Annotated in this window: 52 protein-coding genes and 1 pseudogene (1 of these 53 running past the window's edge); 12 read left to right on the forward strand and 41 right to left on the reverse strand. The window is 37.6% G+C overall.

Features of this window, described 5'->3' with window-relative positions:
- Positions 1-90 precede the first annotated feature (90 nt).
- The 15 genes from BBBE_RS07445 to fliF all read right to left on the reverse strand — a co-directional run bounded on the left by BBBE_RS07445 (position 91) and on the right by fliF (position 15990).
- Positions 91-1593 (reverse strand): hypothetical protein, encoded by a 1503-nt coding sequence (locus BBBE_RS07445; protein ID WP_192812772.1) that lies wholly within the window; start codon positions 1591-1593, stop codon positions 91-93.
- A gap of 1376 nt (positions 1594-2969) precedes the next feature.
- Positions 2970-3236 carry a flagellar biosynthesis protein FliQ gene (gene fliQ, locus BBBE_RS05615; protein WP_010701569.1) on the reverse strand — a complete coding sequence of 89 codons (267 nt, stop codon included), beginning with the start codon at positions 3234-3236 and terminating at the stop codon, positions 2970-2972.
- The gene (flgD, locus tag BBBE_RS05620; protein ID WP_010701570.1) at positions 3233-3712 is read right to left on the reverse strand and encodes a flagellar hook assembly protein FlgD; all 480 of its coding nucleotides are present in this window, start codon (positions 3710-3712) and stop codon (positions 3233-3235) included. Before flgD ends, fliQ begins: the two co-directional genes overlap by 4 nt.
- Position 3713: 1 nt before the next feature.
- Positions 3714-4145 (reverse strand): flagellar biosynthesis repressor FlbT, encoded by a 432-nt coding sequence (flbT, locus tag BBBE_RS05625; RefSeq protein ID WP_010701571.1) that lies wholly within the window; start codon positions 4143-4145, stop codon positions 3714-3716.
- An 11-nt stretch (positions 4146-4156) separates the two neighbouring features.
- Entirely contained in the window at positions 4157-4525 is a 369-nt protein-coding gene (gene flaF, locus BBBE_RS05630; RefSeq protein ID WP_010701572.1) for a flagellar biosynthesis regulator FlaF, read from the reverse strand.
- Positions 4526-4544: 19 nt separating this feature from the next.
- Positions 4545-5627 carry a flagellar hook-associated family protein gene (locus BBBE_RS05635; RefSeq protein ID WP_010701573.1) on the reverse strand — a complete coding sequence of 361 codons (1083 nt, stop codon included), beginning with the start codon at positions 5625-5627 and terminating at the stop codon, positions 4545-4547.
- A 7-nt stretch (positions 5628-5634) separates the two neighbouring features.
- Positions 5635-7005: a flagellar hook-associated protein FlgK gene (gene flgK / locus BBBE_RS05640; RefSeq protein ID WP_010701574.1), complete on the reverse strand. Its 1371-nt coding sequence runs from the start codon at positions 7003-7005 to the stop codon at positions 5635-5637.
- A 30-nt stretch (positions 7006-7035) separates the two neighbouring features.
- A complete protein-coding gene (locus BBBE_RS05645) occupies positions 7036-8250 on the reverse strand; it encodes a flagellar hook protein FlgE (RefSeq protein ID WP_010701575.1) in 1215 nt (404 codons plus the stop codon).
- 221 nt (positions 8251-8471) lie between these two features.
- Positions 8472-9158, reverse strand: a complete 687-nt coding sequence (locus BBBE_RS05650) for a response regulator transcription factor (protein ID WP_010701576.1) — start codon at positions 9156-9158, stop codon at positions 8472-8474.
- A 243-nt stretch (positions 9159-9401) separates the two neighbouring features.
- Complete coding sequence (locus tag BBBE_RS05655) at positions 9402-9968, reverse strand: lytic transglycosylase domain-containing protein (protein WP_010701577.1); 567 nt, start codon at positions 9966-9968, stop codon at positions 9402-9404.
- Positions 9931-11076, reverse strand: a complete 1146-nt coding sequence (locus BBBE_RS05660; RefSeq protein ID WP_010701578.1) for a flagellar hook-length control protein FliK — start codon at positions 11074-11076, stop codon at positions 9931-9933. Before BBBE_RS05660 ends, BBBE_RS05655 begins: the two co-directional genes overlap by 38 nt.
- Before the next feature lie 2 nt (positions 11077-11078).
- The gene (locus tag BBBE_RS05665; protein WP_010701579.1) at positions 11079-12371 is read right to left on the reverse strand and encodes a chemotaxis protein; all 1293 of its coding nucleotides are present in this window, start codon (positions 12369-12371) and stop codon (positions 11079-11081) included.
- Positions 12368-13546: a flagellar motor protein MotB gene (locus BBBE_RS05670; protein ID WP_010701580.1), complete on the reverse strand. Its 1179-nt coding sequence runs from the start codon at positions 13544-13546 to the stop codon at positions 12368-12370. The genes BBBE_RS05665 and BBBE_RS05670 overlap by 4 nt, the downstream gene beginning before the upstream one ends.
- Positions 13543-14283 carry a hypothetical protein gene (locus tag BBBE_RS05675; RefSeq protein ID WP_244428347.1) on the reverse strand — a complete coding sequence of 247 codons (741 nt, stop codon included), beginning with the start codon at positions 14281-14283 and terminating at the stop codon, positions 13543-13545. Before BBBE_RS05675 ends, BBBE_RS05670 begins: the two co-directional genes overlap by 4 nt.
- A gap of 39 nt (positions 14284-14322) precedes the next feature.
- Positions 14323-15990 (reverse strand): flagellar basal-body MS-ring/collar protein FliF, encoded by a 1668-nt coding sequence (gene fliF / locus BBBE_RS05680; RefSeq protein ID WP_010701582.1) that lies wholly within the window; start codon positions 15988-15990, stop codon positions 14323-14325.
- 471 nt (positions 15991-16461) lie between these two features.
- Between fliF and BBBE_RS05685 the strand changes: the two genes are divergently transcribed.
- From BBBE_RS05685 to BBBE_RS05695, 3 genes are all read left to right on the forward strand, one after another.
- Positions 16462-20106 carry an autotransporter outer membrane beta-barrel domain-containing protein gene (locus BBBE_RS05685; RefSeq protein ID WP_010701583.1) on the forward strand — a complete coding sequence of 1215 codons (3645 nt, stop codon included), beginning with the start codon at positions 16462-16464 and terminating at the stop codon, positions 20104-20106.
- A gap of 552 nt (positions 20107-20658) precedes the next feature.
- Positions 20659-22998: an autotransporter outer membrane beta-barrel domain-containing protein gene (locus tag BBBE_RS05690; protein ID WP_010701584.1), complete on the forward strand. Its 2340-nt coding sequence runs from the start codon at positions 20659-20661 to the stop codon at positions 22996-22998.
- Positions 22999-23117: 119 nt separating this feature from the next.
- Positions 23118-25463, forward strand: a complete 2346-nt coding sequence (locus tag BBBE_RS05695) for an autotransporter outer membrane beta-barrel domain-containing protein (RefSeq protein WP_010701585.1) — start codon at positions 23118-23120, stop codon at positions 25461-25463.
- A gap of 109 nt (positions 25464-25572) precedes the next feature.
- Here BBBE_RS05695 and BBBE_RS05700 read toward each other — a convergent pair whose 3' ends face one another.
- The 14 genes from BBBE_RS05700 to BBBE_RS05765 all read right to left on the reverse strand — a co-directional run bounded on the left by BBBE_RS05700 (position 25573) and on the right by BBBE_RS05765 (position 36961).
- The gene (locus BBBE_RS05700; protein WP_010701586.1) at positions 25573-26736 is read right to left on the reverse strand and encodes a flagellin A; all 1164 of its coding nucleotides are present in this window, start codon (positions 26734-26736) and stop codon (positions 25573-25575) included.
- A 203-nt stretch (positions 26737-26939) separates the two neighbouring features.
- A complete protein-coding gene (gene fliP / locus BBBE_RS05705; protein WP_010701587.1) occupies positions 26940-27701 on the reverse strand; it encodes a flagellar type III secretion system pore protein FliP in 762 nt (253 codons plus the stop codon).
- A complete protein-coding gene (locus tag BBBE_RS05710; RefSeq protein WP_010701588.1) occupies positions 27698-28195 on the reverse strand; it encodes a flagellar basal body-associated FliL family protein in 498 nt (165 codons plus the stop codon). Before BBBE_RS05710 ends, fliP begins: the two co-directional genes overlap by 4 nt.
- A 109-nt stretch (positions 28196-28304) precedes the next feature.
- Positions 28305-29030, reverse strand: a complete 726-nt coding sequence (gene flgH, locus BBBE_RS05715; protein WP_010701589.1) for a flagellar basal body L-ring protein FlgH — start codon at positions 29028-29030, stop codon at positions 28305-28307.
- An 18-nt stretch (positions 29031-29048) separates the two neighbouring features.
- On the reverse strand, positions 29049-29807 hold the full coding sequence (locus tag BBBE_RS05720; RefSeq protein WP_022708724.1) for a MotE family protein: 759 nt from the start codon (positions 29805-29807) through the stop codon (positions 29049-29051).
- Positions 29804-31042, reverse strand: coding sequence for a flagellar basal body P-ring protein FlgI (locus BBBE_RS05725; RefSeq protein ID WP_010701591.1), 1239 nt, complete (start codon positions 31040-31042; stop codon positions 29804-29806). Before BBBE_RS05725 ends, BBBE_RS05720 begins: the two co-directional genes overlap by 4 nt.
- Entirely contained in the window at positions 31042-31500 is a 459-nt protein-coding gene (gene flgA, locus BBBE_RS05730) for a flagellar basal body P-ring formation chaperone FlgA (RefSeq protein ID WP_010701592.1), read from the reverse strand. Before flgA ends, BBBE_RS05725 begins: the two co-directional genes overlap by 1 nt.
- A 5-nt stretch (positions 31501-31505) precedes the next feature.
- Entirely contained in the window at positions 31506-32294 is a 789-nt protein-coding gene (flgG, locus tag BBBE_RS05735; RefSeq protein ID WP_035464694.1) for a flagellar basal-body rod protein FlgG, read from the reverse strand.
- A gap of 45 nt (positions 32295-32339) precedes the next feature.
- Entirely contained in the window at positions 32340-32684 is a 345-nt protein-coding gene (gene fliE / locus BBBE_RS05740; RefSeq protein ID WP_010701594.1) for a flagellar hook-basal body complex protein FliE, read from the reverse strand.
- Positions 32685-32746: 62 nt separating this feature from the next.
- On the reverse strand, positions 32747-33160 hold the full coding sequence (gene flgC / locus BBBE_RS05745) for a flagellar basal body rod protein FlgC (protein ID WP_010701595.1): 414 nt from the start codon (positions 33158-33160) through the stop codon (positions 32747-32749).
- Positions 33161-33162: 2 nt separating this feature from the next.
- On the reverse strand, positions 33163-33549 hold the full coding sequence (gene flgB, locus BBBE_RS05750) for a flagellar basal body rod protein FlgB (RefSeq protein ID WP_010701596.1): 387 nt from the start codon (positions 33547-33549) through the stop codon (positions 33163-33165).
- A 333-nt stretch (positions 33550-33882) separates the two neighbouring features.
- Entirely contained in the window at positions 33883-35385 is a 1503-nt protein-coding gene (locus tag BBBE_RS05755) for a FliI/YscN family ATPase (RefSeq protein ID WP_022708725.1), read from the reverse strand.
- A 43-nt stretch (positions 35386-35428) separates the two neighbouring features.
- Positions 35429-36163 carry a flagellar basal-body rod protein FlgF gene (gene flgF, locus BBBE_RS05760; protein ID WP_010701598.1) on the reverse strand — a complete coding sequence of 245 codons (735 nt, stop codon included), beginning with the start codon at positions 36161-36163 and terminating at the stop codon, positions 35429-35431.
- Positions 36164-36202: 39 nt separating this feature from the next.
- Positions 36203-36961, reverse strand: coding sequence for a DUF1217 domain-containing protein (locus BBBE_RS05765; RefSeq protein WP_244428348.1), 759 nt, complete (start codon positions 36959-36961; stop codon positions 36203-36205).
- A gap of 318 nt (positions 36962-37279) precedes the next feature.
- Here BBBE_RS05765 and motA point away from each other — a divergent pair, with 318 nt between their 5' ends.
- The 7 genes and pseudogenes from motA (at position 37280) to BBBE_RS05800 (ending at position 42853) form a co-directional block, all read left to right on the forward strand.
- Positions 37280-38155: a flagellar motor stator protein MotA gene (motA, locus tag BBBE_RS05770; RefSeq protein WP_010701600.1), complete on the forward strand. Its 876-nt coding sequence runs from the start codon at positions 37280-37282 to the stop codon at positions 38153-38155.
- Positions 38156-38157: 2 nt separating this feature from the next.
- The gene (locus BBBE_RS05775; RefSeq protein ID WP_010701601.1) at positions 38158-39111 is read left to right on the forward strand and encodes a FliM/FliN family flagellar motor switch protein; all 954 of its coding nucleotides are present in this window, start codon (positions 38158-38160) and stop codon (positions 39109-39111) included.
- Positions 39092-39529 carry a BAB2_0123 family type IV secretion system effector gene (locus BBBE_RS05780; RefSeq protein WP_010701602.1) on the forward strand — a complete coding sequence of 146 codons (438 nt, stop codon included), beginning with the start codon at positions 39092-39094 and terminating at the stop codon, positions 39527-39529. The genes BBBE_RS05775 and BBBE_RS05780 overlap by 20 nt, the downstream gene beginning before the upstream one ends.
- A gap of 356 nt (positions 39530-39885) precedes the next feature.
- Positions 39886-40125, forward strand: a pseudogene (gene fliN, locus BBBE_RS05785) (flagellar motor switch protein FliN); the annotation flags it as partial.
- Between the two features lie 28 nt (positions 40126-40153).
- On the forward strand, positions 40154-41248 hold the full coding sequence (locus tag BBBE_RS05790) for a flagellar motor switch protein FliG (RefSeq protein WP_010701604.1): 1095 nt from the start codon (positions 40154-40156) through the stop codon (positions 41246-41248).
- Between the two features lie 19 nt (positions 41249-41267).
- On the forward strand, positions 41268-42338 hold the full coding sequence (gene flhB, locus BBBE_RS05795) for a flagellar type III secretion system protein FlhB (RefSeq protein ID WP_010701605.1): 1071 nt from the start codon (positions 41268-41270) through the stop codon (positions 42336-42338).
- An 89-nt stretch (positions 42339-42427) separates the two neighbouring features.
- Positions 42428-42853, forward strand: a complete 426-nt coding sequence (locus tag BBBE_RS05800) for a hypothetical protein (protein WP_010701606.1) — start codon at positions 42428-42430, stop codon at positions 42851-42853.
- A gap of 322 nt (positions 42854-43175) precedes the next feature.
- Here the strand turns inward: BBBE_RS05800 and BBBE_RS05805 are convergent, their stop codons facing one another.
- The 6 genes from BBBE_RS05805 to flhA all read right to left on the reverse strand — a co-directional run bounded on the left by BBBE_RS05805 (position 43176) and on the right by flhA (position 48315).
- Positions 43176-43640, reverse strand: a complete 465-nt coding sequence (locus tag BBBE_RS05805; RefSeq protein ID WP_010701607.1) for a hypothetical protein — start codon at positions 43638-43640, stop codon at positions 43176-43178.
- Positions 43637-44080, reverse strand: coding sequence for a flagellar protein FlgN (locus BBBE_RS05810; protein WP_010701608.1), 444 nt, complete (start codon positions 44078-44080; stop codon positions 43637-43639). The genes BBBE_RS05805 and BBBE_RS05810 overlap by 4 nt, the downstream gene beginning before the upstream one ends.
- 119 nt (positions 44081-44199) lie before the next feature.
- The gene (locus BBBE_RS05815) at positions 44200-44700 is read right to left on the reverse strand and encodes a rod-binding protein (protein ID WP_010701609.1); all 501 of its coding nucleotides are present in this window, start codon (positions 44698-44700) and stop codon (positions 44200-44202) included.
- Positions 44701-45098: 398 nt separating this feature from the next.
- Entirely contained in the window at positions 45099-45491 is a 393-nt protein-coding gene (locus tag BBBE_RS05820; RefSeq protein ID WP_010701610.1) for a hypothetical protein, read from the reverse strand.
- A 2-nt stretch (positions 45492-45493) separates the two neighbouring features.
- Complete coding sequence (fliR, locus tag BBBE_RS05825) at positions 45494-46279, reverse strand: flagellar biosynthesis protein FliR (RefSeq protein WP_022708727.1); 786 nt, start codon at positions 46277-46279, stop codon at positions 45494-45496.
- Entirely contained in the window at positions 46279-48315 is a 2037-nt protein-coding gene (gene flhA / locus BBBE_RS05830) for a flagellar biosynthesis protein FlhA (protein WP_244428362.1), read from the reverse strand. The genes fliR and flhA overlap by 1 nt, the downstream gene beginning before the upstream one ends.
- A 1162-nt stretch (positions 48316-49477) precedes the next feature.
- Here flhA and BBBE_RS05835 point away from each other — a divergent pair.
- On the forward strand, positions 49478-49807 hold the full coding sequence (locus BBBE_RS05835; RefSeq protein WP_010701613.1) for a protein tyrosine phosphatase family protein: 330 nt from the start codon (positions 49478-49480) through the stop codon (positions 49805-49807).
- Positions 49808-50040: 233 nt separating this feature from the next.
- Here BBBE_RS05835 and BBBE_RS05840 read toward each other — a convergent pair whose 3' ends face one another.
- The 6 genes from BBBE_RS05840 to BBBE_RS05865 form a co-directional block, all read right to left on the reverse strand.
- Entirely contained in the window at positions 50041-51033 is a 993-nt protein-coding gene (locus BBBE_RS05840) for a bifunctional riboflavin kinase/FAD synthetase (RefSeq protein WP_010701614.1), read from the reverse strand.
- Positions 51033-51878, reverse strand: a complete 846-nt coding sequence (locus BBBE_RS05845; protein ID WP_010701615.1) for a TIGR01459 family HAD-type hydrolase — start codon at positions 51876-51878, stop codon at positions 51033-51035. The genes BBBE_RS05840 and BBBE_RS05845 overlap by 1 nt, the downstream gene beginning before the upstream one ends.
- Before the next feature lie 802 nt (positions 51879-52680).
- Positions 52681-52881: a hypothetical protein gene (locus tag BBBE_RS05850; protein WP_022708731.1), complete on the reverse strand. Its 201-nt coding sequence runs from the start codon at positions 52879-52881 to the stop codon at positions 52681-52683.
- Positions 52882-53325 carry a hypothetical protein gene (locus BBBE_RS05855; RefSeq protein WP_152023207.1) on the reverse strand — a complete coding sequence of 148 codons (444 nt, stop codon included), beginning with the start codon at positions 53323-53325 and terminating at the stop codon, positions 52882-52884.
- On the reverse strand, positions 53288-54175 hold the full coding sequence (locus tag BBBE_RS05860; RefSeq protein ID WP_152023208.1) for a TrbL/VirB6 family protein: 888 nt from the start codon (positions 54173-54175) through the stop codon (positions 53288-53290). Before BBBE_RS05860 ends, BBBE_RS05855 begins: the two co-directional genes overlap by 38 nt.
- A 548-nt stretch (positions 54176-54723) precedes the next feature.
- Complete coding sequence (locus BBBE_RS05865; RefSeq protein WP_244428363.1) at positions 54724-55020, reverse strand: helix-turn-helix domain-containing protein; 297 nt, start codon at positions 55018-55020, stop codon at positions 54724-54726.
- A 1181-nt stretch (positions 55021-56201) separates the two neighbouring features.
- On the opposite strand from BBBE_RS05865, the gene murJ reads away from it, so the two are divergent.
- On the forward strand, positions 56202-57671 hold the 5' portion of the coding sequence (gene murJ / locus BBBE_RS05870; protein WP_010701617.1) for a murein biosynthesis integral membrane protein MurJ. It continues 93 nt past the right edge of the window; 1470 of the gene's 1563 nt are visible here — the first part of the coding sequence; the start codon lies at positions 56202-56204; its stop codon lies beyond the right edge, outside the window.

Raw genomic sequence — 57671 nt, forward strand, 5'->3', positions numbered from 1 at the left:
GTAAAACTGAATCGTCGCCCCCCCATTTATCGTCAAATTCCCCATCCCCGTTGCATACACCCCACTCTCAACATTTGAAATCGNCCCCCATCATACTAGCACTCCCGTCCCTGCCATCACATACAACCCCGTCCCCTGTCCACTCGTCCCCTTAATCGTCGCCCCCATAATATTAGCCGTTGCCCCACTCTGCACATGCACCCCCCAACTCCCGCTCCCACTCTCAAACGTAATCTCCCCCATATTTATATTCACCGTCCCCTTCTTAACCTCCACCCCCTTCTCAACCTGTGAAATATTCACCCCCATCATCGTCATCTTCGTCCCATTCATAATCACCCCCTTACCCTTCACCCCACTCCCCTCTCCTGTAATCGTCACCTTAGTCAACTCAGCACTCGCCCCATTCTCAACCCTCACCCCATAACTCCCAGCCCCCGTAAACGTCACCGTCCCCCCCATCATCTCCAACGTCCCAGCCTGCATATCCACCCCCTTCTTAACCCCCTCAATCGCCACCTTAGTCAACTCCACCGTCCCCGTTCCCCCCATCCCCTGCACCCCCGTCCCCTCCCCACTCCCCTCAATCTTCCCCTCCATCATCTTCACCGTCGCCCCACTTCCTGACATACTTATCCCCGTCCCCCCATCCTTAACCGTAATCGTCGACTCCCCATTTATCTTCACCGTCCCATTCTTCGCATTCACCCCCACCCTGAATCCTGAAACATTCACCATATTCAAAGTCATCTCCCTCCCATTCTGCATATCCACCCCCTTTCCCGTACTCCCAGCCCCACTCCCCTTTCCCACAATATTCAACATCACCACACTCGCAGTCCCTCCATCCCCATCCATCTGTATCCCATCACCCTTTCCCTTAACAGTCATCGTCACCATCTTCCCCACTCCTATCACACTCGCCTCCCCACTCCCCTCAATCTTTATCCCCGCTTCACTGCCATTATTAAAAGTCACATCCTTCATCAACCTCACCGTCCCCCCACCATTAATCCCCACCTCCATCCCATCAATCCCCGTCACCCCCTTCTCAAAAACAACCATCCCCCCCTTACTAACCTTCACCTCCATCCCATCAAACCCCTTCAACACCCCATTCAACGTAACAGAAGAGTTTTCACCATCAACCACTATCTCCTTTTTTATCGTCACCCCATCAACATCAACCTCCTGATTCAACGTCAGCTGTCCTTTATCAAGCACCTTAATCACTGGTAGACCACTCTTCCCCTTCCCATTGATAACCTTCAAACTCTTCATTATCGTAATATTCGTCCCCGGCCCCGTTACCGTCACAGCAGCCTCCTCTCTAGAGTGCCTATTCATATCTATACTTATCTCACTACTACCACCCCTAGTACTACTCAGTATCCTTGTCTCACCACTACTACACACAATCGGCCCAACAACATTATCAACAACTTTAACACCACCACCACTACCACTCCCACAATTTGGTGTTTGAGCATACGCCTTTGAAGTATGAGATGTTATAAGGGAAAGCCCAGCCATAAGAGCGGTTGAGACAACACATAAATAAACATGATGCTTAAAAACACAACGCATAACCATAACCCACATGTTCCCCTTTAACCTGTCAGGTTAAAAGAGACTAAACTATTCTAAAAAAAGAAAACTAAAACTAAACCATACTAAAATGGCTTAAAACCCCATAAAATCCTCCCAACTCTAACCCTTACCTAAAAACACCATACCCTAATATAAAACACTCTCAACACCCACAAAGCTAAAACACACATCTCCAAACAACAAACAAAACACACATAAAATCAAAACATCAAACAAAGCGCCTAGACCTTAAACCATGACCTAAACCCATAAACAAAAAAAAATCTCTAAAACTAATAAATACGCTAAAATATACAAAATCTAAAACATATAAAAAACAAACACCTCTAAGCATTGAGAGAGTGTTTTCTGTTATACTTTTTTTAGCGGAATGCATTTTCGTGTTAAGAAATGATTGATTGGATAATGTTGTATTTGTGTCTTGTAAGAAGGAATTTGATTTGGTAAGGAAAATACTATATCCTACAATTAAGATCTGAATGAATCTAAAAACTTATTACTCACCTATGGAGGCTCTATATTTATCTCTCATTTGATAAAGCAATCCATAGGTAGAACACTCAAGACTATAATTTCCAACAGTTTCTTTGGCCAATTACGCTACGCAAGTACACTTCACAAATGAATGTGTTATCAAACAACGTTGTCCGAAAATCATGCCTATAGATAGCAAAAGCAGTTTTTTTTAGTCCCATAGTTACTTTAGCTTGTTTGATAGCACTGGAGAGATATTAAGCATTTTAGCTAAGAACTCTATAGATCCTGTCAAATTCTCCAATAAATTGAGAGTGTTCAAGAATGGTAGAATATAAAGTTTCAAGATTTAACTTGAGATGATATACTATTGTGAAAAGAATAGTACCTCAGTCTTTCTACGTGTATTTCTTCTCATTGCTATTTTATAGCAACTAAATTACGTTAATCATTGAGACATATTCAGATTTATTTGAACGCACTTTTGTTTGTTGGGGAAAAATCTGTTCTCTGATGATTTTTTCTACAATTTTATCCCACTAAAACTAAAGAAGCACACATACTTGAAATAGACGCTGTAGTATCCTTTACAAATGAGATAGGGATTACACTTTATGTATAGCTTGTTTATAAGCTAAAATTAACTTCTTCTTATAACAATAATCAAAAAACTTCTTTCAAGATTGAAGAAATAATTGCTACATTTCCTTTTGAAAAAAATTATCAGCTTTAAGTATTTTAAAATTGTAGAATTTCTTTGTAAACTCACTGCTTATAACAAATGAGCGGACTTCCTTGAATATAATAAGTTTTATTTAAAACGAATAATTGAAGATTGACGAAAATTTCTCAATATATTTTTACTAAACATGATGTTAAAATTTTCAAAATCCCGTTTCTATTCGATTATAAACTAATTGCGTGAACGCATAAATCTGCCCTCCGACAAATGGAGCTGTCAGCGCTAAAACTAAAAAAATAATAACGATTTTTGGAATAAATGTCAGAGTCATTTCCTGCACTTGTGTTAACGCCTGAAATAACGCAATAATAATCCCTATAGACATAGCAGCAAAAACTGCTGGACCACTTGCAATTAAAATAGTCCATATAGCAGCTGTTACTATATCAATAGCATCAGCTTCATTCATACTTCAACTTCAGCCTCAACAGGATCTGAATCAGGTTTGCTACCCATAACCGTAACACCCGGACCGATAAGCACTTTTTCACCATTATCTAATGTTGCAACCATACCATCACTGTAGATAGCAACGGATTCAACATATCCTTCAATTATCTCGCCATCAGAATCCTCAAATTGAATATATTTCCCAACATATCCTTCTGCTCCATTAATGGAAGCATTTGAAAGTATCTGATCAAGTTTACCATTTGTCTTTATAGTTTGTTCAACAACTGAAAAACTTGCCAATTGTGCTACAAATTCTGTCGAATCCATAGGATTGGTTGGATCTTGATTGTTCATCTGTGCTATCAATAATTTCACAAATGTATCAAAATCTGTTTCTTTCTTAGCTTCAAAAACGTCTAGTTTTCCGCTATCTCTGCTGTCTCTGCGAAGCAAACTTTCAAGACTACCACTACCAACCACACCTAGTGTCATATCACACCTCTCTAACCTGTCCAACTTCTTTTGCGCTTGCATTTGTTAAAGGCATTTTTTCCATAATTTGCGCTTCTCTTGGAAATAAACCACGAATAATCTTTAATACTTCAAAAATTTTATTTTGCTCGGTTAAATAGATACATTCTTTCAACCCTTCCAAAAGATCACTATCTGTAAAAGTTTGAAGCAACTTTTTTAACAATCCAACAAAAACTGCCAATGCTTGTTCAGCTTCTCCTGGATTAATCAACATAAGTTGAGCAGAAAAATAAAGTTGTTTAAGTGGCGTGTCAGTATCTTCCACTTGCAAAACATGTCCCTCTAAAAGAAAAGTTGCATCATTGAGCAATTCAAAAGTCACTTTACGATCTACACGTAAAACTGCTCCATTAAGAAAAATTTTTTCATTCGGCTTTAATGTCAAATACATTGATTGCCTCCTCACTCACACATCTCTGGATTAGCAGAAAGACCATCGCGGATAGATTCAGAAATCTCAACGAGAACATCAAAATCAGCAACTTCCCCTTCATTTAATTTCTGAATTTCCTTTAAAATAAAAAAACCAATAGAAATCAGAGATGCCTTTAATTCTGGTGGTAAAGCATTTTCTGCCTGTCCGAGATCTTCAATAAGAATGATCCAAAGCTTTTGAGAAAACTGAAATGCCTCATTAGCCTCATATGAACCAGGGCCTTTTGCTTTTGCATCCAAAAGAAGTTTAATGCAACGGTCAAACAAAGACCGTTCACGCTCACGCGCACTTATTGCATCATCTTCCATGACATCTTCGTATCGCATTTGATACATCAAATAACTATACCTTAATTTATTTTAAATAATTAATAAGACTTAACTGGTTTATCCGAGCTGTTAAAGTATAAGAAAGATTTAACATCGCTTCTAACGCTTGAATTCTCTGAACAGCCTCCGTTGTATCAACACCAATCAAATCAATCTTTGCATTCATAAGAAGATTTGTCTGAATCTCAATTCGTTGTGTAGCCGTTTTCACTCTTGCTTCAGCACTCCCTAGTCTGGAAGCTGTAACAATAATTTCATTAACAGAACTACCTGTAGCTGTTTGATCAGTAGAAGTTCGCGCCCTTGAATATAGACTTTCTTGTGCATCTTTTGATAAGCCAATATCACCAAATTCTGCCACTAAAATCATACTTTTCATGGCATCGCGAAATCCTTTTTCATTAGCACTCGCTGCAATATTAACTGTTTCACCATTCGACGAAATACGCTTCTCAATAGAACCGTCTTGAGCGTTTGAGAAAATTTTGGTAAAATTTTCTTCATCAAACAAGCTACTAAACGGCCCATCAATAAATTCTTCCATCTCCTCACTGGTAAGATCTTCCGGTTTTCTATCACCTAGAAATTCATCAAATGTGTCTCTTACGACTTTACTAGGCCCTGTTTCACCACCAACTGTATAAAAGTTTAACGGCGGTTCACTAGTATTAGTCCCACCAAATACATATTCACCATTATAATTGGTATTTAAAGCAGAAATAAATGCACTCAAAGAATCTTGCGCAACAGCTTGTACCACAGACGGTGCTGTATTTCCCGGATCGCTCACAAGCATATTATTAAAAAGAGTCAATGCACCTGGTGCAGTTTCTTCATCACCTGACGCAATCAAACTTTGTATCGCAGCTTGCATAGATGACATTCTTAACATCACCAATTTATTGGTATCACTAAAGCCTTCAAGATAACTCATCTGGCTTTCAATATTTACCAAGCGTCCTGTTTTGCGCCCTAATGTAAGACCTGGATCATACAGTTTTCCGGTAGCCGCTTCATAGCTTGCTTGCATTAACTCAGACTGCCCATTAGCAATTACATCACGCCGTGCATTACTTAAAACATATGTTGAAACTGATGGAACTCTCATTTCATACCTACCGAATTGCTATCATAAGATCGTCTAACATTTTACCAACGGTACTGATAATACGCGTGGTGGCTGTATACGTCTGTTCTAATTGTAACATTAATACCATTTCATCATCTATATTTACACCCGTTCCGTTGGATAATGCTTCAGATGCATGTAAAAGCATTGTGCTATGATATTTTGCGTCTTTATTCGCATCTGAACGTAATCCTTCAAGCCAACCGATTGAATTTCTACTAAAATCCATAATAGATTGTTCGGGAGACAAACCAGTATCTGCTCCAAATAACCGCTTTTGATCAAAAGCATCCACTAACGATTGAAGATCCTCACCAAAATGTTCTGGTCCACCACCTTCTGTATTACTATCAAATATAGAATTAAGCCGTATTCGCCCTGACAAACCCTCAATAGGACCAATGACGCCATCTGGTTGATCACCATCTAAAAACAAGGAAGGAGGTCCTGGAAACATTTGCATTAAAGCATTTGCCATTTCATCCAACTGTTTTTGATATTGTGGCGCTATTTCATCACGTATCCTCAATAATCCACCAAGATTGCCACCCCCATTGGGGTCGACAAAAGATGGATGACCTAATGGCACACCATCAACAAAAACTTGCTTTCCCACAGCACCAGCTGGCAAAGAATTGCTCGATTGAAATGTTACCTCTCGTGGGGTCTTATCATATAAAGTACTACCATCCATACCATAAATGGTCATACTCCCATCAGAATGATACACTGTATTGATACCAATTTCTTGAGATAAAGCCTTTAAAACCGCATCTCTTTGATCCATATAGACGCTATCATCCCGCCCCGCGTTTCTTTCTCGAACCACATGCTGATCAAGATCATGAAACTGTCGCAATAAATCATTAATATGATCAACAGAATCCTGAATGTCGCTATCCGCATCATTGCGTAGTTTTTCAATTTCACGATTACCTTCATTTAAACTATAAGCCAGATCACGTGCACGATCAACAGCTGCATCTCCTGCAGCACGGTGCTGTGGATCATTGGCGTAAATTTGTAATGCTTTTTGAAAATCGCTAAGTAATTGTGAAGGTGCCCGTGAAAACTCATCCACCCCATAAATGTTAGACAAACGATTAAGCCCGTTAGCGACACTGCCAGCAACAGCAGCTTGACTCGATTTGACCAAATAATTATTCAATAAATGGACATCACCGTCACGACGAACCATAAGATGAATAGCACCTCTCGGTCCTGATTCTATATATGAAGTTCGTCGGACATAGTTTGGGTCTTGAGCGCCAACTACATTTTGCGAAACAATACTCAATTGGCCTGTAGTTGCCTTGAGAGAGTTTCGTGCTGTATTAATTGTCGAATTAAATGCCATAATTTGAAATCCCTTTAAATTTTATCTAAATTATCGTTTCAAATTAACAATAACATCCATTAATTCAGAACCCGTTTGAAAGACTTTGGAGTTAGCCGTATAACTACGTTGAGCCTCAATCATGTCTGTTAATTCATCGCTCATCTCAACGTTTGAATCTTCAAGATAGCCTGAGTACAACGAACCAAATACACCGTCTCCAGGACGTCCCATCATTTGACCTCCTGTACGACTATTAACTCCAAAAACAGAGCCACTTAAAACAGTCAAACTTTCTGGCGACGTTACAGTGGTCATACCTACATATCCTACAACACGCATCTGATGATTAGTATATCTTACCTCAATCTCACCATTGCGACCAAAAGTAAAACCATCAAAAGCACCAGATTCCATACCATCTGCTTCAATTTCGAAGGCAGATAAATTACCAACTTGTGTAACCAAAGAGTCTTTTCCTACCCCACCCATGTTCACATCGACTTCAAAAGTACCATTTGCTCCATCACTTTCTGGCAGTGTTAATTTAAAATCGTCTACAGGGTCTTTAAGATTGCCATCTTTATCAAAAACCAAATTCGTAGTACCAACCTGCTCATCTCCGACATAGGCATCAACTGTCCATTCATTGTCATCAGTTTTACGCATATAGAATTCAACCTGAACCTGCTTACCTTGGCTATCATACGTGGTTACAGATTTTTTATGATTATAACTTTCAGGATCACTGGGATCAATATCTCCCCCTGGAGGATCCAAAACCATTGCACTGGCATCAAAATTTACCTTAAAATCAATTTTCGTCGTAACCTCAGGACCAAATAAATCAGTCGGACCACCTTTAATTTGAATTCTTTGTCCATCCTCATCTAAAAGATAATGACCAGTTACATTACGAACATATCCATCCTTATCACGAGAAAAAGAGCCTGCACGCGTTAAATACTCTACTCCGTTTTCATCTGCGACACGAAAAAAGCCATTACCATCAATCATCACATCACCCATCCGGCCTGTTGCACGCGCCGGACCACTAATGGAAATATCATGACCAACATGACTCCTCACTCCACCAGGAACATAAGCATAATCTCCAGAGGGTACTACATAATTAGAAAATTGGACATCTGTACGTTTATATCCAATCGTGTTAGCATTAGCGACATTTTCTGCCACACCAGAAAGGCGTGTCCCTTGAGCGTTCATACCTGAAACACCCGTACGCATCATTCCATAAATACTCATATTATCTCCTGTTAGTGTGAGCCTATTATGTTATCATAAGCAGGCTTTCTTGCGCGAAACTTTTGCTTAATGTTTCTATCAATAATAAAATGATCTTAAAAAAGACACATTTTATAAATAGCTTTACGTTTGATATAAGAGAGAGCGCAATTGTAAGCGCTAAGTGTAATGTATTTTAAGAAAAAAAGTGGAAAACTAGGAAAGTGGGGTATTAAGAAACATTAATCTTTAACTACTAAGCTATATCCAAGAAAACGTTTCGAATCGATGATATCATAGCCAATTTTTAATTTCAGTTTTTTGCGAAGTTTACTAATATGACTTTCAACAACATTTTCTTCGATAACGTCGTCAAAGACTCCATAGATAGCATTGAAGATTTGTGTTTTATTAACACGTTTGCCATAGTTTGCTGTAAGATACTCGAGAATACGTCTTTCTCGGCGTGGAAGAGGAAAGTCTACACCGTTAATGCGTGGATCGCGCCCATCATTAAAGACGCTAATAGGTCCAATTTTTGTTGTAGCGTTAGTGTTGCGGATATTATTTCCGGTGCGTCGGCGAATAGCGGCGATGCGTGCTAGAATTTCGCGTACATGTATTGGTTTGCGTAAAACATCATCAATACCAGCTTGAAAGAGTTCTATTGTATGATCGAGAGTATTTGTTTCTGTCATAGCTAAAATAGGTGCAGCGCTATACGTGCGGATTTCTTTAGGAAGCTCAATTTGATTTTTGCATTTTCCTAAAAGAACTGCTTCAATTGATTCTACTTCATGTTCCGGAGCTGTCGAAATCCATTCACTAAAATCTGAAGGAAAAAGACCTGTTGTAGCTACTCCTTCTCGAGCGAATAGTGTAGAATAGCCATCCGTCACTAATTTACGGTCATCTACTACAACTATCATGTGCTTCTCACTCAAATAATTTAATTTAATTTAAAATCTACTTGCGGAAAAATTTAAATCTTAACAAAAAGTTATAATTTCATCTTTTAAAATACAAGTTATTTTTCTAACTTATACTATATAAATCAATAATTTACTATTTATGATTGTTTTGTTAATTTAACTGCGCAACCTGTGATTGTTTGGTGTATATAAAAATGTTCAAAAATGAAACATCCTGCCATTTTTTTTTCAAAAAATGATTCAAAATGCATTTTTACAAAATGCTCGAGAATTAGGAGTCCATTGACCAAAACCGTTTGCAATCATATTACGCATAACGCGACATACGTAACGTTTTTGAGCTGGGTCATTATTGGGACCAGCATGATAACGTGCAACTGCCATAGTCCAGTTACCTTCTTTTTGACGCAAACTCCGTAAAAAGCGTGCTGCATAATCCACATTAAGGTGAGGTTGTAGCATCTCTGTCACAGAAGAAAAATACTTACGATGATAAAAATAGTTGATTTGCATACAACCCACATCGATTAATTTAACACCACGCTGTTGAGCTGCTTTAAAAACACGCAAAGCTTCCGCTTGCGTTTTAGCAAAAACAGTTTTGCCATCAATATTTAATGCATAAGGCTGAAGCGATTTTTTATGACCTGTTTCTGTTAAACCAATCGCATAAAGAATACCCAACGGAATACCATAACGCTTAGAAGCGTCAATCATTTCTGCTTCACACACACTTCCAGCAGCTGTAGCACTGCTCAGTGTGGCAAAGCTACACAACCAACCGATAAGGATCGTCTGGATCAACATTGTCAATAGAAATATCCAACAACGATGAATCCACCAATAAAAACTGTTTGAAAAACTGCTTTGATTCATTTTGTTCATTCTGATCCTTATGACCAAAAGCCTGACGCTGACCATTGAAATTCTGTCCACTATCATTCTGCCCCACCCCTTGATCCATCTGCGAAGACTGACCATGCTGTATAGTTTGAACACTTTTATCAATAATGCTGACTAATACGCGGCCATCATCATTAGCAGGTACCTTTTCCAAAACACGGATCAACATCTGTTGATTTTCAACCAAAAAGCGCATTGTTTCTTGACGTTGAATATGTAATTCAATATGGAGCCCTTGCGCACTCATGCGTAATTTGGCATCAACCGTCCCAAGCTCAGCAGGTGTTAGCTTCAAACGTAAAATCTGCACATAACCAACCTTTTTATTCAATGTAATCTCAACATCGCTTAACTTATTGACTAAATTAGAATTTTCTTTTTGAAGAGCAAGTTTATCACCTATTTCCAAATCTTCTAGAAATTGAGATTTTTCAACCCCTACATCCAAACGTGTCATTAATGGTTCGCTATTTTGTGTAACACTGTGGGTAAAATTTTGTAAAAACTTTTGTGCAAGCGGATCTTTTCCAACGGCTTTAACTTGGCGCTCTCCTGTAGCTTCACCTTTAACCACATCTGCTTTTGGAATGTCTGCAGTTTCTTGATTTTTCACATTACCCTTTATAGAAATCAAAACATTCTCATTTTTTTCAAATCTGTCTGATTCTTTCGCAATTTTTTCTTGTTTCACAAACTGTTGCACCAAGCTTAAAGGGTAAGAAATATCTTGAAGAGAAACTCCCTTTCTATCGGTTAAACGTTTATTTTTTGCTTTTAAAGATTCAACACTATCCTGTTCTAGATCTTCTTTTAAAGCTTCTTCTACCGCCTGAATATGTGAAGAATCTTTCTCAAAAATCTTTTCATCCGACATCTTCGTGCCTTGGTTAACCAGCGCTTCAAATGCCTCACGCAATTGATTGTCTAGGCATTCTCTTGGTTGAACCGAAAGCTTATTAACTTTAGACACTGATGTAGAAAGAGTATCACACAATTCATCAGTATTTATCATATCTATGTTCCCAATAATTTATCGACTTCGTCTATTTTTTCTTGTGCTTGCTTGATAAGCTGATCTATTTCTGCTGACTTAGAAAATGGAGCCTTTTGCTGCTTAACAGTTTTTTTCGACATTGTCTCCTGCTCTTTTTGACTTTGTGATTGTGCAGAACTTTGTGTCTTAACTTCTCCTTGACCATCCACTAAAGAAGAAGTAACTCTTTGTGCCACAGCCTGCGCAGCAATAAATAATAAGCGATCTTTTTTTGATAAATCTTTGTGTGAAATATTTTGTAACAACTGTTCTGCTTCATGTGCTTTTACAGAACTCGCTAAACTAGCCGCATAATAAAGGCGGACCGGCGCATCATTCACATCGAGTTCATGCGCTAATGTCAGAGCTTTTTGAGCACTCAATTGTGCCCTTTCCATACGCGCCTCAAGCAACGCAGTGCGACTTACATCCATATATGCCATCAATTGTACCATCGGCGGTGCATATGAAATCAATTCCTCTAATTGTTGATCATCTAATTTCTCATCAATTCGTGGCACAGCAATTCCAAACTCACGCCAAAAGTCTTTCGCATAAGGTGATTTTCCAAATCGACTTGCATAATTGCGTACTAATAAAGCCAAAAGGTCTGTATTACCGAGAATCGTCGCAACCTTAATCTCACGACGAATTGCACTTTCTTCAAATAAAGTCCCCGGGGAAAGAAGCCTTACTTGATCTAATTGCTTCATAGCCCAAACAGGGTCTTTTATAATTGTATTACCAACCGTAGAAAGAACTATGGAAAAGAATAAAGCAGGCGGAATAGATTGAATATCTTCATCAGTTAACTTTGCAAAAGTGTTAAAAAAAACTTCTTGTTTATGAGACAGATAAGCCAAAACGCCAGTCATTATATTTTCTGCGATCACTCCTTGCCCATAACTTTTTAAAATCATACGCACAACTGAAGGATTGCCACCATTAAAAAGGTAAATCAATAATGCATAAAGATTTTGCTCATCTTTCCAAACGTCAGGATTAAAATTTAAAAATTTTTCACCAATCTCTCTTAAAAGTTGCGGCTGTTTTTGTAGTGCTTCCTCTTGGCCTGATACAATTTGATCTTGTAAATTTTGCAAAGAACGAACAAGCTGCATTGGATGAGACAAAACAGCTTTTGATCCGTGAGCCTTCTCATAAGAAGCTAATTCTTCTTTTTGTAAAGAAACCTCTGCTCTTTGTGCAAAAATCCCTTCTATAAATGTCACAAAAAACAAAAAACCAGCACCATATACCTTTTTCACAATCACGGTGTCTGTTCCTTTTGAGAAGCTGGTTCCATTTGTTTTGAATGTTTAGACAAGGCCTTTTTAAATGCAGGCATTTTCTGCGCATGATTAACATTTGGATCCCGTACAAAAATGGATATACGTCTATTTTCAGAAGCATAAGGATCTTGTTTGTTTTTTAAATCCCGATCTGCATAACCTTCAACACGCAAAATGCGTTTTTCATCCAAACCACCGCGCACTAACATATAATAAGCCATCTGTGCACGTGATGTTGAAAGTTGCCAATTATCATGTGCTGCACTACGGTAAGGACGTGCATCAGTATGGCCACTAACCACTACATCCCCTGGATGCTTTGCAATAACTTTTGCCATACGATCAATAAATTCAACTGTTTGTGCCGCAGGAACAGATGAACCAACTTTAAACATTTCATACTCAGGCTGATCCATCAATTCAATCATAACGCCTTCTCTAATTGGTACCACACTAGCGAACAAATGATTTTCATCAGCTATTTCTTTAATAAGGTCTTCGACTTCTTTTGCAAAATCACGTGATGCCTGAGAAGGAGCATTTTCCTGCGCAAGTTGTTGCTGTGCCTGACCTTCCTTCCAGTCTATTGTTTGTGCACTCAACGTATTATCAGATGCCGCATTTTTTTTCCAATAATGAGGTGAAAATGGATCATGGTAATCAGTGACTGGTAAATTCTCTTTTGCATCACCCTTGCTCTTACCAATAAGAGCTTCATGATTCCTATCTTTATTAGAAAGATCTTGCATATTTTGCTGTGATTGAACAATTTTTTCCAACCCGCTATAAGGATCACGCATTAATTCTGTTTCTTCTAAAAAAATAGGCTGAACACTTTCTGATTTGCTATCACCTCCACATGCCTGACCAACAGGACAAATTTTGTTCTCCTCACTATCATTTTTCTTCTTAATACTACGACTACTTGCTTGAGAATCCATAAGTTTGATTGGATTAAAATAACTTGCAATAGCTTCTTTAGTCTCTTCATCTTTTGCGTTAACAAGCCACATCACAAGAAAAAGTGCCATCATTGCTGTCATAAAATCAGCATAAGCAATTTTCCAAACACCCCCATGATGTTCGTCATGTTCGTCATGCCCCCCACGACGAACAATAATAATTTCAGAGTGAGGCTGTCCATCATCAGATTTCATTGAACCAACTCCTGCAACATCATTAATAATGGAGTCAGCTGTGTAGCGGTAACCACACTACCGCGACGCAAACGTATCTCTGTACTGTTCGTTGACTTAAATTCAAATTTAGAAGCATCAAAACCCTTCTGTTTTTTGAGCTGTTCAAGCAGTTTTTCATTTCCTTCAAGAATTAAAGGCTGCCCTGCATCGATAACTTGATCTACCATTTTTGTAGCAAATTGCTGAAGCACCTCTTGTGTAATTTTTTCACCAATAAAGGCAGCAAGTACCTGCGCAATATCTTTAGAAACCCCTTGACGCAAATCAGCAAACCCTTCCATTAATTGACTGTGCATCTGAGCACCTAGAGTGTCAACTACACCTTGCTTGGCTGCTTCAATAGCTTTGGCATGCTCTTTTTCCATTTGCTGTTTTTCAGCCGCAAATTGTTTTTGCAACCTTTCTGTCGTTTCTTGCTCAACCTGATCAAAAGTCTTTTGTTCAGCAACTTTAAAATCGGCAGCATTATCAGAAGCAATATGGAGAGGCAACATTTCTTCCATATCTTCTTCTAAAAAATCAGTATCGGATAACAAAAATTCTTCATATTTCTCGCTATCACATGCCTGTTCACTTTCATCACTAAAAAGTAAAACCTCTGTGTCTTCATCTTCGTTGACAGATGAAAAATCACTCAAAAATGAAGCAAGCGTACCACTTGCTTCATTTTTTAATTCTTCACCTATCTTTTCCATTCCATTAATCGCTTCCATTCAACATCTCACTTTGCAAATCTATGCGAGCTGTACAGTTGCATTGGTATCATTAACCCATTCGCGTAAAACCTCAGCAAAGCGTTGTTCATCTATTTCTACCATTTGCTCAAGGCGATTTTGAGGTGGTACACGCATACGATTGCGTAAATTGTTAAGTGTATCATCTTTCGCCCCCGCAATTCTACCAAATTCTCCATTAGTGTTAGATTGATTTTCCAAAGCAGGCACATCTTCAAGGCCTGTTAGAGAATTTTCTTCAGCACTAAGAGCCTTTTGCCCCTCACGCATTTCACGCATCAAAGGGCGCACACCTAAGAACAAAATTAACAAGACAGCAATAACCAAAGCCAATCCGTTAACGAAACTGGATAAATAACGTGATAATGATTTCCAAATAGGCGTTTGTATAGGTGTTAAATCTTTATCAGAATAACCAATAAAATCAACTGCTGTAACATTGATAACATCACCACGTTTTGGATCAAGTCCTGCAGCTGTTGCCACCATCTGCTGAATACGATTAATTTCATCATTAATGAAACTTTCAGAATTTCCATTGTCGCCTTTTGCAAGAGCCAAACGTGCACGATCTACCACAATGGCAACAGCTAACTTTTTCACGCTATAACCATCCTTAACAGTGGAAATAATCTTAGAGTTAATTTCATAATTAGTGGTTTCTTCACGACGGTCCTTTTTATCAGTTGACCGTTCTCCACCACCATTAGCAATTTCCTCTTGTGGAATGTTTTGTTCCACTCCAACAGCATCATTATTACGGCTATTTTGGCTATCAGCTTGATCACGCACAGAACGTATAGAACGCACAACCTGAGATTCCGGATCAAAAACAGTTTCATTGATCTGACGACGATCCGTATCCAAATCAACCTGCACACTCGTTTGGAAGTGATCAAGACCAAGATAAGGTACTAATTGCTTACGAATATTAGCATCAATTTGCGATGCAACTTGTTGCTCAAGCAAAGCCATCTGAATAGAAGCCCCATTCGCCGCATCAACCCCAGAAGCCAACAACTGCCCCCGTGTATCCATAACCGTCACCGAACTTGCTTCAAGCGAAGGAACGGCCGCAGCTACTAATTGACGAATAGATTGAGCAGATTCGGCTGCAAAACCACCATCTGTACGTATTACAACAGAGGCTGTAGGCTTCTGATTAGCCTTACGGAATGATCCTTTGTCTGGTAAAACAATATGAACGCGTGCAGCCTTTACACCTTGCACAACTTGAATTGTGCGAGCAATTTCACCTTCTAAAGCACGTTGGCGGGTAATCTCCTGCATAAAAGATGTCAACCCCAATGACCCCATATTATCAAACAATTCATACCCTGCATTATTTGATGTTGGAAGCCCTTTTTCCGCAAGAAACATTCGAGCCTTTTCCGCCTGCCCAACAGGAACTTGAATAGAACTTCCATCGGAAGAAACATCAAAAGCAATTCCCGTTTCGCCCAAAGCCACTCCCATACGGTTCACATCATCACGAGAAAGGCCAATATAAAGTGTTTCATAAGAAGGACGCGTTAAATAAAAACTGGAAAATAAAATCGTTCCAAACAGCGTGATTCCAACTAGCCCAAGCGCAATAAGACGCTTTACCCCTAGTTTTTGAAGAGCCCGCCCCGAAGAAGAAAGAAAAGCCAAAAATTTATCAAGCATACAGTTGCACCATTTTTGTTGAGAAAAAACATTTCGAACTAAAGAAAGACAACTTTTCTATAGCTATTTATCTACTCCCTTACCCTAAAATTATAAAACATAAAACTTGCGCGAAAATGACGCCCACTCTCAACAAAAAAATTTCATGATACCCATTGATTATTATTTTAAAATATTACGTTTATAGTAATATTATTTTTTGATAAAAAAATAAGTTAAAAAATTAACCTTTACACTATATTTATGAATACAATACAATTATACATAAATACAATATGATTTTTACATATAAACAATATGTATTTTACTATAATTTTATCTTTAAATATGTAAAATTATTTTTTCCTTTACATATAAATCGTAATAAAATATTTATTGTAATAAAATATTTATTGTTCTCAAATAATCCATCTGTGTCCTTCTTATAAGCGGGGAGGGTTCTGTATGGGGTTTATAAGTAAGGAAAGTATTATGCATAAAAAGTCCCTTTTATTGTCCACAGCAACTGCAGCTATTGTATTAGCTAGTGCTCATTTTAATGTGCATGCGGAAACTCTCAGTACTACTGATGGTAAAACAGCAACAGTTTCTGGTCAGAAATATGAAGCTGCAAAAGAAGATGGAAGCGCTGTTAGTGCGACAACAGGTGGTAAAATCGATGGCACCAATTTAACTCTGACAGGTACAAGTGACAACAAGAAAGGAACTGGTGCAAGCGCTAGTGGCTCTGGAAGCGTGATTGATTTGAAGGGTGAAACAACCATTAAAGATGCTGCGACTGGCCTTAAAGTAGAAGACAGTGGTAAGATCACAATGACTGGCGGCTCTATTAATACGTCTGACACAGCAGTGGAAGCTAAAGATAAAGGTACCGTAAATTTAAATGGTAATGTAATAATTGATTCTCAGAATGTTGGGTTGTCTGCAAAAAAAGAAGCCCAAATTACAATGACTAGCGGCCTTATTAAAGCAACTGGTGTAGCAGTATCTGCTACAGATAAGGGTGTTGTTATATTAAACGATGTGTTAATCGGATCTGATAAACAAGGGTTGTATGCAGAAGGTGGGGCGCACATCACAATGAATGGTGGTTATATTGATGCAGGTAAAGGTGATGATCTTTTTGATGTAAAAAGCGATAATACTATTATAGCTGTAGAAGCTAAAGATAAGAGCGTTATCACTTTAAACGACGTTGAAAAAATCATATCTGATGGCGTTGGATTGTTTGCGCAAGGTGAAAATACGATAATCACAATGAATGGTGGTATTATTAGTGTAGCTACAACAGCAGCAGAAGCTAAAAATAAGGGTACCATCAACTTAAACAAAGTAGCAGTTGAGTCTGGAGATCGCGGGTTGTTCGCGCATAAAGAAGCACAAATCACAATGAATGGTGGTTCTATTGATGCAAACGTAGCAGTAAAAGCTCAATACAACAGTACTGTTACATTAAACGATGCTGTAACAATCAAAGCTGAAAATAAGGGTTTATCTGCAGATAAAGAAGCGCAAATCACAATGAATGGCGGTTCTATCGATGCAGGTAAAACGGCTGTAGAAGCTGTAGATAAAAGTGTTGTAAAATTAAACAATGGTGTAAACATCACGTCTAAAGATATTGGATTAGTCGCTAAAAATGAAGGGCACATCATAATGAATGGTGGTTCTATCGCAGCAGATAAAACAGCAGTCAAGAGTAAGGATAAAGGTCTTATCGAGCTTAATAATGTAAAAGTCACGTCTAAAGATATTGGACTATTTGCAGAAGATGAGAAGACAAAAATCACAATGAATGGTGGTTCTATCGATGCAGATGAAATGGCTGTAAAAGCTGAAGACAAGAGCACTGTTGAATTAAATAATGTAAAAGTCACGTCTAAAGATGTTGGACTATTTGCAGAAAATGAGAAGACAAAAATCACAATGAATGGTGGTTCTATCGATGCAGATGAAATGGCTGTAGAAGCTACAGACAAGAGCACTATTGAATTAAATAATGTAAAAGTCACGTCTAAAATTGGACTATACGCAGAAGGTGAACAAACACAAATTACAATGACGGGAGGAAAGGTTACTGCAATAGCAGGAGATCCTGATACACTGAGTGGTATCGCCTTTTTAGTAAAAGATGGAGGGAAAATTGATATTACCAGTGTTTCTGCAACAGCAGATAAAGTTGGTTTAGAATTATCCAACACAAAAAATAAAGGTAATGACGTCAGTTTCACCAATACAAAACTTATTGTTAAAAATGGTGTTGGTATTTATCTTGCTAACTTTCTTGTCGATGGGGAAGAAGATCTTCGAGAACAGGACCAGTTTTCTACATCATCTGAAGAGTTTGATAATAATATCACACTTAAAAATTCTGAAATTCGTGCTGATGTTTTACTATCGGCCACAGAAGAAGCTAAAGCTACTCTAACCGCAGATCATTCTATCTTAGAAGGTCGTGTAGGTGTTGGAGAAAAAGATAATATAATCTTTAATCTTAACGATGGTTCTCAATGGATTTTAAAGGCCAGTAAAGCAGAAAAGGATCATGATGATCAGCTTCTTGATATAGACAAAAGATCCCGCTCTGATATTTCTGTACTTAATCTTAATGATAGTTCCATTGTTTTTGATGGTCCAACAGAAGATCATTATCAGACATTGCAAGTAGGGTCTGGAACACCTGGTACTAAAGCAGTCTATAACGCAAAAGGTAATGCGAAACTCTACCTAAATGCTGAATGGAGTGATGGTAAAAAAATAGGTGAACAAAAAGCTGACCATCTGCTCATTAATGGTGATGTATCAGGATCAACAACAGTGTATGTTAACGTTAAAGGAAATGCTACAGATGCAACTGGTTCTCTCCCTTGGAATGAACGTGGGATTTCTCTGATCCAAGTCTCTGGAAAAGCAGAAGAAAATTCTTTCAAATTAGCGAATGGTTATACTACACTTGGTGGTTCACCTTACAAATATACATTGAATGCTTATGGGCCAGAATCGAGCAAAGGCTCAGCTAGTACTGACCAAATATTATTTGAGAAAGAGCCAGTTGTAGATGATCAAAATATCCGTAATGAAAACAATAAAGGTGATGATTTCTGGGATTTCCGTCTACAAAATCAATATCTTGCCAACTCAAACGTAAAGGCTCTTGTGCCACAAATGGCAAACTATTTGGTGATGCCGAGTGCTTTATTTTCCGCTGGTTTTACTGATATTGAAAATCAAAATGCTTTCTTAACCGATATCCGGATAGCAATGCCACAGGAAATGCAAAATGGTAAGAAGAATCCTTTCTTCCTATCTTCTTATGGAAGTAAAACGACCTTATCATCTAACCACACTGCTCTCGAATATGGCTATGGAGCTGATATCGGCTATGCTGCACTGCAAACAGGTGTTGCATTAGCTGCATTGGAAAACCAAAATGTCTCCTCATACTTCGGGCTTTTAGGAACGTACGGAAAGTTGTCTTTCACACCACAAAATATGGCAGATGTTGACAAAACTGCACTTGAAAAATGGGGTATTACAGCTTTCAGTAGTGTACAGCATAATGATGGGGTGTACTTAAATGCGCTCTTATCCTATGGCTTCCTGAAAGGAAATGTCTCTAATGCCATCATTGGTCGTACTGCAAAATTAGACGATGCAAACACATGGAGTGCATCTGCTACTCTGGGTAAAAAACTAGCAACCAGTGTTGAAGGCTTGGTATTTGAACCACAGGTACAGATTGCTTATCAAAAATTGCTGTTTAACAGTATTCAAGATGCCGATAACTTTAAGGTAGATATGGGTAATCCTCATCAGTGGGCTGTTCGTATGGGTGGACGTTTAACTAAAAATGTTAGCCGTGTCGAAGATGGTCATATCTTTTCCTTCTATGGTAAAATGAACCTTATTAGTACTTTTGGCGATGAAGGAACAATTCGCGTCGGTGATGACTTCCGTCTTGATCCTATGGGATCAGCAATTGAAGGAGGAATAGGTGTTAATGCGCAACTATTCCAAAATATCGCACTCCATGGAGATATTAGCTATAAGCAAAAGCTTCAAAAAGCTGGTATATCTGGAACAACTCTCTCAGGGGGATTAAAGTATCATTTCTAAAATAATACTAATATTCACTTTGATTAAAAAGGCAGCACAACATGCTGCCTTTTTTGTATGCTAAAGTGTTTACTTTATCGCACAAGAACTGCACTACCAAAAAGAAGAATCTTTTATTTCTGGAAAAAAATGAATACACAATGTTGTTGTGATTAACGATTAAAAGTGCCTAACATTAACAGTTGCAACTATTCTCTCTATGGTCAACTCAACCCTATCAAAACTCTTGGCAATGATACAACAATATAGCTGATAGTAGCCGTTCCCTTTCACCTTTTATAAGATCTACATTAAAAAAGAGCAAAATTAATACACAGTGGTGCGTTCAAAATATCACACTCTATAGGAATATTAATTATCAACAAAAGTTTCAAAAAGCCGGTTTATTCGGATATTTTTTAAGAGCATTGTGCTATCGTTTTTAAAATATGTTTATATCTTTAAATAATAAAACATATATTGTGTTTTTTATACTTTACATAAAATACAGAATAAGTTAAACGCTTTTTAAAAGACTTTAAGGGGAAAGAATGAATACTTAAGGGTATATAGATGCGTAAAAAAAGCTTTTTATTATGCACAATCAGTGGGATTTTATTTTGTTCTTATTATAACATAAACTATGCGCAAAGTAATACTAGAGGGAGAATTTCAGCTGATATTAATAATCAACCAATGGTGCTGGATAATATTAACGTTTATGACAAAGAAATTGCAATAGAGGCTGATCGTTATCCTTTAACAATTACAATGAGTAACGGGAATGTTTCAGGTTTTTACACTCTTAGTGCAAGGAATGGTGGAAGTATTAGTGCTATGGGTATCCGTGCAATAGCAGGGCACGTTGGTTTACTAACCTCAGATGGTAAGATCGGTCTTAAAGATTCAACCGTAACTATCAAGCGTGGAATCGGTATAGTCTTTCAACCACAAACAATACCTCCAGGAGGATACAATACCAATGCGGTAACGCTTACTAACACAAAGTTGTTTGTTGAAAGTGGTGTAGGTATTTTGGGGCCTTTTGCAGATGGTGTAGTTATTCTTCAAAATTCAGAAATTGATGCCGATGTTTTAATAAAAAATAAAGTGCATTCAGACAACAATAATGCTACTCTTGTACTAACAGCAAATAATTCTATCTTAAAAGGTGGTACAAGGCTTTCACAAAAAGAAGGTAGTACGAGAGTTTTTGAACAAAGAGCGACAGGTGTGACACAACATCACAATAACCAATCTTTAAGCTCTTCTACTTCAACACGAAAAATAATTCTTAATCTCAACAATGGTTCCGAGTGGACCTTAAGGGCCAGTAAAACAGAAACAGGCGAGAGAGACCATATGCTTGGTCCTGTTCGAACATCTTTAATCCTTGATATTGCTAAAAGATCTCATTCTGACATTTCTGTAATTAATATTAATGATAGTAGCATTATTTTTGAAAGTCCGACAGAAGGTCATTATCAGACATTGTATGTGGGAGCAGAAACAGATGGTCGTGAAGCAGTCTACAATGCAAGAGGTAATGTAAAACTCTACTTAAATGCTGAATGGAGTGATGATAAAAGAGCAGATCAACAAGCAACTGATCGTCTTCTTATCTTCGGTAATGTAACAGGAACAACAACGGTTTATGTCGATGTTTATGGAGATCCTACAGACATAGTTACCTCTGTTCCTTTGAACAAACGTGGACTTTCTTTAATTCAAGTTTCCGGAAAAGTGGAAGAAAATTCTTTTGAATTAGCAAATGGCTATACCACAGTTCATGATTTACCTTACAAATACGTGTTAAATGCTTATGGGCCAAAATCACGACATGGTTTAGCTGATATTAACCAAAGATTGTCTGGTGTAAATCCATATAATAATGCTTTTTGGGATTTTCGTCTACAAAATCAATACCTCCCCAACTCAAATGTAAAAGCTCTTGTGCCGCAAATGGCAAACTATTTAGTGATGCCGAATGCTCTATTCTCTGCAGGGTTCACTGATATTGAAAATCAAAATACTCTCTTAGCCAGTATTCGTGCAATGCCATGGGAAATGAAAAACTATAAAAAGAACTCTTTCTTTTTATCTTCTTATGGAAATAAAGCGACTTTATCATCTAACCGCACTGCTCTTGAATATGGTTATGGTGCTAATATCGGTTATGCTGCACTACAAACAGGTGTTGCGTTGGCTGCATTGGAAAACCAAAATATCTCTTCATATTTCGGTCTTTTAGGTACGTACGGAAAGTTATCTTTCACACCGCAAAGTATGGCAGATGTTAAAAAGACTACATTCGATAAGTGGCTCTTCACAGTTTATAGCAGCATACAGCATAATGGTGGAGTGTACATCAACACGCTTTTATCATATGGTCTTTTGAGAGGAAATATCTCTAATGCCATTATTGGTCAAACTGCAAGAGTGGATGATGCAAAAACATGGAATGCGTCCGCTACCTTAGGAAAACAGTTGATAACCAATATTGAAGGTTTGGTGTTTGAACCACAGACACAAATTGCTTATCAGCAGTTGATGTTTAATACCATTAAAGATGTTGATAAATTTAAAGTAGATATGGGAAATCCTTACCAGTGGTCAGTCCGGATGGGAGGGCGTTTGGTTAAAAATGTTAATCAATTTGAAGACGGTCGTACCCTTTCCTTCTACGGTAAACTCAATCTTATCGGTGTTTTTGGTGAAAGAAAAACAATAAAAGCTGGCAAAAAGAGCTTCCAGCTTGATCCTATAGGATCTGCAATTGAAGGGGGGGTAGGTGTTAATGCACGACTTGTTCAAAATGTTACATTCCATGGAGATATTAGTTATCAGCAAAAACTTGAAAAAGTTGGTATATCTGGAGCTATTTTCTCAGGAACATTGCGCTACCGTTTTTAAAAATGTTTATATCTTTAAATAATAAAACATATATTGTGTTTTATACTTTACATAAAATACATAATAAGCTAAATGTTTTTCTAGAGATTTGGAGAAAAATAATACTTAAGGGTATGTAGATGCGTAAAAAAAGCTTTTTATTATGCACAATCAGTGGGATTTTATTTTGTTCTTATTATAACATAAGCTATGCACAAAGTAACACGGAGGGAGCAATTAAAGCTAGTACTAAAAATGGTTCCTCTACAGTTTCTAAGGAAAATGTGAGTGTTAACGTAGGGGGGGGGGTTGCAGTAAATGCTGATGGCTCTTCTGCGACAGTTACAATAGTAGGAGGAGATGTTTCAGGCTTTTATGCTCTTAGCGCAACGAGTGGTGGAAGTATCTATGCTACAGGCATTCGTGCTACAGGTAACGTTGGTTTGCTCGCCTCAGATGGTAAAATCAGTCTTAAAGATTCAATCGTAACTGTCAATCGAGGAGCTGGTATTGTCTTCTTTTCTTACCAAGAACCACGTGAATCAAAATCAAATAATAACATAATAAAGTTTTTCAACACAAAGCTTTCTGTCGGAAGTGGTATGGGTATTTTAGGACCTTTTACAAACGGTACAGTAATCCTTAAAAATTCAGAAATTGATGCCGATGTTTTAGTAAAAAACAGAGCGCGTAAAGTAAATAGTAGTGGTATCCTTATACTAACAGCAGATCACTCTATTTTAAAAGGTGGTACAAGGATTTTACAACAAAAAGATATAGATGAAATAAAAGCGCGATTGATCGATGCAGAGGAGTACAGTGATAGAATTAGAGGGGGGCCTTTACAGCAGAAAATAGTTTTAACTCTCAATAATGGTTCCAAATGGATCTTAAGAGCTAGTAAAATGGAAACAAAAGTGGAAGATAATATGCTTGCTCCTTTCCAAGAGCGTTTAATTCTTAATATTGCTAAAAGGTCGCGTTCTGGTATTTCTGTACTTAATATCAATGATAGTAGTATTGTTTTTGAAAGTCCGACAGAAGACTATTATCAAACATTGTATGTGGGAGAAACATTGTATGTGGGAGAAAGAGTACCTGATACTCAAGCAGTCTATAATGCAAAAGGTAATGCGAGGCTTTATTTAAATACTGATGGACAAAGAGCTGATCGTCTATTTATTAAAGGCGATGTGTCAGGATCGACAACAGTATATGTTAGTGTCGATGGGGATATTATAGATGTAACCAATTCTCTTCTTTTGGGTAATCTTCCTTCTTTAAATGAGCGAGGAGTTTCTCTGATCCAAGTTGACGGAGAAGCAACAGAAAATTCCTTCAAGCTAGCTAATGGGTATATTACAATCAATAATACACCTTATAAATATGTGTTGAGCGCCTATGGACCAACCTCGCACGGTGGTCCGGCTAGTAAGAAAGAAAAATTATATAAAAGTAATAATAATAATTTTTGGGATTTTCGTCTGCAAAATCAATACCTCCCCAACTCAAATGTAAAGGCTCTTGTGCCGCAAATAGCAAACTATTTAGTGATGCCGAATGCTCTATTCTCTGCAGGGTTCACTGATATTGAAAATCAAAATACTCTCTTAACCAGTATTCGTGCAATGCCATGGGAAATGAAAAGCTATAACAAACTTTTCTTTTTCATATCTTCTTATGGAAATAAAGCGACTTTATCATCTAACCGCACTGCTCTTGAATATGGTTATGGTGCTAATATCGGTTATGCTGCACTACAAACAGGTGTTGCGTTGGCTGCTTTGGAAAACCAAAATATCTCTTCATATTTCGGTCTTTTAGGTACGTACGGAAAGTTATCTTTCACACCGCAAAATATGGCAGATGTTAAAAAGACTACATTCGATAAGTGGCTCTTCACAGTTTATAGCAGCATACAGCATAATGGTGGAGTGTACATCAACACGCTCTTATCATATGGTCTTTTGAGAGGAAATATCTTTAATGCCATTATTGGTCAAACTGCAAGAGTGGATGATGCAAAAACATGGAATGCGTCCGCTACCTTAGGAAAACAGTTGATAACCAATATTGAAGGCTTGGTGTTTGAACCACAGACACAAATTGCTTATCAGCAGTTGATGTTTAATACCATTAAAGATGTTGATAAATTTAAAGTAGATATGGGAAATCCTTACCAGTGGTCAGTCCGGATGGGAGGGCGTTTGGTTAAAAATGTTAATCAATTTGAAGACGGTCGTACCCTTTCCTTCTACGGTAAACTCAATCTTATCAGTACTTTTAGCGATGGGGGAACGGTACAAGTTGGAAAGGAGGGGTTCTATTTTGATCCTATAGGACCTGCAGTTGAAGGGGGGGTAGGTGTTAATGCACAGCTTGCTCAAAATATTACATTCCATGGAGATATTAGTTATCAGCAAAAACTTGAAAAAGTTGGTATATCTGGAGCTATTTTCTCAGGAACATTGCGCTACCGTTTTTAAAAATATTATTTTTCTTTAATCAAAAAGTTAGTACGATGTCTTTGTCTTTTGGAGATGCTAGAGTTTTATGCTTTACCAAAAGGAATTGATCTACTCAAAAAGTTCTTTTTTATTTTTGAGAAAGAATTAAGGCAGGGGAAGTGTTTTGATTAGCAATTGGAAGTGTTTGAGCACTAAGTTGTTTTTGTATCTGTAAAGCTAATAAACGTGCTGATTGAGCATTCATATTAATGTCAATCAAAGCTTTAATATTTGAATCGATATTTCTAGCTAATGTTTTAACAAGTTCCGGTTGAATACCAATTAAATCAATTGTAGAATTAATTTTAGCTTTTGCAATTAAAGTCGAAGCAATTGAATCTTGAATATTATTTTGAAGACTTTTAAGGAGGATGTCCCGTATTTCAGGGGATAATTGATCAACATCCTTCATTTTCACAAAATCTACTAAAGAAATACCATCTGCAACTATTTTAAACTCAGCTTTTGCTTTATTTAATATTTCACTATTTTTTGCATTGTCCCCAACAGCTTTTTGAGCATCATTATATGTTATTTTATTAGCCCACGAAGAATCAGCAGTGTAATGATTTTTTGTTTGAATAAAAGCATCTTTTAATTTTTGAAAGGTTTTTTGTGCCGTATCAAACGCCACTTTGGCCGCATCAAAATTTGTTGTTGTGTCTGTATTAAAAATATTCTTCAAAATGCCCTTAGACATATCGATTGTACCATCAATATTAAAAATGCCAAAGTTCAATTCTGGACCACCAGTTTCAATGCTATCAACATAGACAGTTAGACCTTCACGCCTATAAAAAGAAGGAACTTTGGCTTTCATTCCACCATTAGCAATAATACTCCTTGCACTAACAAAAGCCTCTTCAATAGCATAGGAGAGATCTTTTACATGTTCCGCAATACGATCTTGAATCTTTGAAAGATCTTCAGAACTATTTGTGTATGCAGAAATCACCAACTTTTCAATTGTATTTAACGAATCTTTGGTAAGATCAACCACAGCTTTTGCAACTTCAACCTGCTCCTTGCTCTGCTTAATAGCATCAACAACTGAAGCTATTGTAGCACTGCCATATTTCATCATTGATGAAATTGATTCATAAGCAGTATGATCTGATGTATTGCGAAGCTTTAAATCTATTTTGTGCTGATTGAACGCTCTGTCTAAATAATTATCAATTGATTGCGGTGTTTGTTGTGATGTTTGCAACGCAACAATTGCTGATTGGTTTGTAAATAAGTTTACAGCCATAATTATAGCTCTCAAAGACAAAATAAATGGGATATGGATATGCTAGGGGCTCTCCCCCAAGCTTGCATCAAAACAATAAATATCTATTAGCAATATAAATTAAAGTATATATTTATATTATAATAATAAAATACTTTGTAAAGTATTTTTATACTTAAAATATAAATATATATCTAATATAGTTAATGGTTATATTAACTATATTAAAAAGACCTTATTAAACTTCCAACAAGCAGATTCCAGCCGTCGATTAAAACGAAAAATAAAATTTTAAATGGTAAAGAAATAACTGTTGGTGGAAGCATCATCATTCCCATAGACATGGTCAATGTTGCTACAACAAGATCTATTACCAAAAAAGGTAAAACAATAAGAAAGCCAATTTCAAATCCACGGCGTAACTCAGAAATCATAAAAGCAGGAACTAAGACACGAAAATCGATATCAGCCCCTGTTTTAACATTAAAAGAAGGATCAGAAAGATCCACAAACAAATCAAGGTCTTTTTCACGAACCTGCGATATCATAAATTCACGAAAAGGTTGACTAATTTTTTCTATCGCTTTCTGTTCACTGATTTCATTTTTTATTAACGGCTGGACACCCTGCTCCCAAGCAGTATTAAATGTTGGCGCCATCACATAAAAGGTCATAAATAAAGCCAATGATATCATCACGAGATTGGAAGGTGTTGTTTGCAACCCTAAACCTGAACGCAAAAGTGAAAAGGCAATAACAAAACGAGTGAAACTTGTCACCATAATTAACAAACCAGGCGCCACTGACAAAACGGTTAACAAGCCAAAAAGCTGAACAATCCGCCCACTAATTTTGCCGTCAGTCGGTGCTAAGAGCCCCGAAAGACCACCAGTGCTTGCCAAATTTGTTTGTTGTGCAAACACGTCTGTAGCATCTGTTGTTACCAACAAAAGCATCATGAATACAAAACCGACAAATTTTTTCATTGTTCTATTACCATACTCGAAATCAAAATATTGCTTATTTTATCGTCAGAACGAATTTTAGCACGATCAAAAAGATCAGCACGTAAATTCATTAAACCCGATGGTCCTTTTACCTGTTCAATTGTCATTTGATGTAAAAACAATAAAAAATCATTCGATATATCGGCTACCATATCCGGTGAAATATTTTCACCAGGTTTAACAACTAAAGCAACTTCCATTCGAATCCAAGTTTTCTCCGATACCGCCATATTAGTCAAAATAGGAGGCAAAATAATCATATGTGAATCGGACATAATTAAACTTGCTGAAGTTTTTGTCACCGGTTCTTTAAAATCATTGGAACTTTGTGTTACTTCTTTACTCACCCATATACCAAGAAGCCACCCAGAAGCTGCAGCAACAACTGTCAAAACAACCCCAACAATCAATAATGTTTTCACACCATTGTCTTTTTTTTCTGTTTTTTCTTCTTCTATCAGCGCTTCTGCCATAAGAACCCCTTATTATACGCAAATAATGAAGTAAAATTATTTCGTTTATTGCCTGCGATTATTATTAAACAAATCTCAAATTTTAAAAGACCCTTATAATATAATTGAATTAAAAAGGTGCAATTTGATTGAGTAACTGTTGACCGTAAGGAGGTTGTTGTATTTCACTCATACGTCCACGCCCTCCATATGAAATGCGTGCTTCAGCAATTTTGTCATAATCAATCATATTATTGCCAGAAATATCACGTGGACGAACCACCCCTGCGATATTAAGAATACGCATTTCATAATTAACCCGCACCTCCTGCGAACCACTAATAACCAAATTACCATTTGGCAAAACATCCGTTACAACAGCAGCAATTGAAAGGCGAATATTTTCTTGTCGCTCTACTTTACCATCACCTTTAGATTGATTTGATGATGATGCTTCAACACCACCTGCAAGCTTTTCTAAAAATGAATACTCTGTTCCAACAGTATATTTAGAACTTGAATCACGCTTTAAGTCACTTTTATTGTTGAAACTGGCACGGTCATTAATAAATATTTGCACAGTTAACACATCACCAGGCTTCATTGCCCGTGGATCACGATAAAAGTTGTTGACGACATTAGGACGATAAAGCGAATATTTGCTTTCCTTGGGAGCCGGCGGATAAAAATGAGCCGCGCGTGAAGGTGCAAAGCCTAAATCCGCACGCACGGGAGAAAAATCTGGTGCCGAATTAAAATCCTTCGGATTATAAGAGCAAGCAGCCAATGGCACTAACATCAAGATTATGCCAGCCTTTAAAAAAAAGTGCAAAGAATATCTATGATCGTGTTTCATTTTTTTCACTCTCAATTATTACTTTGTATCAACCACTTGTTGTGTTTGTTTCTTTTTTGCCGACGCTTGTTGTGCACTCACAAGTATTTGCGTCAATTCAGCTGATTTTTCAGGAGGCAACTCATTCATAATAGCACTTGATATTTTAGGACTAAGCTTAAGCACAAGTGAAGCTGCCACAAGATCACTCATCAAAGCTAATTGAGCAGCAGCTGCATCGGGACGCATTTTTGAAATAATCTCAACCAAAGAATCCTCTGCCAGAGCCAAAAATTCATTGCGTTTTTCAAGCCAAACTTCATACTCACGCCGTTTTTCTTCTAGAATTTTCACACGCTCATTAATTTGATCGCGTAATTGTTCCAATTGTTGACGTTGCAATTGAAAACGCGCATCTGCAGCCTGGCTACCAATATTGTCACAAAAACGTTCTACCTCTTCTGTCTCTTTCTTAGACATACTCTGTGTCGATAAAACAGATGAAGCCTTTGTCTCTGGAGTATTATCTGTAAGTATCTCTGCAGACGTTGTTGCAGATGCTTTTGTAGGTGTTGTTGTAGATTCTTTTACCTGATTCAACCTGTTTTGTGCAGATTTAACCTTCTTTGTGGATGAAGGAGCTGACGCCGATTTTTGTGTTGGATTGACAACAGAAGCAAAAATAAACTTTGGTGTGGGGCTTAAATCAAGCGCGCCTTGCGCATAACCTTTACCCATTCCACACACAATGAGCATCGCCACATAAAACCAAGAAGAATAAAATTGTAATTTTATCATTGAACAACAAGCTCCGCATGAAGAGCACCTGCAGTTTTAATGGCCTGCAAAACTGCTATAATGGCTGTTGGTTTGACACCGATCTGATTAAGCCCTTTAATGAGATTATCCAAATCTACTCCATCTAAAATACCAATATTGGATACTGGCTGATCAACATCAACAGATGTTCTAGGCACAACAACCGTATCACCATCACTAAAAGGGTTTGGCTGCGAAACTTCTGGCTCTTCTGTTACACGAACCGTTAAACTACCATGTGAAATCGCCACACGTGAAACACGCACTTTTTCACCAATGACAACAGTTCCTGTACGCTCATCAACAACCACACGTGCCACTTCATCTGTAGGAACAGGAAGCATTTCAATTTCAGCAATAAAGCGCGCCATTGAAATATTACGCGGTTTATTCAAAACAACAGTCTTCGCATCACGTTCTTTAGCAACATTATGCTTATAACGCTTATTGGCAAAAATATTAATTAAATCTGACACGCGAACAGCTGTTGAAAAATCAGAGTTGCGCAATTCCAAAATAACCTCGTTACTCTGGTTGAAATTGCCCTCAATTTTCTGCTCCACCAACGCACCATTAGGAATACGACCTGATGTTGGAACACCTTGCGTTACACTTTCTGCTACTCCTTGAGCACCAAAACCAGAAATAACCATATTGCCTTGCGCTACTGCATAAGTTTTACCATCTGCCCCAAGAAGTGGCGTCATCACCAATGTTCCACCTTGCAAAGACGTTGCATCTCCCAACGCAGAAACCGTCACATCAATGCGTGATCCTGGAGTAGCAAAAGGAACCATCTCAGCCGTAACAATGACAGCAGCAATATTATTGGCACGCGATGCACCAGGAGGAGGACTCATTCCCAAATTATCAAGCATGGCTCGCATAGCTTGCTCTGTAAAAGGTGAATTTCGCAAAGAATCACCTGTACCATTCAAACCAATCACCAAACCATAACCTACCAATTGATTAGAGCGCACACCTTGAATTTCTGCAATATCTTTCAAGCGTGCGACCGCACTTGGACGAACCAAATCTGCGTAATACATTTTAGCAGGATCACCACCAGATCCTAACCAAGAAGCATCAGATGCCGCCGGAAAGGTATACTGCTCTACATTTTTGCCCCCTTCATCCGCAAACGCTGGGATAAAGACTGAAAAAAAAACTATAAAAGAAGCAAAAAAGAAACGAGAAAGAGAACGCTCAACCATTAAAAACCTACTCTCACGTCACCATTTTGTAAAACAGTGCCTATCACGATACGGCCTGAATCAGCATTACGAACTCGAATAACATCGCCTGAAGATCCTGACTGTAAAACCACACCCAAAGCAGTAATCTGCAAATTATTTGTTTGAAAAATTAACTTGGTTGTTTGACCACGCTCAACTAAAACTGGATCTCCCAAAGAAGCAAGTGAAATGGGGCGACCAGCTGTTAAAGTGCGTTTTGCAACCTTATTAAGAAGCTGATTCATCTGTGTAGCATACAAAGAAGCAGCTTCAGATTTTATAAAAAAACTTTTTTCACTTAAACCTACATCACTCACACGCTGTCCAGCATAAACGGACTTATTAGGAACGAGAAAACTGACCCTATCAGCATAAACTACTGCCGATGAAAAGCATGATAACAAAAAAGCTGTAAGTAAAAGCAAAAGCCTTTTCATAGCATTTACCTTAAATTCTTAGAAACAACCGCTGCCATTTCATCTGACGCCTGAATTACTTTAGAATTCATTTCATAAGAACGCTGCGCTGCGATTAGTTCTGTGATTTCTTTTACAGGATCAACATTAGAAGATTCAAGCATTGCCTGCATAATGCTGCCATATCCTTCATCCTTTGGAAAACCTGGTACCGGTGCACCAGAAGCAGGTGTCTCACGGAAAAGATTATCCCCTACTGCTTCCAAACCAACTGCGTTGACAAAGTTAACCAAATTAAGGCGGCCAGCTTCCACAGGATCAGGATCCATATCAGTTTGATAATAAACAATCCCATCAGGGCTTACTGTTATATTCTTACTTCCCACAGGAATCGTAATAACAGGTTGCACTAAATTGCCATCCAATGTTTCAATCTGCCCTGTTTCACTTAAATTAAAAGAACCAGAACGTGTGTAAAAAACATTGCCATTAGGATCTTGCACTTCAAACCAGCCATTTCCGTTAATAGCTAAATCCAATGCATTGCCAGTTTGAACAAAGGCCCCTTGCATATTGACCTTACGAACTGCTGCAGTGCGCACCCCCATTCCAATCATCGCACCCTCAGGTACAATGGCTTGATTGAGCATATTGGGAACACCAACTGCACGATCTGCTACATACATTAAATCGGCAAATTCTGCACGCGCACGTTTAAAACCGGTTGTGTTAATATTCGCTAAATTATTAGCAATAACATCAAGGTTTGTTTGCTGAGCAGCCATACCTGTTGCAGCAATTGAAAGTGATCTCATGACCATGTTTTTTTCCTATATTCTTTTAAACTTTCTTTAGCCTATCTAAATTTGCATCCGGCTTACTTCAAGATATGCTTGCACCATCTTATCACGTAAAGCAATAGCCGTACTTAAAGACCGCTCAGCTGCCATTACAGAATTTACAACTTCACGCACACCAACATCACTGCCAGACAGGCCACCAATAGAAAGACTTTCTGCATTTTGCAATTTCATTTCAGCTGCTCCCACAATTTCAGACAAAATTTTACTAAAACTGACACTGCTACCTTCTTCAGCCGCACCGACGGGTAAATGTTGCACAGCAGCACTATTCATCTGCCCACTTATTTGGTTTAATGAATCAAAAGAACTATGAGACATCATAGAAGTGAGGGCTTGGATCATTTTTTAACGCTCCTACAAAAATTCAAATATAAAATTCGCTGATAAAGAAATTCATGGCTTTATCATTTCAGTAAATCAATTGTCTGTGAAACCAAATCGCGTACCTGGCGGACAACTTGTAAATTCGCTTCATAAGAGCGATTTGCTTCACGCATATCTGCCATTTCTACAATAGAATTGACATTGGGATATTTCACATAGCCATTACTATCAGCAGCCAAATGCCCTGGTTCATAACGCATAATAAAAGGCGCTTTATCATTACCAATACGTGTTACTTGTACGCCCTGTGTGTCACTATAAGGGTTAAGAGCAGCTTCAAAACTGACAGTCTTGCGTCGATAAGGCGCCGCACCTGGAAATTTTCCTGTTGAATTGGCATTGGCTAAATTTTCAGCGATAATACGCAAACGCATTGACTGTGCACTTAAACCTGTTGTAGCAACTTGCTCTGCCGCGATTAGTCTATCAGCCATAATTACGATCCTCCTTTAACTGTCACCATCATCATACGATGAAAAGCTTTAACAATGGCAGTATTGAGAGACATCTCACGATTAATCTCCCCGCCTTTACGCATTTCTTCTTCTAAATCAACATTATTCCCAGAATGCGTAATTTCCATCACATTTTCAGAGCGAATAGCTTGGGCTTCCATACCATTGTCAGTCAAATCTATATGACGAACATTGGTAACAGCCATAGAAATCTTTTGATTTTGCAAAACAGTCGGAAAATCTTGAACATCACGAGCTTTGTACCCTGGTGTATTAGCATTAGCCACATTACTAGCGATCGCCTTCTGGCGCACAGTTAACCAATCTGCTTGTTTATTGGCAATATCAAAAAGATTGACTGAATCCATAATCTATAACCTTTAACTCTTGGGAGAAGTAATAAGAAAATAATCTTGTGCGAGCCTTGTCTGTATGTTTTTTAAAATAAAGCAAAAATATCGACTTATATTTATTCTTTTTAAAAAATAAGCTAAAAAATAAATTATATAATGTATAAATTTTATATAAACCTTTCCTTTTATAAGTCATAAAATCAAGACAGTGACTCTTATTTGAAAATTAGCTCTTTAGTCTCATAAACTAAAACCATCTCTTCCTTTATAGATATAAAGTATTGCTATCTACAAACAAAATAACCTCTTTGAAAACAAATACTTTTTGATTTTGTTTCTTATAAACAATTATTGACTTTTCAACAGTTTTGCCAATTCATCATAAGGGTCATTAACAAGCGGCATATCAGGGCCTTGTTTCATAGCAGCATAAATAGATGGCACTAAAAAGATTGCCTGATCAAGGATATGATCTGCCCCCGCACGATAAGCGCCCATTGCACGTAAATCACGTGTTTCTTCATATCTAAAAATCATTTCCTTCAAATTTTGAACCAATATGCGCTGTTCATCTGTCCAGCTATGAGGTGCCAAACGCGAAATAGAAGCCGGAATATCAACAGCAGGAAATCTTCCCTGTGCAGCAATAGCACGATCAAGCACAATATGGCCATCTAAAATCCCGCGAATTGCATCAGAAATAGGGTCATTATGATCATCGCCATCAACCAAAACTGCGTAAACACCCGTAATAGATCCTTTGCCTTCTCTACCTGGGCCTGCTCGTTCTAATAAACGTGGCAACTCACTAAAAATACGGGGAGGAAATCCACGTGAAACAGGCGGCTCATGAGCAGAAATGGCAATTTCGCGCATCGCTAATGCATAACGCGTGATAGAATCAACCACCAGTAAAACATTGTCACCTAAAGAAGAAAAATATTCAGCAATTGTTGTTGCCATGATTGGAGCTAAACACCGCATCATGGGGCTTTCATCACCTGTCGCAATCACCCCAACAACCTTGTCTAATTTGCTGTGCAATGTATCATCAAGCATATCACGCACTTCACGGCCACGCTCACCTGTGAGAGCTAAAACAACTGTATCAAAATGATCAGCTTGCATCATCATTGACAAAAGAGTGGATTTTCCAACCCCAGAACCAGCAAAAATTCCAATACGCTGACCAAAACAAAGAGGCGTGAAAATATCAATCACTTTAACGCCTGTACGTAACCCCTTCTTTACACGTGCACGTTTAAGTGCTGGCGGCACGTCACCCTCAACCGCTATATTGCGTGGACCAGAAAGAAGTGCCCCTTTACCATCGATAGCCTCCCCCAAAGCATTAACAACACGACCACACCAAGAACGATCTGGCGCTACAAAAAGCGGACCTTGTGGAAAAACAGAAGCCATAAGAACAGGAACAACGGTTTCATCATAAGGCTTAATTAAAACATTTTCTTCATTAACACGAATAATTTCACCTCGTACTGCCTGCCCATCACAATCAATACACACTGTATCCCCGAGCAACACAGACTGTGATAAGCCCCGTGCAACCAATGTACCACGCGCCACATCGCTTATAACGCCCCCTTGGGTAACCAAATGAGAGGAATGATCATTTTTACGTGTTACAAAAGAAAGCAATCGGCTCAAAGCTGTAGGTGAAGTATCCGTCTGCACCCCTTTAGCAGAGGAAGCAGCACCCTCTCCATCTGTAAACTCTGCATTCACAAGATCTGCATCTGTAAGAGGAAAAGTCTTTGTATCTGAAGAAACCACTGGCGTAGTATCTGTTAAAGCAACCGTTGATGCAGGATCATTTTTGCTTTTTTGCATTGTACAATACACTCTTTATAAAAGACTTGTGTGGTCAACCACTTTAAGATTTTCCACCAAGAATTTGAATAGATTTAGAACGCATTTCTTCCTGCTGACGCAACATTGCTTCAACCCTTTCAAAAGCACGGCTTACTTCGATAAGGCGCGTCATCTCGGCAACACCATTCACATTAGAACTCTCAATATAACCTTGTATAACTTTATCACCACCACCCCCCTCTGACTGCATAGCAGGTCTATCAGGAATAACAGAAGAATTGGGACCATAACGCAATTGAGTCCCTTTCTGAAATTGAAACAGGCCAATTTTTCCAACCAAAACATCCTTTTGATAAATGCTCCCGTCTGCCGCAACACGAGGAGTACCCCCTGCAGGATTAAGCTGGATTGGCGCACCCCCATCATCTAAAAAAGACAGTCCTGTCACCGAAACCAAACCACCCTCTGGTGTCATAATCATTCGACCATCGCGGGTATAAACTGGCCCAAAAGAGGCTTGTATAGAAAAATATGAATCACCCCCTACAGCAACATCAAGAGCATTACCGGTTTTCACCAAAGCACCTCGATCTGTTGAAATATATCCCTTACCAGCGCTCGTAAAAAAGACCTGATCCCTTTGTTCACGTGCAACGGGAGATACCAATGTGTCAAACTTCATACCACCAGAACGAAAACCTGGTGTATTAACATTTGCCATGTTTTGCGCAATTGTTTCCATCCGGCGCGCCAAACTGATTTGACCCGACACTCCCACATAAATCGGATTTTGCATAAATCTGCCTCTTTTTTCTTACACTATGAATGATACCTTTTAGACGCCACCCCGTTTAAAGGATTGTAAAGCTACCATTGTTTCATGGGAAAACGCTAATCCGCTCCCTAAATTTGAATCTTGTAAAAGTGTGAGAGCAGGGTTTATGTCTGTTCGATTTTTTGCGTCATACATAGCAGAAAAACGCGCAATAAACTGCTCTAATTTCCTTGGATCTTCTAAATCTTCAAGTGACATGCGTGATTCTAACAATGATTTTTGCGCTTCAATTTTTGATGAAAGCACACTTTCTGGAATATCCAGAGCCGTAAAAACCACAGCCGACAAAGCTTTATCACCAAGAATTTGATAAGCCCAATTTTTTTCTGAAAGAAGACCGTTTCTAGTCATTTCCCCAATAGTACGGGTAAAATACAAAGCCAAACGCGTTCCTTCATTTTCTTCACCAACTTTTACTTCTAAAGTTTGCTGCATATATTTATTCACAGTGCCTGTTTTTGCACTCTCTTGTTGAGTGGCTTCTTCACCATAAACACTAAAATTAAAAGCTGCTGCAAATTGCTGATAACGCTTATCTGTTAATTGCGAAGCATAATTAGGGTCTGAAAGTACTTTACGCATCATACCTTTTGCATAAATCATATCTTCTAAGCCGTAAGCTTTCATAGCATAGTTATAGATTCGATCGTCTGCCAAAAAATCATCAACTGACCTTATACCTATAATATGGCTTACATAATAATCTGTTTCTCGCTTAACCTGAGGTTCATTAAAAAGCTGACTAGACGTCTGTTTCATATTATCGATTGTACTTCTATAACTCATATATGTGCTAATCATAGCAAACCTCTCTTTAGACAGATTTTTTAAAATATAAAACTTGTCTGAAACTGATGATAAAACTGCTTTTTATTGTAACAAAATTTTATTACAATAGTATTTTTAATTTAGCTTTGTTAATATATTTAAAGTTTTTTCATAAATTCTTGCGCATTTTAACACTTTTTTACAGCATGACATAAAATTACAAACAATTCACCATGAAAAATTGGTAAGCTTTGCGCAAGCATAAATATTTATCTTTCGCTTAAATTATAAAAATAGGAGGGCACGGTATTGGGTGTCATCATAGGATTAGTACTCACTTTAGGATGCATAATTGGCGGCTATATGGCCATGGGTGGGCATCTTAATGTTTTGGTGCAACCATGGGAATTTGTTATTATTTTGGGTTCAGCTATTGGTACTTTCATCATCTCTACTCCTTTTAACGTAATTAAAGATACAATGAAAGCAACATTGGAAGCAATAACAGATGCTGTTCCTAAACAAAAAGATTTTTTAGCAACCTTAGGTTTGCTCTATGTTCTTATGCGGGAAATGCGCTCAAAATCACGCTCTGAAATGGAAGGTCATGTTGACAATCCTAAGGAATCTTTACTCTTTCAGCAATATCCTTTAGTTTTAAAAGATGATTCTTTAACCAACTTTATTTGTGACTATTGTCGTCTTATCATTATGGGAAACGCTCGCCCTTTTGAGATTGAAGCCTTAATGGATGAAGAAATTCATACAATTTCAAAAGATTCTGAAAAATCTTCTCAAGCTCTCCAAAATATGGCCGATGCCCTACCAGCTCTTGGTATTGTTGCAGCTGTTTTGGGTGTGATTAAAGCCATGGGGGCTATTAGTGAACCACCAGAAGTGTTAGGGCATTTGATTGGAGCAGCTCTTGTTGGAACATTTGCCGGTATTTTCTTTTCGTATAGTGTTTTTGGCCCTGTTGCCACAAAAATCAAAACAGTGCGCCATAAAAAAACACGCATATATATTGTTGTGAAACAAACACTGTTGGCTTATATGAACGGTGCAATACCACAAATCGCATTAGAATATGGACGCAAAACCATTTCAGCAAAAGATCGCCCAACAATTGATGTTGTAGAGCAACACACAATCGTTGGTTCAGGTGCTGAAAAAGAGGCCGCTTGAACATGACTGAGCAGACTGAACACAACATCAATGAAGAGAAAAAACAAGATGTGTTGGCCCAACACATCTTGCGTGCTGCTGGTCTGTCAAGTGATGACCTTATGTCATTTCAATATGTGTTTCGTGATGCAGCAAGCAATCTTTGTGCACAGTTGGGTCATTATACATCCTTAGAATTTGCTATCGATGTACAATCGCTTGATACACTCAAAGCTGATAAGCTTGCTCAAGCGATAGCAGCAGATACATTATTGATTTATTTTAGTTCCAATCTGTGGGGAGACGATGTTATCTTTGTTCTAGATACAGCCTTGGTTGATCTTATAACAGAAGCGTTTTTTGGTGCAGCAGAGCCAAAGATTATAAACCGTAATGGGCGCCCCTTCAGTCCAACAGAATACAAAATAAGTGAATATTTTGGAAAATTGCTGGCTAATACAATGGACGGCATATTTGGTACAGGAGATGGATCTCTTTTACTTTTCAAGCAAACACTCAAAGCGCAAGAATTTAATTTAGAAACCTTTCATCAATCACAGATGTTTTCTTGCAATCTTGGGGTTAAATGTAATGAAATAGAAGCAACCGTAAATATCTTAATGCCACGCAGTTGCCACCGCCCTATTCAAGAAGCCGTTACCCGAGCTTTGCGTACACCTGCAAAACACACAGATCCGCTTTGGGCTAAACGTTTAAAACAAGAAGTAAGCCGAACGCACGTATGTATTGAAGCTTTTATCCAACAAGGATCAATGACTTTAAATGAATTATCAAAGCTTCAAATAGGGCAAGTTCTGCCCCTTCCTGCCAATAGTGTTAAACAGATAAAATTACGCAGTGGCAAGAAATCTCTTTATAAATGCTCCCTTGGTAAAAAGGGGAAAAATTTTTCCATCCGGGTCACTGACCCTATTGATGAAGAAAAGGAAATGATTGATGAGCTGGTTCATAGTTAATATAGCAAGTGCGCTTCTAGCACTGATATCGTTAAGTATTTTTATTATAACCACACGAAAATTGACAACAACAATCCATATGGGTCGGGAATTGGCTAAACAAGTTCAAACCGGAACTGTTTGCCTTGATCGAGCGCTTTCAATATTGCGTGAAGAACATCAAGAGTTTCGCGATGAAAACCGCAAAATGGATGCACGTATTATTGAATCAACACGGATTCGGCGCAACATTGATCGCTCGGTAGCTCATATGGAAAATATCCGCAATCAACTACAAAGTGATCTTGACCATTTTCGTACAACTTTAACTGCTAAAGCTCCTAGGCCTACAATGAAATCTAGTGCACAACATATGCATCGACAACCACCAATTGTTCCTAAAAACTTTCCGGTTTTTGTACAGCGTAAAATACATTAAAATTCTCTAAATAATAAAATATAATTTTAAAAAATAGAAAACCTTAAAACCTTTATACACGAAAGAGTATAAGGTCAAAAAACAAAGAATACGGTGACAGAATGACAAATGATATAAATCCTCCTGGAGGGGGTAAAGGAGTTAATCCAACAACACCACCTCGCCCTGCAACACCACCTCGTCCTACAGGGGCAAACCCTGGGATGCCAAGTAATGTTGGAACAAGTGCACACCAACCAGGGGCTGGTGCCGCTAGTGCAACATCAAGCAGTGGCCCTGCTTTTACATCAGCAGGAAATACCGTTGGAAGCATGGGTGCTACAAATGCACAAAAAAATACAAATGGAGTGCACAGTAATCCAGAACTCATTATGAGTATCCCAGTTGAGGTTCAAATTGTTTTAGGCTCAACCACCATGCCAGTAGCAAATCTAATGGATTTAGGCCGCGGCTCAGTGATTACGCTTGACAAGCAAATTGGAGATCCTATTGATATTGTCGTCAATGGCCGTATCATTGCGCGTGGTGAGGTTATTGTCCTAGAAGACGACCCTTCCCGTTTTGGGGTTAGCCTTACCGAAGTCATGAGTAAATAAATCAACTTGCAAAATGTGAAAAACAAATATGACGCAAGCAACAAAAGAAAAAACAACAGAAGTAATAAATGTTGTATCGGAAGACGAATTGGAAAATACGTTACCTGATACACATGTGTATTCTACACTCATTGATACACTTTCTGGGCAACAAAAAGCTGCAGCACTCCTTGTTGCTCTCGGGAAACCTGCTGCTGCGCGTCTTTTAAAACATTTCACTCCAGATGATTTGCGCCGTCTAAGTGGGCAAGCTCATACTTTGCCCAACATTTCTCTTGCTGATTTTGAAGTTCTGGTTCGTCAATTTGAGGATGCCTTTGCTGAAGGAGCTTCTTTTTCTGAAGCTGGTTCACGTTTCGATAATCTGGTACAAGAAACATTATCAGAAGAAGAAGCCGCTTTAGTCCTTGACCCTTCGAAAGCACCAGCTCCCCCTCGCGAAAGCCTTTGGGAAATTATTGCAAAATTAAATATTGATGTTCTGCAAATGCATTTTGCACAAGAACATCCACAAGTAGTTAGCTACATTGTTTCGCGTCTTCCTTCTGAAATTGCAGCAAAAATTTTAATGGCACAATCTATGATTGTTCGCGCTGACCTTACTCGTAGAAGATTGCATTTACGCCCAGTTTCATCAGAAATAGACGCAGTACTTGATGAAGCGCTGCGTCCTATTTTCTCACAAGATAATAATGTAGGAGAAAAAGCTCATCATGGCCAAGTGGCTATCATCCTTAATGAGCTTGATAAAGCAGATGTTGACGAGATGCTTGCAAATCTCAATGATTTAAGTCCAGAAGATCTGGAAAAAATCAAAGCAAAGCTTTTTGTTTTCGAAGATATTCCACGTTTGACAGAACGAGCACGATTACTGCTTTTTGATAAAATTACAGCTGATACCGTTATTACAGCTTTGCACGGTGCAGATAATCAGATGAAAGACCTTATTTTAAATTCTCTTTCACAACGCACACGTCGTATAGTGGAAGCAGAACTTTCTTCAGGTAATGACTCCATCAAACAAGAGAAAATTATAAATGCACGCCGTAATATTGCCCAAACAGCAATCAAATTATCAGAACAAGGAACAATTAATCTCTTAGGTGAAGAAGGAACGTCTTAAAAGGCGCGCTTAAATCAATATGTCAGATGAAAAGCCCGATAAAGAGAGCCAAACAGAAGAACCAACAGAACACAAAATTCATAAAGCAGAAGAAAAAGGAAATCTTCCCTTTTCTCGTGAACTGCCTATTTTTTCTTCTCTTTTAAGCTTTAGCGTAATTTCTATTTTTATCGCTTTTCCAGCTATATCACAGCTTTCGCATTTCTTGCTTCAATGGCTTGAACGCCCAGAGTCTTGGCGCATTAACACTGCAGAAGATATTAAACATTTGATTTATTTGGTAGGTGGCAATGTAGGCTTAGCCTTAGCACCTATTTTAATTATTATACCCCTGATCGGTATAAGTGCATCAGTTATACAAAATATACCACGTATTATTATGGAGCGTATTCAACCAAAATGGTCACGCGTTTCACTCAGCAATGGATTTGAACGCATTTTCAGTAAAGCAGGATTGGTGGAATTTTTAAAATCATTAACCAAGCTGATTGGTGTGAGCATAATTGTTTATATTATGTTTTTCAAAAACAATACAATTTTCATCAATACATTATTAACAGATGCATCAGCTTTGCCCGAATATATTCGTAAAAAACTTGTAGGCTTGTCGCTTTCTTTTATTGTGGCCGTTGCTGCTATTGCAGGATTTGACTTAGCATGGTCACGTTTTCACTGGTACCAAAAATTACGTATGAGCAAACAAGAAATTAAAGAAGAGCATAAAAGCCTTGAAGGAAACCCTATGATCAAAGCACGGATGCGTTCCTTAACACGCGACCGTATTCGTCGGCGAATGATTGCCAATGTTCCTACTGCAACCTTAATTGTAGCCAATCCAACCCATTTCTCTGTTGCTTTGCGCTATAAACCACCCCTTGATTATGCACCAGTTGTGGTTGCAAAAGGACAAGATATTTTAGCTTTACAGATTCGTGAAATTGCTGTCGAAAATGACATCCCTGTTATTGAAAATGTAGAGTTAGCACGCACATTGTACAAACAAGTTGAAGTCGACCAAGTTATTCCACCTGAATTATATGAAAGCGTTGCTGCTTTAATTCGTTTTATCAACAGTCAAAAAATCCATTAAAAATGAACATTAATGACTTTTTTTAAAAACATTCAACACCAAATTAGTATAAACTCTAAAACACCAAAGTAATAATACAAAGTCACAAAATGAAAAAAAATTATATAACTGAAATCCGTGAAATGGTGCTGGCAAAACAAGTAGCGCAATTTATTCCAGAATTGCGACTAATCGACGTAGGTGACTTAATTACCTGTATCCACACAGAACGTTTTAACCATCTTTCCGAACTTATTGAAAGCGCTACAGAATTGCGTTTTTACCCGCATACCATGCGTTTTGCCCGTAATGCCAGTTATGAATTAGATTGGGACACTACACCAAAAATCTTGCTTCATATGGAATTTTCAAATGAAGGTGTACAAGCCTTTTTTCAGCTCATTATGTCATCAGAAGAATTTGGAATTGAATTGGATAAATGCATTTTTGAAAACCACTCCGATGAAGAAACCAATACAAGTCATTTGATGAATGCACTCAATAATGCACGAATACAAAAAAGACTCACCCACTAAAACACGCATTATCCCATTAAAAGACGAACTGCATTCGTCAACTAAAAATGAACTAACAGCATCACGTTTGAAAGATAAAAAGGATGCAAAATAAGGAACAAAGGGTGCTTAATAAAAAGCCGCTTTGTTGACAATAAAATAAGCCGTTCTTTTTACACGCCCCCCTCACCCCGCGTGGACTCATTAAAGTAGACATATTCAATACAAAATTAGCACTAATAATTTCCGCAAGAAACCTTTCAAGAAAAAAACTTTTAAAGTACAACCTTTTAAAACTTTATGCTTCAAAAAAGCTTCTCAGGCTATAGTGTAAATATTGCTATCATGTATGATTCATATCGCGCACTTTATCAGCTGGAAGATAATTAAATTGTTTCACAAGCAAATCTTTCAAAACAGGCGTTGGAAAATGCTGATTAACTTCATCTATAATCTGTTTTTTGACCGTCTCAAATTTTATTTTCTCAACCGCACGCACATCTGAATAACTGTCCCAAAAACACTTAAAAATAGCATCATTAATCAATACCCCTAAAGGAAAAGACATTTCTTGCTCAACTTTCTTATCTATAAGATAAGTTAATTGTGAAATTATATAACCTTGGACAGATCCCTCAACTAAAATGGGAACGCTAATGACTTCTGTCTGACCAGGACTAATCTCTTCTGCGACGGGAGCAGACACTTTTGAAATATTGGGATTTACAGCATTCACTTTGACACTTAGCATCAAAGTGCTCAGAGCCACCAAACATCCCCATACCCCCATCGCAATCATTTTAATCATTTACGACTTCCAGCATTGACTAAAACAGGGTCATAGGTTCCATCTGTTTCTTCTGCGCGAGCAGCTGTTTGCATAATTTGAGAAAGTTCCTTAACAGCCTCTAAATGCACTTGAAGTAATTCACTATTGCGCAGCAACTTTTCCTGTAAATCGGATAGCAAGCTTTCCACTTTACTTGCAACATCTTGATCCATATAGCGCATAACATCTTTCATTGACTGATTAAGATCACGCAGACCACGTGTTTTACGTAAATTAACCTCTTCATAATCTGGAATACCGTGGCTTTCAAGCATATTGCTTTCATAATCAACCACTTCTGTCAGCCCTTTAACAGCAGCCATAAATTTTGTTATTGCCCAATCACGACCAATCAGATCATTGTTGAGAACTTTTGTTTTTAATGCAACATTTTCATCATTACATTGCGCTACAGACATTTTTATTCCCCTTTAACGGTATCAATTGTCATATTAAATTTAAATAGTTTGTGTTCGATATTAATGTGTCAGATCAGCTCATTTCATGAACGATCACATTAAATTATAAATGGTGCTCTTTAATGGGTAGCATTTATTCTGTTTCTCTCTCCATTATATGACCCCTCTTCTCTTTTAGCCTGTTCAGAAATCAACATTTGCGCAATGCCAATCCCTCCAGATACAGCAAATTCTTTAGCCAATTGTTCAGCCATCATAAATTTCCAAATTTGCCCTGCCTGCCCTTTTCCAAAAATAGATTGCATCTCAGTTGTGAACATATTTTCAACAAAAGTCTGCAGTATAAAAGCTTCAAAGTTTTTAAAGGCTTCAGCATTTTTGTTTTCTAGAGTTTGCGGTTTTATATGCACCTGTTGAGATTCGTGGTGCGTTACACTGAGTGAGCTTTTGTAATCAGCATGCACTAACTGAGTAAAGTTGTTCTTTTGGGGTGCAGTTGTGGTTTGTGTATATGCTGTGTTGCGTAAATTGCGCAATTTTTCAACAGAAGCGCGATACTCAAGTGGATCAGCTGCGCGTGCAACATCAAGAACAATATCTGAAGGTGGCTGAATAGCCATGAGCTTCCCCTTTATTTAATTCCATTTGCTTTTTTTTGTTTTAAATTTTTAATTTCGTCTTAAAGACAACAATATATAATTCTCTGTAATTTCATAGAAATGGTCTCTATTCACTTTGAGCAAAAGTATTCCCCTTGTACACAATAACTTGTGTGCGTACAGCTTTTTGCACGTAATGTATTTCTTAACAAAACACAATAACTAAAAAATCACCCCGCGTGGATCAACACAAAAACACTATGTAAAGCAGTTAAAGTGCCATATGTTTCCTCTTTTTAACTACCACTCGCTTCTCTTTGTAATTTATATTCTAAGAACATAGGATTTTTTTTATTCTTTCAATAGCTTTCTAAAACAAAGTAAATCTTATAATATTTAAGCACTATAGAGTATCAAACTTACGTCAAACTGACGTCTTTTACCATTTTATCTGCAACATAATCTTCGAGCATATTACTAAATTGTTGACGTTCTTCTATAACTTGAACCTCTTTACACTTTTCTTCTAACCGTTGCAAACGGCTAGAAGCTTCATGCACAATTTGTTTTTTTTGCACAATTTGTCCTCGAAGCTGTTTTTCTGTTTTGGCTATACATTGTAAACGCCGTGCTAAAAAACTGGCATCCCAAAAATCAGGAGCTCCCTCTTTCTCCATTAAGGAAAAAAGTGTTCGCGTCTCCTCCTCACAAGCAGAAAGCTGATTGTTTAAACCTTCCAATTCAATTTTATGATAAGCTTTCATAAAACTTTGTATTTTGAAAAGCTTATGGTAGCGTTTGCTTTTTTGCACTTTTAAGGTCCCTTATTGAGCCAATTTTGAAGTTCTAAACTAAAAAAATGTAAAAGCTCGGGTATTAAGAAATAAAGTAGAAATATTCCCCCTGCGACAACAAAAGGCAACGAAATAAAATAAACCGGAATGGTAGGTGTTAATTTATTTACTAATCCAATCCCAATATTGATCAAAATCGCATAAGTAATAAAAGGCGCCGCAATAGATAGTGTGGTTAAAAATGCTCGCGATAAAACATCACGATAATCAATCAAAGCGGCTTCCGGATTTGGAACAAAAGATGGTGTGACGACATCATAAGAAGCCAAAAGACCACGAATAACCACCATATGCAAATCGCTTGCAAAAAAAAGCATAACAGCAGCTAAAACAAATAAATGGGCAATTTGAGTTTCTGGCATTGAGTCAATCACACTATGGCCAGGTTGACCTGAATACCCCATAGACATTGCAATAATCGTTGCCATAAATTGCAATGCCCACAGATAAACATGAGCAATAACCCCCAAACTAGCGCCAATAAGCATTTCAGAAAATAAAGCACGTGTAAGGATTGCAATATCAGGTTTATCGCCAAGTTCTTTAAAAAAATCGACGACAAGAGGAAGCATAACAAATGAAAAAGCAATAGCAAGCAGTAAACGGAAATTCATAGGAATACGTAAACTTGATATGCCTGGCATAAACATCAAACAAGCTCCTACCCGAGCAAAAACTAACATGGCAATGATAACCAACTGGTCAATTGGCAAAGACGTCATAGGTAATAAAGACGTCAATGACATCAACTCTTCTCCCGTGAAGAGATGACACCTAATGTTTTTACTTCAACACCACGAGCAATTTCTGCATGAGAAAGAACAGGCAACGTCGAGAAAAGACGTTCCATAATCATGCGAACATAAGGCCGCGTTTCAGGCAATGTGATCAGTACAAAACGCACCGCTTTTTCCATATACTGGCGAATGATAGCTGTTGCTTCGGTTCCAAATTTTTCAAGTTCAACAGGGTCCATATCAAATTCAATAATTTCACCCTTTGCATCACGTTTTAAAGCCTTGTGGAAAGCAAGATCCCAGTAATTTCCCATCCGTAAAACCTGGAGTACACCACCTTCAGACAAGTCACCACAAATTTGTTGCGATAGACGCAACCGTACATGCTCAGCAATCAAATCAGAACGCCGTACATGGGGTGCAATTTCAGCCACCGCTTCCAAAATAAGATTTAAGCTGCGAATGGAGACACGTTCTGCTAATAAAAGCTTTAAAACCGATTGTAAACCAGAATAGGAAAGATGCGCAGGACAAATTTCTTCCAACAATTTACGATATTCGCTACCCAAACGCTCAAGAAGAATGCGCATATCTTTATAAGAAAATAATTGCGCTAAATTATTGCGTAAAACTTCACTCAAATGTGTCAATAATACTGAAAGATTATCTATCGCCATATAACCTTCACGCATTAATTCAGAGCGAAATGTTTCTGAGGTTGCAAAAGCACGCATACCAAAAGCTGGCTCATACACTTGCTCACCTGGAATATTGGGAATAGGTTTATTACTCGGCATAATGAGAACCTCACCTATACGCATTTCGTAAGATGCCACAACTGTGCCGTACAATTTGATCCAATAGCTTTTTGCCGGCACCTTATAATCATCTGATATCTGTATTTCAGGAATAACAAAACCATACTCTTGTGCAAATTTACGGCGCATTTTTGCAACACGGTTAGCCAACTCAACTTTTTGCGATAATAAATGTTTAGACAATTGCTTGCCCATGGCAATTTCAATGCGCATTGTTTCAAGTGATTCTTTAAGAGACTGACTTTCTTCCTGCTGAACCTTTTGAGAATCTTGTGCCAACTGAGCTTCTTGTGCAAGAGATTCTTTGCGTAAGCGATTTGGAATAGAATAACCAATTGAAGCCATAAGCAAAGATAAAAGAATAAAAGGAACAGCTGGCAGACCAGGCATCACCCCTAACATCAATAAAAGAAGAGAGGATACAAAGAGGGCTTTAGGATATCTTCCAAGTTGCCCCAAAACAGCCTTTTCAGCTGTACCACGGGTGCCCCCTTTAGAAACCAAAAGGCCTGCTGCCAAAGAAACAATCAAAGCCGGTATCTGTGTAACAAGACCATCACCCACTGAAAGCTTAGTAAAAACATCTGCCGCACCAGATAATGTCATTCCATGGCGTGTAACACCAATAACAATACCCCCAATAATATTAACAGCCGTAATAATAAGCCCGGCAATAGCATCACCGCGCACAAATTTTGATGCCCCATCCATTGCCCCAAAAAAGGAACTTTCTTCTTCAAGTTCAAGACGGCGACGTTGTGCTTCTTTCTCATCAATAAGGCCTGATGAAAGATCAGCATCAATAGCCATTTGCTTTCCTGGAATAGCATCCAGAGTAAAACGTGCCCCCACTTCAGCAATACGCGTTGCACCTTTAGTGATTACTAAAAAATTGACGATAATAATAATGGCAAAAACAACAAGACCAATAACAAAATCCCCCCCCATCACAAATTGCGAAAAACCGTGAATCACATTTCCTGCGGCTTTATAGCCTTCATCACCATGAGTTAAAATAACACGGGTTGTCGCAATATTAAGTGATAAGCGCAATAAGGTCGTAATTAATAAAACTGTTGGAAAAGCCGAAAAATCAAGTGGCCGCTGAATCCACAACGAAACCATTAAAATCAAAACAGAAAATGCAATGGAAAAAGAAAGCCCCAAATCTAAAATAAAGGCAGGAACAGGCAAAAAGAGAACTGTAAGAATAATAATAATTCCCATCGCAAACACAATATCTCGACCAGAAAATTGATTCTGGTCTCCAATATCGGTAACCGGACTACGCTGCACATTTTTCTCCTTAAACAATCACATTCAGTCCCCCTTGCCAAAAGAACTTGAAAGAACTCTTTAGCGTATTTTTTGTCACAAACTTTAAGTGATAAAGCTTGTGTGAAAGTGGTGTTGTAACTATACAATTAATAATGTTGTGACCACCCCATTTTTACATACTTAAAAATTTACACACCAATATAACAACCTTTTACCTCCTATAAACTATAACGCAAAGCACATCATGCCCCCATTGTCTTAAAAAATAATTTTAAACTTGCCGAATGTTTGATATCAGCGTATATTACAACTCGTAACATTTTGTGAATATACATTGATACAATAAGAAACTGCGAAAGGTTTCTAAAAACAATGAGAGATTTGTTATGACTGATATCGTAAAAACTGCCATGCTTTATTCAACACTGATTATTACTGCTAATGCTATTATTGTTGTAGCTTTGGTGCTTGACATTCAATAAAGTCTTATTGAGATTAGCTCATCATAAGCTCTTTACATCCATAGCAAAATCTGAGCTATTTTGAGCAGTCGAATAGAGGTGTTATATTAAGTAAAGAAAGTCTATAGACTTTAAAAAGTAGTTTATAGAATTAAAGAAGAGAAGAATATATTTTCTTTTATTCAAACTGCATTGTTAATAGGTAATTGTTACCTTAAAAGTTTGTGCAAAAATTTTCGCTCCTAAGGCATTTCAGACGGATTTGTTTTTTTAATTTACTTTTTTATAAGTAATTTTATCGATATTATTTTTTCAAAGATTAAGCATTTTTATTATAACGTCCCTATTAATGACCTTACAATAAGAGCGCTTATTATTTAACTTGATCTTGATTTTAGTACATTATTCTTTTCATAAAATGTAACCAACAATTTAAAACATACTTATAAAATATAATAAACGACAGTGCTTTATGTAGTAAACTGTGTTTTTAGTCTTTTCATCTTTCTAGATAGGGCCAAACATTTTTATTTAAGCTCAAGTCGTTCATAAAAATTTTATTTATCACAACTGTCTATTTAATTAGACTATCATTCAAAAGCACTAAACAAAAAGAGCATTATAGATAGTGTGCTCAAGGATAAATAAAAATGAAGTTGCAGCAAATTGAAGATGGTATTTTTGTCAGTGCTCAAATTAGTGTTGTAGACATCAAAACACTCGCAAAAACTGGATTTAAAACTATTGTCTGCAACCGGCCCGATCAAGAAGAGCCTGGGCAGCCTGATTTTGCCACCATTCAAGCAGCTGCTCATGAATATGGAATACAAGCTCATTATATTCCTATTACACCTTCAACCATAGAACAATTTCACATTAAAGCTATGCAAACAATTTTAAAAACAGCGCCACTTCCTCTTCTCGCCTATTGCTGCTACGGTACACGCTCAATTCATCTTTGTTCTTTAGCGCGTATTTAATCTTGTGTTTTAACAAAACAGAAAGAAACAAATATTAAATCTGCTTATTATAAAACATGAAGCTATGTAAGCAGTAAAGACAAAAACAATGATGAAATCTGATCTTCCAACCGCTGATTCCCCTACCTATAAACGAAAACTTCACCTTTTCTATAACGTTTTGGAATATATTTTTATTCTCATCATTAGTTTAAGTTCCATTTTTGCGATTCTTTTTTCCTTTTTAGATCGGATCATGATGTTTTTTTAAAAGTCAGTAACTGATCCAATAATGAAAGCGGTTGAATTGTCTTTAAAATCGCTTTTGCTTCATTTTCATCGTATTGCATTTGTTTTTTTAAAGGCTCTAGTCCATTAAATTTTTTTTGCGCTCGTAAAAACTGTAGAAAAGAAACTATACAGCTCTCATCATAAAGATCGTCGGCAAAATCAAATAAATAAGTTTCTAAAAGTGGTGCTCCACCATCAACAACTGTTGGGCGACAGCCAAAACTTGCAACACCATCATGTAAAACACCACTAGAACGGCGCAATCGTACGGCATAAACACCATGTGCTAAGCCAGTTTGGGAGGGTAACACCTGATTAGCAGTAGGAAAACCCAAAGATCGACCAAGCTTTTCTCCATGTGTAACGTTTGAGCGCACACGATAATGATACCCTAATAAATGAGCTGCTTTTTCCACCTGCCCTTGTGATAAAAGTTGGCGAATAAAGCTAGAAGAAATTTCCTCCCCCTGTGGGGTACATAAAGAAGGAACTTGAACAACCTCAAAACCACATTCTTTTCCTTTTTGACGCAGAAACTGCGCATTTCCACTTTTTTTTCGACCAAAGTGAAAATTATTCCCCGTTACCACAACACAAACATCAAAAGCTTGTTTTAAAACAACGCTAATAAATTCATCGGCTGAAAGAGCAGCAAACTGTGCATTAAAAGGCTCTTCAATCACGCCACGAAAACCCAAAATTTTGAAGATTTCAGCTTTTTCAGTTGCCTGAGTCAAACGATCAACACAAGCTGAACCTTGAAAAAAACTTCTTGGGTGCGGCTCAAATGTTAACACAAGAGCTGGCTTGTTTTTTACACGTGCTAAATCTAGTGCTTTTTGCAACACCGCCTGGTGACCACGATGAACCCCATCAAAATTCCCAATAGCTAAAACTGCACCACGTAAATCTTCAGGAATCTCTTTGTATCCTTGAAGACGCAAAAAATTAGCCATTACTGAAGTGCCCACATTATCGCTTGTGGCTGATAACCATAATGGTCAAGAAAAGAACGCAAAGCTTCTTCATTGACCACACCATTGTGCGTATAGTCATGACAATGGATCCCACCCAAAATATAAAGGACATCAATACCAAAATCGATGGCACCTTTAACATCGGTCAAAATGCCATCCCCAATAGCCAAAATCCGGCTTTTTTCTATTGTTCCACGGATGTTTTTTAGTTTTTCAAAAGCACATTCATAAATAGGTGCGTGGGGTTTACCCGCAATACGAACCTCACCACCTAAATGTTGGTAAAGCTGTGCCAATGCACCAGCGCACCAAAGTGTTTGATCCCCGTAATGAACAGTGATATCAGGGTTAGCACAAATAAAAGGTAAATCGCGTGCTTGTAGGCGACGCAACATATTTTCATAAGCCTGTGGGGTTTCTCCAAAATCTTCAAAAAAGCCACTGCAAACAACTGCACAAGCTTTCTCTTCTTCAACCAGCTCACATGCTAACCCTTTAAATAAAGCCAAATCACGTTGCGGACCAATAAAAAAAATTTTCTGCGGTGCGCTCAAAATGAGATCACGCGTCACATCACCTGAAGTGATGACTGCGTCATAACAATCACTTGCAATCTTCATTCTTTGCAATTGGGCTATAACATCTTCGCGTGGTCTGGGTGAATTGGTAAGCAAAATAACGCTTTTTCCCACCTTGCGCATTTTTTGCAAAACTTTCACAGCTGAATCAAAAACACGCACACCATCGTGCAAAACCCCCCAAACATCACAAAATACAGCATCATAATGGGTAATTATAGGATCAATATGGGTGAGTTCTTTCATGATTATCTATTTATATTATATTTTTACCGTCTTGTGCCTGCTTTTTATTTTTTTACTTCTTATCTCAAGATCATTTTTTTGTCATCTGCTTTCTTAAGCCGCCACACTTCTCACCCCAAAACCAATTAATCCCTCAAAGGTAATCTTGATTTTCATCTTTCTAACCACTTTTGAGCAATCATATCACGCAAGATATCTTCCAAGCCAATGAATTATTGAACGCGTTTTTTTTTAAGAATAATGCCGATAGCAGGAGATGCTTTTTTAAAAAATCCCTATAGTTATTTGAACCCAGTTAATACCTCATGGATAGTTTTAAAAAGAAATACTAGTCATTTTAACAAAAAACTCCATAGACTTGAAAAATCATCAGCTAAATTGAGAATAAAACTTATTAGATTCAAACATCTAATTTAATATTATTATTGATAAATATCTGCTGTATAAAGCATATATAATATAAAACTAAACACCCCATCTTGGAGGAGAAATCAGTAAACTATTAAAAGAGGAAAAAGATGAGCAAAATCCTTTTATTATGCACGGGTAGTACTCACCGCAGGATTAACCATTGCTGGTTGTGAAAAACATATACCATAGAAGAATTTTAAAAGATGACGAATTGCTCAAAGAATGGATGGCGCTAAATGTGGAGGAGTTGCAAAATCTAAAAATTGTCAAAACGTATTTCAAGCGGATGCTGAAAAGTTTTATTCACAAGAACCTGTTAATACAGATCTTGAACATGAATTTTAAAAAAGTTCAAGTTGCTAAATAAAAGTAAAAGAGGCTAAAGCCTCTTTTACTTTTTAAATATGGTTAGCCAGAAAAATACAGAAAAGTAGACAATAACATAAAGAGGAGGTTTTTCCTTAGGCCAGTGTTTCTTTAATTTATCCAGATAAATTGAGAAACGTGTCTTTCTTAAAACTTTCTCTATTCCATAAAATAAAAATACAGCTGTAAAAGATACAGGTACAAAAATCATAAAATCTTTTATCATTTATTTATCCTTCTCATCTAGTTCAACTGGAATTGTACCCTCAGCACTATCAACTGTTTCTGTTTCATTGGACTTAAGATTATAATAAGCACGAGCTTCCTGCAGAAGGGCATCTTTCAGAGAAGACGGTGGTGTATTTAAACTAAGATTAGCTGCATCTTCCATTCCGGGAACAGAAATGGCCGCTAGAGTTTTGATACTTTTAGGAGCAACGTTATCAGCTGTAGCTGCTTCACGTTTAACAGAGGCTCCCATAGATTGAGGCCTGTTTTCTTGCCTGAAAAAATTGCCCGTCATTCGAGAGGCGTTGATAATATTATCGCTTCTCATACCTCCCACATCATCTCCCATTGCACTGCTTGTTCCTCTCGCGATTCCCATAGTTCTCATACTATCGCTTATGACTTCATCGGTTTTTTGTTCTCGCAGCCGCTGCTGCTGCATCTGCAGCGGCTTCAGTGATTACAGTTTCTGCGGAATAGACCATTTCTTTAATAGTTGAAATAGCACCACTACTTGATTTCAAAATCATAAATACAACCCATTTTGGAGCAATTTTTATGAAAATTACGTATGTTAATGCGTTTGCCATTATCCATATTAACGCAGATGAACCATTATAAACCTCCTGCCACTTCACTACGGACTCAGTAATTTCAAACACTAAAACTGTAAATATAAATAGTTTTGTGTGCATAAAAACAACACAACAAAACGCCATTATAGTCTTTCTTATATACTGAAAAACACTAACACTTATAAACAAAATAGGTATGTTAGTTACAATATACGTTGTAATAACCGTAAAAATCATCAAAACTTCAACGAACCCAAAACATAGAAGAATGATTAGAACACAAAAACTTTTCTCTGCACCAGGTAATGAAAACAAAGTATACTCATTGAGAATAATATCAGTAAGACGAATGGTCTCTCCAAAGAGTTTTCCGGCAAGTAAATTTTTACTTTCCCCAATTTCTTGGATAGTTTCCTCCCATACAGTATTGATAACAGCCATACTCCATTTTTGTGAGTATTCCAAAAAAATAACAAAAATCCCAATAACAAAAATAAGCTTGGCAATTTCCCACACAAAATTTATAGGATCAACTTTTTGCCGTACAAGAGATTTAACGGTACGAAAAAACTGAACACCCTTTAATGCCAAAAAGAAAAGCAAGGTACCTATGTACAATATTGGTTGCAATTGATTAAATAGTTGTTGTAGTGACTCTACTAGATCCTTAAGGAATTTTGAAACATCTAAAGGTGCAGAAAGAAGAGATGTATCCACAAAAAGAACACGACAGATACCGATAAATAAAAAAAACAGAGAAAAAAGATTTAAAGCTTTTGTTGTACAAAACTTTTTCATATTTTAATTTTATGGAATTACTTTAAAATGCATATTTATTGTCTATATAATATATTTTTTGGGGGGATATTTTCTTATTCTGTCTTATTTTTCGTTCTATATTCAATTTTGTTTACTGTGTGACTTTTTTGCAAGATTAGTATTATTAGCAACCAACTCTTGAAATAATTATTGCTGTTTAACCTATTGAGCAGCAATTCCACTGCCAGCTTGAATGGCTTGCATCTGCTTTACACACTACCAAGCGTAGAGAAACAGATAAAACAACTGCTTATCCAAACCATGAATAAGCCAGATGATGCACAGAGCAATATTAAAACTCAATATTAAAGAGCAGCACGGTTGCCATTAATCGTTTTTGCACCATGGCCATGACTAAACAGAACCGTTATCGCCATGAGGAGTTTTTAGAAGTTCTCATGAATACTTATGAGAAAGTGTAGCGTTATATTATAATTTAAAAAGTTTTACTTCTGATCAGAAATTAATTCTAAAATTGCTTTCTGTTTTACTGGTGTAAGAATTCTAAAATTTTTTAAAAGTAGGTATTCTTCTCTGCTAGATATAATTTCATCATGATGGCAGGAAGTATTTTCTTTTGTTGCGGTATTAGGGTAAAAAAAGGAAATAGGAACATCAAATATATCAGCAATATCTTTTAAACGCCCAGCTCCTACACGATTAAACCCATTTTCATACTTTTGGATTTGTTGAAAGCTTATACCTAAATAGTTAGCTAATGTTTTTTGAGACATTCCCAACATTCTTCTTCTATATCGGATTTTTTTGCCTACAAAAATGTCATTATGAGGATTTTTTTGCACTTCTAGATCAACCCCCCGCCGGGTAGCGAGCGCCCTCGCATTGGTATTCCGGGAGTCAAAACACTGAATTCGAGTCAGCTTTTTTGCTTTTAGTGCCATAGCACCTGGACATCACAAAAACTCCCGGAATCCCGGGAACCCCATATAATAATGGGTTAATTTCTGTGCTCGAATTGTAAGGGGTTTTGAATCCCTTTTGATCGCTGCGTACACGATCAATACACTTTTTAATTTATAAAGTATTTTCAGAAAATTGGCAATAAAATAGTTTTTCAGTTTACAGAGTTTGTTTTTTAACGAAAGGCAGAAAGCCTCTTATTTTGAATGATGTACGAATAAAGTAAAGAATAATGATGCATTCATGTTTTTTGCACTTCTATCCCCCCGCCGGGTAGCGAGCGCCCTCGCATTGGTATTCCGGGAGTCAAAACACTGAATTCGAGTCAGCTTTTTTGCTTTTAGTGCCATAGCACCTGGACATCACAAAAACTCCCGGAATCGCGGGGAAAACCATAGAGTGAGTTAATCTTTGCACTTGAATTTTAGGGATTTTTGAATCCCTTTTTGATTGCTGCGTATATGATCAACACACTTTTAAACTCATAAAGTGATTTCAAAAAATTGGCAATAAAAACAGTTTTCAACTTACAGAGGTTGTTTTTTAACGAAAAGTAGAAAGCCTCTTATTTTGAATTATGTGTAAATAAAGTAAGCTCTCATTTAGTCGAAGATAACCAGGAGGCGATAGACGTAATAAGAGCGCATTATACCACTAATTCCTCCCGCTAAAAATTTAGGAAGGCAAGAGTTGACAAAAACGTGGCCAACACCAGGATAAGATTTTAAAATTTTTGTGGGAATATTTACAGAGATATCAATATTGCCATTTGTTATATCTATAGATCAATTGAAGAGAAATGATAAAAATCTATAATTAAAGTGGAGCAAATATCGCTCAAATAACTTTGATGCATTTTATTGACAGAAAGGGCAAACACCGTCATAAAATATCATGAAACTAATATGAGTGATAATATTTGCATGATTTTTCGCGATTTTTGCTCTTTTTCAAACTCTATTTTTGTTTTCCAAACATAATATATCTTACATAACACATCCTTATGAGCTTAATTAAAAAATTTATAACTGTTGCTTCTGGAACTTGCACGAGTCGTCTTTTTGGTTTTGTACGCGAAGTACTCATGGCGGCATCTTTTGGTACAGGTCCTGCTGCTGACGCATTTAATGCAGCTTTTCGTTTTCCAAACACATTTCGCCGTCTTTTTGCTGAAGGTGCTTTTAATGCGGCTTTTGTTCCCCTATTTTCAAAAAAAATTACTGAAAATGGACCAGAAAATGCACGCAAATTTGCAGAAGAGGTTTTCGGTGTTTTGTTCTCACTGCTCTTACTTTTAACCATTGTCATAGAAGTGAGTATGCCTTTTTTGGTGCGTACTGTAATTGCACCAGGGTTTGCAGAAGATGCAACAAAATTTGAGGCTACAATTCGTTTTACTGCAATCATGTTTCCCTATTTAGCGTGCATGTCTTTAGCGGCCATGATGGGGGGAATGCTCAACGCATTACAACGTTATTTTGTTGCCGCTATTGCCCCTGTCTTTTTAAATATTGTGATGATTGGCGTGCTCGCTTATGCTTGGATATTTCAGCTTGATGCTTGGCAGATTGGGCTAAACCTCTCCTGGGGGGTCATGGTCGCAGGCCTTCTTCAACTTACTTTAATTGCAATTGCTTTGCGTCAAAGTGGAATGAAAATTTCTCTACGTCTTCCTTATCTCAGCCCCAATGTTCGCCAGCTTTTAACCCTGGCATTTCCCGCTGCCATTACAGGGGGAATTACGCAAATCAATTTATTGATCAATACCAATATTGCATCCAGCCATCCGGGTGCTGTTTCTTCTTTGGTTTATGCCGATCGTCTTTATCAACTGCCATTAGGTGTTGTTGGTATTGCTGTTGCGACTGTTCTTTTACCTGAACTAACAAAAGCCTTCCGTAATAAAAATAAAAAAGAAGCCAATTATTTGCAAAACTACGCTATTGCGTTTACCCTGTTTTTAACCTTACCGGCATCGGTCTTTTTTTTCCTGATATCCAACCCCATTGTCAGTCTTTTCTTTGAACGTGGGCAATTTACAAGCCAATCAACACACACTGTTGCGCATTTGCTTGAACTTTATGGATTAGGGCTTCCAGCTTTTGTGCTGATAAAGGTCTTTATTCCCAATTTTTTTGCTCATGAAGATACAAAAACACCAATGATTTTTGCAGGCATTTGTGTTCTAATCAATATCGGTTTAGCGCTTACATTATTTCCGCTCTTGTCAGCACGTGGCATTGTGATCGCCGAAATCACCTCTGGATGGGTTAACACACTCTTGCTTTGTAGCACCCTTATCAAACGCGGTTATTGGAAATGTGATATACAACTTATCAAGTGGACTGTGTGCTTGATCATTGCCATTCTCTTAATGGCTGCATCTTTGTATTATGCGCTTGATTTTTTAGCTTTTCCTTTATCTTCACAAGCACCACTTTTCTTGCGAATAGGAACTTTAGCAGGTTTAATT

The sequence above is a fragment of the Bartonella bovis 91-4 genome (assembly GCF_000384965.1).
GTDB lineage: Bacteria > Pseudomonadota > Alphaproteobacteria > Rhizobiales > Rhizobiaceae > Bartonella > Bartonella bovis.

Bases quoted from the DNA above. Each gene is read 5' to 3' on its own strand.
- BBBE_RS07445 (WP_192812772.1), bottom strand. From the start codon at position 1,593: ATGGTTATGCGTTGTGTTTTTAAGCATCATGTTTATTTATGTGTTGTC.
- fliQ (WP_010701569.1), bottom strand. From the start codon at position 3,236: ATGAATGAAGCTGATGCTATTGATATAGTAACAGCTGCTATATGGACT.
- flgD (WP_010701570.1), bottom strand. From the start codon at position 3,712: ATGACACTAGGTGTGGTTGGTAGTGGTAGTCTTGAAAGTTTGCTTCGC.
- flbT (WP_010701571.1), bottom strand. From the start codon at position 4,145: ATGTATTTGACATTAAAGCCGAATGAAAAAATTTTTCTTAATGGAGCA.
- flaF (WP_010701572.1), bottom strand. From the start codon at position 4,525: ATGTATCAAATGCGATACGAAGATGTCATGGAAGATGATGCAATAAGT.
- BBBE_RS05635 (WP_010701573.1), bottom strand. From the start codon at position 5,627: ATGAGAGTTCCATCAGTTTCAACATATGTTTTAAGTAATGCACGGCGT.
- flgK (WP_010701574.1), bottom strand. From the start codon at position 7,005: ATGGCATTTAATTCGACAATTAATACAGCACGAAACTCTCTCAAGGCA.
- BBBE_RS05645 (WP_010701575.1), bottom strand. From the start codon at position 8,250: ATGAGTATTTATGGAATGATGCGTACGGGTGTTTCAGGTATGAACGCT.
- BBBE_RS05650 (WP_010701576.1), bottom strand. From the start codon at position 9,158: ATGATAGTTGTAGTAGATGACCGTAAATTAGTGACGGATGGCTATTCT.
- BBBE_RS05655 (WP_010701577.1), bottom strand. From the start codon at position 9,968: ATGTTGATCCAGACGATCCTTATCGGTTGGTTGTGTAGCTTTGCCACA.
- BBBE_RS05660 (WP_010701578.1), bottom strand. From the start codon at position 11,076: ATGATAAATACTGATGAATTGTGTGATACTCTTTCTACATCAGTGTCT.
- BBBE_RS05670 (WP_010701580.1), bottom strand. From the start codon at position 13,546: ATGAAATCTGATGATGGACAGCCTCACTCTGAAATTATTATTGTTCGT.
- BBBE_RS05675 (WP_244428347.1), bottom strand. From the start codon at position 14,283: ATGGAAAAGATAGGTGAAGAATTAAAAAATGAAGCAAGTGGTACGCTT.
- fliF (WP_010701582.1), bottom strand. From the start codon at position 15,990: ATGCTTGATAAATTTTTGGCTTTTCTTTCTTCTTCGGGGCGGGCTCTT.
- BBBE_RS05685 (WP_010701583.1), top strand. From the start codon at position 16,462: ATGCATAAAAAGTCCCTTTTATTGTCCACAGCAACTGCAGCTATTGTA.
- BBBE_RS05690 (WP_010701584.1), top strand. From the start codon at position 20,659: ATGCGTAAAAAAAGCTTTTTATTATGCACAATCAGTGGGATTTTATTT.
- BBBE_RS05695 (WP_010701585.1), top strand. From the start codon at position 23,118: ATGCGTAAAAAAAGCTTTTTATTATGCACAATCAGTGGGATTTTATTT.
- BBBE_RS05700 (WP_010701586.1), bottom strand. From the start codon at position 26,736: ATGGCTGTAAACTTATTTACAAACCAATCAGCAATTGTTGCGTTGCAA.
- fliP (WP_010701587.1), bottom strand. From the start codon at position 27,701: ATGAAAAAATTTGTCGGTTTTGTATTCATGATGCTTTTGTTGGTAACA.
- BBBE_RS05710 (WP_010701588.1), bottom strand. From the start codon at position 28,195: ATGGCAGAAGCGCTGATAGAAGAAGAAAAAACAGAAAAAAAAGACAAT.
- flgH (WP_010701589.1), bottom strand. From the start codon at position 29,030: ATGAAACACGATCATAGATATTCTTTGCACTTTTTTTTAAAGGCTGGC.
- BBBE_RS05720 (WP_022708724.1), bottom strand. From the start codon at position 29,807: ATGATAAAATTACAATTTTATTCTTCTTGGTTTTATGTGGCGATGCTC.
- BBBE_RS05725 (WP_010701591.1), bottom strand. From the start codon at position 31,042: ATGGTTGAGCGTTCTCTTTCTCGTTTCTTTTTTGCTTCTTTTATAGTT.
- flgA (WP_010701592.1), bottom strand. From the start codon at position 31,500: ATGAAAAGGCTTTTGCTTTTACTTACAGCTTTTTTGTTATCATGCTTT.
- flgG (WP_035464694.1), bottom strand. From the start codon at position 32,294: ATGAGATCACTTTCAATTGCTGCAACAGGTATGGCTGCTCAGCAAACA.
- fliE (WP_010701594.1), bottom strand. From the start codon at position 32,684: ATGATCCAAGCCCTCACTTCTATGATGTCTCATAGTTCTTTTGATTCA.
- flgC (WP_010701595.1), bottom strand. From the start codon at position 33,160: ATGGCTGATAGACTAATCGCGGCAGAGCAAGTTGCTACAACAGGTTTA.
- flgB (WP_010701596.1), bottom strand. From the start codon at position 33,549: ATGGATTCAGTCAATCTTTTTGATATTGCCAATAAACAAGCAGATTGG.
- BBBE_RS05755 (WP_022708725.1), bottom strand. From the start codon at position 35,385: ATGCAAAAAAGCAAAAATGATCCTGCATCAACGGTTGCTTTAACAGAT.
- flgF (WP_010701598.1), bottom strand. From the start codon at position 36,163: ATGCAAAATCCGATTTATGTGGGAGTGTCGGGTCAAATCAGTTTGGCG.
- BBBE_RS05765 (WP_244428348.1), bottom strand. From the start codon at position 36,961: ATGAAACAGACGTCTAGTCAGCTTTTTAATGAACCTCAGGTTAAGCGA.
- BBBE_RS05775 (WP_010701601.1), top strand. From the start codon at position 38,158: ATGACTGAGCAGACTGAACACAACATCAATGAAGAGAAAAAACAAGAT.
- BBBE_RS05780 (WP_010701602.1), top strand. From the start codon at position 39,092: ATGAGCTGGTTCATAGTTAATATAGCAAGTGCGCTTCTAGCACTGATA.
- BBBE_RS05790 (WP_010701604.1), top strand. From the start codon at position 40,154: ATGACGCAAGCAACAAAAGAAAAAACAACAGAAGTAATAAATGTTGTA.
- flhB (WP_010701605.1), top strand. From the start codon at position 41,268: ATGTCAGATGAAAAGCCCGATAAAGAGAGCCAAACAGAAGAACCAACA.
- BBBE_RS05800 (WP_010701606.1), top strand. From the start codon at position 42,428: ATGAAAAAAAATTATATAACTGAAATCCGTGAAATGGTGCTGGCAAAA.
- BBBE_RS05805 (WP_010701607.1), bottom strand. From the start codon at position 43,640: ATGATTAAAATGATTGCGATGGGGGTATGGGGATGTTTGGTGGCTCTG.
- BBBE_RS05810 (WP_010701608.1), bottom strand. From the start codon at position 44,080: ATGTCTGTAGCGCAATGTAATGATGAAAATGTTGCATTAAAAACAAAA.
- BBBE_RS05815 (WP_010701609.1), bottom strand. From the start codon at position 44,700: ATGGCTATTCAGCCACCTTCAGATATTGTTCTTGATGTTGCACGCGCA.
- fliR (WP_022708727.1), bottom strand. From the start codon at position 46,279: ATGTCATTGACGTCTTTATTACCTATGACGTCTTTGCCAATTGACCAG.
- flhA (WP_244428362.1), bottom strand. From the start codon at position 48,315: ATGGGAATTATTATTATTCTTACAGTTCTCTTTTTGCCTGTTCCTGCC.
- BBBE_RS05835 (WP_010701613.1), top strand. From the start codon at position 49,478: ATGAAGTTGCAGCAAATTGAAGATGGTATTTTTGTCAGTGCTCAAATT.
- BBBE_RS05840 (WP_010701614.1), bottom strand. From the start codon at position 51,033: ATGGCTAATTTTTTGCGTCTTCAAGGATACAAAGAGATTCCTGAAGAT.
- BBBE_RS05845 (WP_010701615.1), bottom strand. From the start codon at position 51,878: ATGAAAGAACTCACCCATATTGATCCTATAATTACCCATTATGATGCT.
- BBBE_RS05850 (WP_022708731.1), bottom strand. From the start codon at position 52,881: ATGATAAAAGATTTTATGATTTTTGTACCTGTATCTTTTACAGCTGTA.
- BBBE_RS05855 (WP_152023207.1), bottom strand. From the start codon at position 53,325: ATGCAGCAGCAGCGGCTGCGAGAACAAAAAACCGATGAAGTCATAAGC.
- BBBE_RS05865 (WP_244428363.1), bottom strand. From the start codon at position 55,020: ATGTTGGGAATGTCTCAAAAAACATTAGCTAACTATTTAGGTATAAGC.